Genomic DNA, 55954 nt, shown 5'->3' with positions numbered 1-55954 from the left:
TGCGCTGCCGCGAGATACAGCGGAAAGCGCGACGGCTCGCGAAAAGGAATCCCACCGCCCCGCTCCAAAAATAATTACAACAAATCCAATCTATGAATTACAGAACCGAACATGACACGATGGGCGAGGTACAGGTACCTGCCGACAAATTCTGGGGTGCACAAACGGAACGCTCCCGCAACAATTTCCGCATCGGGCCGGAAGCTTCCATGCCGCATGAAATCATCGAAGCGTTTGCCTACCTGAAAAAGGCAGCTGCCTATGCCAACGCAGAGCTTGGCGTTTTGCCTGCGGAAAAACGCGATATGATTGCAGCCGTCTGCGATGAAATTCTGGAGGGAAAACTGAACAACCAGTTTCCGCTGGTGATCTGGCAAACCGGCTCGGGCACACAGTCCAACATGAATGTAAATGAGGTTATTTCCAATAAAGCACATGTGAACCAAGGCGGCAAACTCGGTGAAAAATCGGAAGTACACCCGAATGATGATGTGAACAAATCACAGAGCTCCAACGATACCTATCCGACAGCGATGCACATTGCTGCTTACAAAAAAGTGGTGGAACACACACTGCCGGCGGTAGAAAGGCTGCGCGATACGCTTCATAAAAAAGCAGAAGAGTTTAAGGACATCGTGAAAATCGGGCGCACCCACCTGATGGATGCCACCCCGCTCACGCTTGGCCAGGAATTCTCCGGCTATGTGGCGCAACTGGACTACGGCCTGAAAGCGCTGACCAATACACTGGATCACCTGCAGGAAATCGCTTTGGGCGGAACCGCAGTAGGAACCGGTCTGAACACACCGAAAGGATATGATGTGCTGGTCGCCCAGTATATTTCTGAGTTCACCGGATTGCCCTTTGTTACCGCCCCGAATAAGTTTGAAGCGCTGGCCGCACATGACGCGATTGTGGAAAGCCATGGTGCGCTGAAGCAGCTGGCCGTATCCCTATACAAAATCGCACAGGATATCCGTTTGCTGGCCTCCGGTCCGCGCAGCGGCATTGGTGAGATCCATATTCCGGAAAACGAACCCGGCTCCTCCATCATGCCCGGAAAGGTGAACCCTACCCAGAATGAAGCACTAACGATGGTGTGCGCGCAGGTACTCGGAAATGATACTACGATTTCTTTTGCCGGTACGCAGGGAAATTATGAACTGAATGTTTTCAAGCCCGTGATGGCGTTCAATTTCCTGCAGTCGGCACAGTTGCTGGGCGATGCGTGTATCTCCTTTGATGAACATTGCGCTGTGGGTATTAAACCGAATAAAGCGCGAATCAAAGAACTGGTTGATAAATCGCTGATGCTGGTGACTGCTTTGAATACGCACATCGGTTATGAAAACGCCGCTAAAATTGCGAAGACTGCGCACGCCAATGGCACTACGCTGAAAGAAGAAGCGGTGAACCTCGGTTTGCTGACGCCGGAGCAGTTTGATGAATGGGTGAAGCCGGAAGATATGGTGTAAACTATTGACATATAAATGAAAAAGCTCCGGAACAATTAGTTTCGGAGCTTTGTTTTATAAGCCAATTCCAATTCCCACCACCAATGCTTTATCATCGGGGAAATAGCCTTTTTCAAAATAGTTGCTGAAATCGCGCCGCACAAAAAGACTGATATCTTTATACGAAAATGTGACCTGCGCACCGTAAATAAAAGGATTTACGTAATAATTTTCTCTCGAGCGAAAGCTTGGTCCGCTGCCGCGCACAATATTATTAGTAGACATCCGCACGCCACCGTACAGATTGGCACCCACACGAAAACTGTCGTCATACCGGCGGTACTGGATATCCATGCCGGCACTTCTCAGTTTAGAAAAGTTGTACTGGAAGCCGAACGGTACCATAAGGTATCCTGTACGCAGCTTATTTTTTCGCTGGTTTCCGGTATAGTCGGCAATGGCAACGCCGGACTGTTCGGTTTTTGTAAAGTATTTATCATTATCCAGGCGCACGGTCCGCCAGGAAAAACCAAGGCCCGAAATTACACTCCAGGGGCTGGTGCGGCTCAGCTGGTAATTAAACTTAAATCCAAATTCGAGATTACTGTTGTAGCCGATGTTGGAATCAAGCGTATTATCAGGCTGTTCGTTGGTGAGCACCATGACACCATACGATGCGTAACCCGTCAGATTGCGCGTAGGCCGGAATTTTTTCAGGAGCTGGGCTTTGAGTTCTTCATTCGAGGCGGCATCTGTATTGAGCAGGGAATAGCGCACCTGTTTCTGAATCACATCGTCCAGATCAAAACCGAGTGCTTCGATACGCTGATCAATTTTTTCTGAATAACGATCCGCGATGGCTGCTTTCTCGCGGTCTGCAGTTTCCGCCGGCAGTTTTTTTTCGGCAAGCAGCTGCAGTTCCAGATCCATTTTTCTTTTTTCTTCCTGGATAATGGTATTGATCTTTGCGGCATATTCCTCTACCTTTTCGCGCACAATCGGACTTACCTGGGTATCATCTTTCTGATTCAGGTTAATGTTTAATTTCCTTTGAGCGTGCAGGGAGGCAGCAAACAGGCAGACCCATCCTGCTATGATTATTTTCTTAATCATATTTATACTAGTTTTATGGTTACAGATTATTTGGTGTTCAGGTCGATGGTGGCGACATTGCTGCCGTCCTTGGTTTTCTCAATAACATCTTTATGCTCAACAGAGAAAAGCAGCGTGGACGCATCCACATACTTTTTTCGTTTGGGCTTATGTTGCGCAGAATCTGCGGTGGCGATGAGCACTTTCGGTGCTTTCACAGCTTCCGGCAGGACCGGTGCGAGGTGATCTTTTAAATCAGGCTTCCGCGTTTTTTCAGCGAGAGCCTGCGGCGGTGTTTGCGTTGGCTCCGTGACGGGAAGAAGAGGTTTGTTCTCGTGTACACCCGGCTCTTTAGATGATAATTGCTCAGTTGCTATTACTTGCTGTGAGGCTTGCAGCTTTGTATCGGGTGCCGAAATGGTTTTGGTGACCACACGGATTTCAGGTTCTCTTTCCCGATTCAGAAAAAGCACGCCGAGGCCAAACAAAAGCAAACAAGCTGCCGCCAGCCACCATTTCCCGAAACCGGAATCAGTCCGTTGGTTGGCGGTCTGCACTTCGATTTCTGCCCAGAGGTCTCGCTGAGGAGTCAGGCTTCGTTGCTCCAGGCTGTCTTTGATTCGCTGTTCCAGCTGGTTATCGTGCATATTCATGATTCACTTTCTTTTGCTGTTCAAAATAAATTTTTCTCAGTTTATCCTTGGCACGGAACAGCTGGGTTTTGCTGGCCGACACAGAAATCTGAAGCATCTCCGAAATCTCCTGATGAGAATAATCCTCGAGCACAAAAAGATTGAAGACCAGCCGGTACGCATCCGGCAGCTGATCCAGCAGTTCCTGCGCGTTAAAGGTCGCCGGAATCACTTCTTCCTCTTCCTGTTCCAGGAAAGACGGATGGATTTCGTCGAGATAAAAAACGGTTTTATGGCTTCTAATGAAGTTCAGGCATTCATTGACCACAATCCGGCGACCCCAGGCCGAAATGCTGCCTTCGCCGCGGAAAGAGTCAATGCTTTTGAAAATCTTGCAGAATGCTTTAATCACGCAGTCTTCTGCCTGATACACATCAGGAATATAACTGCGGCTCACTGAAAGAAATTTCCCTACATGCTGCTCATAAAATAACTTCTGCGCCAGCGGATCCTGTTTGCGCAGGCGGCTGAGCAGGTCATTATTTTTATTTCCGAACAGTAGTTTCATCCGTTTTTTTTCTTTTCTGTATTTAAGACAAGTGGTTTTGCAAAAGGTTACAGACTGAAGTGTTTTATTTTTAAAAAAAGTGCAGAACTCTGCAATTCTTTTTTTTAATAGAATACAAGTTCTGCAACAGAAAGCGCTGATAGGGCCGGATTTTGCTTCCGGCCTTTTTTAAATGGTTTCTTCTGCGTACGCTTCCACAGCCGTAGCAAAGAACTCTTCAAGCTCGCGCAGTGTTTCCGGGCTGGTGCGGATGTCCTTTACCATGGTTCCTTTATTCAGCAGCACAATACGATCGCTGACCTCGGTGGTATGGGCGAGATCATGGCTGGAGATCAAAAAGGTAATGCCGGAATCTTCGGACCAGCGGCGGATAATCTTTTTTAATTTAATCTGGGTAGAGGGGTCGAGGTTGGCAAAAGGTTCATCCAGAATAATAATTTCCGGCGAGCCGATCAGCGCTCCGACAATTCCGACTTTTTTCTGGTTACCTTTAGACAAGTCGCGAATGTATTTACCGGCATTTAAAATTTCACCGTTGAAGAAATCTGCAAACTGTTTCAGGAAGTCAGCAACCGCCTGCCTATGCTGGCCGCGCAGTTCTCCCAGAAAATTAAAGTATTCCTCGGGCGTGAGATACCCAATCAGAAAGGATTCATCGATAAAAGCAGATACTTTCTTTTTCCAGTCTTCGCTTTGGTTTACGCGGATTCCATCAATTTTTACGGATCCGGAAGAAGCTTCAATCAAGTCCAGCAACAAACTGAATAAGGTGGTTTTGCCGGCACCGTTATTCCCAACCAGGCCAAAGCTTTCGCCGCGGGGGATTTCCAGCTGATCGATGTGCAGAACTTTCTTGCTGCCGTATACTTTTGAGAGGTTTTCTATACTTATCATAATGCGTTCTTTTAACAGTTAGATTTTTTTAAAAGCTTCCAGCGTGCCGTATTTACGGGTTTGATAAAGTGTTGCAATATAACGGAAAATCCGATCGCGGAGCAGAAATCCTAAAATTCCAAGGACACCGACCACTGCAACGGCCGCATAAATGCCTGCCAGATATTTTACGATTCCATAGACAGCCATGGGAACCAATAACTGCGGAATCATAATCAGCAACGCTTTCATATTCATGTTATTACTGCCACCGAAAGACTTGGCGCGGGCATTCAAATCGATAGACTGACGGTTGTAGGCGCCGGCCAGCAAGGTGAGGTAAGAATTTACACCCAGGTTGTACAGCCCCGCCGCAAAGATGGCCACATATAATTCCCAGCTGATAAAAACATAAAAAACCGCCAGGATCATGGAGGCGAAAACCACAATTACCACAAGGCTCCATTTGGCCTTCAGGTATTCATTGTATGGTACATTCTGGGTCATCATGAGCGGGTAATAGGAGCTGTCCCAGGCGGGCACGCGCTGCCCAAACATGAACAGGAATCCGCCGGTCACGAATAAGCCCATGAACATCCGCATGGCATCGGTATTATATATTTCACTGGTGTACATCAGCAACCCGTAGAGCAGAAACATGGCCGCTGCGGACAATGTGGACTTTGCAGCTTTACTTCGGCGAAGCAGCCGGATATCATTATTAATAAAAGTACCCAAGACGCCAAAACGGTTCAGGAACGCAATATTTTCGGTACGTCCTACTTCTTTTTCCATCTCCAGCCCGCGATCGAGGTAGAAGTTTTCCAGAATATTACGATAGGCCAGATACGCTACTACGCCGGCTAAAACAACCGGAATCAGGAATGCACCGGGCACGGAATATAACGCATAAAATATTTTACCTGACCAGGTTGAAAGTGGGATATACCCGTAATAATCTGCCGCACCCAACGCAATGACAACAGCTGCTACGGCGTACAGTACCTTATCCTTTTTATTTAAAAGAATATTCAGGAAGTTATTGAAATAGAACACAAACATAATTCCCACAGAAAACATCAGGACGCCCGGAATGGAATATCCTCCGTCCGCAATCAGTAGAACAGCGAAAGGAATCACAAACAGCAGATAACCCCAGTTAAAAAAATGAAAGAATATTTTCAGAATGGTGTAGTTCACCAGCGTGGTACGGCGAATATTCTGCGTGAGAAAAGGCTTGATATTCTGGGTGGGCATCGGCTGCATAAAGTAGCGGACCAGCAAATCCAGCACTGCATAATACAGAAAGAAACTGCTGAAAACCAGCAACGGATCCTGCTGCATTTTATCTTTAATAAAGTAAAATGAACCCGCGGCCAGACCAACGAAGGTTAGTCCGAGCCAGATGAATCCAAATGCCATCAGTATTTTCAGTACCAGCTTACCGGCGAACTGCGGATTCCGGAAGAAACTTTTTAATTCAAACGATAATAATTTCAGATACATGGTGAAGCATTTTAAAGATGAGTATCGCTGATTTGTCAATTGTTACAAACAGGGCCAAATCGATTGTAACTAGCACAATTACTCATTAAATATATCATAAATAAAGTTAATTCTCATTGCATTTCACTCAATTACACATTCGTTCACAATCACTTTTGAAGCATTTCGATAACCTTAAAACAAAACTTACATCAGTTTACAATAAACTGTACATCAGCTTTTTATGATTTTAACATTTGCAACATTCATGAATTTTGCAAGCCTTTTTCTTTATTTATACTGTCGCTCCGTTACCTTGCACCCTTCTTAAGACAAAAATTTTTAATTATGAATAAGCTTTACACTTTAGCTGCTCTGGTGGGCAATGGTTTTTGGCCAGGCACAAGTACTCGACCTCGGTGGACCGGTACAGGTTTCAGATATTTCTAACGACGGTTTGGCCGTGGGCGACATTGGTGGTGCAGGATACTTCTTGTGGAGTGAGGAAGCCAGTGGTTCTATTATCGGAATGGCCGGCGAAAACGGAGTATCCGGTCCGGCTAATATTTCGGCTGACGGGAAACTGATTTCCATGGCACTTCCTAATCCCGAAAACTAGGATATCGAGGAAGCGGTGCTGTATAATGTTGACACCGAAAGCCTTAAATTCCTGGGCAATTTAGGTATGGTTTCCAGCAATGATACTTCATCAGCCTGGCGAATGTCCTCTAACGGGAAAAATATCGTAGGCTTCTCCTGGACCGGCAGTTCACGTGGCGAAGCAGTTCTGTGGAAAAAGGGTACGGCCGTCCAGGCGCTCGGTAACACTTCCACTTCAAGAAGTTCCCGTGCAGATGCAGTGAACGAAGACGCAACCGTTATCGCCGGATATCAGGACACGGATAAGGGCGAACGCCTGGGCGTTACCTGGAAGAACGGTGAACTGCAGTTTCTGAAAGATAATGACGACAACACCCTTGGAGGCGCGGTAGCCATCAGTGCAGACGGAAAAACGGTTGCCGGCCCCAACGATGCGACCGGAAAAGAATACGTGTGGAATGAAACAGACGGAACTACGCTAATTTCTGCAGATGATCCTATGCAGTTATTCTGATGACTGCTCTGGCGGATGACGGCAAAATTGCGGTCGGCCTTTCTTACGATCCGATGCGAGACATTTTGGAAGGACGCGGCTTCGTCTGGACTAAGGAAAAAGGGAAAAGGTTTCTGGATGAATACGTGACTGAATTAGGCTTTGACACCAAAGGCATTACGCTTTCTGTTGCTTCAGCGATTTCTCCCAACGGAAAATATGTGGGCGGGATTGGACTGGCGATGAACGATTTTGGCGTAACCGGATTCTTAATTCAGTTTCCGGATCATGTGTTAGGTTCGCAGGAAGTGGCACCGAAAGGCACACTGACCGTGTACCCGAACCCGGTAAAGTAAACGATTCATTTCCGAAGCACGGAGGCAGTACTTTCTGCTGAGATTTACAATATGGCCGGACAATTGGTCACTTCTGTTGCGAAAGTTGCAGACAACAAAATCAACGCACAATCCCTGGCAAAAGAAATGTATATCGTGAAAGTACAAACCGCCGCAGGAACACAAACCGTGAAATTCCTCAAGGATTAATTTCTTCGATAATAACTAATGATCAACAGCCGGAATTTTCCGGCTGTTTTGTTTGTGTATTGTTATTTCATAAGTTCCCGCGCCTGCGAAATAGCGGCTTCCGTAATCTGTGCACCGGAGAGCAACTGTGCAATTTCCTGCAGCTTTTCTTCTGCATTCAGCGGAATAATGGTGGACTGGGTTTTGCCGGAAACGTCGCGTTTGATGACTTTGTAATTATTGTTTCCTTTCGCTGCCACCTGTGCCAGGTGAGAGATGACGATCAGCTGCATATCTTCCGCCATTTCTTTCATCACGTTGCCGATTTCCTCAGCTACTTTCCCGGAAACGCCGGTATCGATTTCATCCAGAATCAGCGTAGGAAGTTCTGCGTTTTCAGCCATTAGTTTTTTAATGGCGAGCATCACACGGGAACGCTCGCCGCCGGAAATCGCTGTCTGGATCGGGCGCAGCGGAAAACCGGAATTCGCCTGGAACAGTAAGGCCACCTGTTCTTTCCCCAGCATATTGAACTGTGGTGCATCTGTCAGGCTAACTTCAATACGCGCTTTCTCCAGCCCAAGCTGATGCAGCAGTTTTTCGGTTTTAGCAATAAAGGGCTTGGCTGCTTTTTTACGGTTGGCAGAAAGCGTGGCTGCCAGTTTGGTTAATTTTTGTTGCTGTGTTGCAATTTCCGCTTTCAGGTTTTCAATGGTGGATTCCAGATTGGCAAAGCCGGTTTGCTCCCCTAAAATACGGTCGCGGATTTCTTTTAACTCTGCAACGGTGTTTACTTTATGTTTTACAAAAAGAGTATTAATTTTATTCAGTTTGGAGTTGAGTTCAAACAAAATCTCCGGATCGGTTTCCATCTTCTCGGCCTCGTTCTGAAGTTCAAAAACAAGGTCTTTAAACTCCACAAAGTTTTCCTCAAAACGCTGGCTTAATTCGCTGAATTCATGCGAAAGACCGGCAATTTTTCCCAGCCTTGCTTTTACTCCCAGCAATGAATCCAGAATACCAATTTCTTCCTGATCCATTTTGGAAAAAATCAGCGACAGGTTTTCTACAATGGCTTCCGCATTTTCCTGTTTGTTCACCTGGCCCTGTACTTCCTCAAGATCGAATTCATCCAGGTTCACTTCCTGCAGTTCTTCCAGCAGAAACTGTTTATAGTCATTTTCCTTATTTCCTTCTTCCAGCTGCACCTGTGCCTGCTCCAGTTCTCTTTGCAACTGGCGGAATTTCTGATAATCCTGCTGGTACTGCGGTAGCAGCGTTTTATTATCGGAAAGGCCGTCCAGCATGCGGAATTGATATTCCTCATCGAAAAGATTAGACGTTTCAAACTGGGAATGAATATCAATCAGGCGTTCGGAAAGGGTGCGCAAGGTATCCAGCGTTACCGGTACATCATTCACAAAGGCGCGCGATTTACCCGATGGCAGCAATTCCCGCCGTATTACAGTATGCAGTTCGAAATCCAGATCGTTTTCTTCAAAAAAAGATTCGAAATCGGGACTGAGTTCAAACTCCGCTTCCACAATGCTTTTCTTCTCACTGTGCTGTATGGCTTTCGTATCCGCACGGCCGCCCAAAATGAGCCGCAGTGCACCGAGGATAATGGATTTACCCGCACCGGTTTCCCCCGTGATTACCTGCAGACCGCGGTCCAGCGTAATTTCCAGAGAGTCGATAAGAGCGAAATTTTGAATAAAAATCCGTGAAAGCATAGATGTTTTTAGCCGTTAATTAAGTAAATCGGAATGCGTGTGCAAATTTACAACATTTAGCAAAGACTTGCAGATGCAGACTGAGGCACAGCTACAACAATGCCATTATCTAAAACCAAATAAAAGGAAATTTTTTATTTCCACTTATTCCATTTGGTCTCGATATCCTTTGGGGAGAAAATGGTAAAGAGCGCGCGCAGGTCTGCCATATTCACCCCGGCCGTCGGTCCCGAATTGAAAATATCAAAGATTTCCTGCTTCTTGGTATCAATGAAAATATTCACCGGGTAATTCATCTGAAAATTATTTTCATACGCCCGCAGTTGCAAGAGAGATTCAGCGATAATGCGTTTGGCACCTGCCTGATCGGTACGCGACAGATTATCCAGCCCGGCACGATGGTACGTATAGAACACACTGCGCAGGGTGTTCTGTTCCGTTTTCAGGATATTATCAATCAAAGCAGCACGCGTACGCGGGCCTTCAACTAAAGACCAGCCGGCATAATTTTGATTTTGGGCGTTATTGGAAATCTTTAAAGCTTTTTCAAACCAGGGCTGTCCACCACGAACCTGAAAGCTGTCCGCATCATAACCTAAAATGGTATAGACATAAAAGCTGATGACATCAATCAGATTCTTACCTGAAAACTGGCGCTCGTTGAAAACCAGATTTTCGTTTTCGGTATATTCAAAGTTAAAGCTGGTATCATTCAGGTTCAGCAAAGGGCTTTCATAGCTTGTATTATACACCGGGCGCACGGCCTGCACCACAATGCTTCCTTTGAAATTACTGTTACCCGCACGTTCATTAATAACAATCGCGAAGTTGCATTTGATTTTTTCAAAATTCTGCAGTTTCTTTCCGGTCCAGCTGGTATTATTGATGAAATCCCGCAGGTTTTTTTCCAGCGTTTTATAGACCTGCATATTGGAACCGCCGAGTTGCTGGGCATTCACCTGCACATTGGCCAGAAGCTCCTGAGAAAAACCGGCCTGGAAAAAGCATAAAAGCAATAAAGTAAATAATCTGTTCATAAGCAGTAATAAAATACAGAAACGCAGTTTTGCTGAAATTATTTGGTGAGAAATTCTTCGGCTTTGCTTAAAATATCTTGAGCCACTTCTGTTTTATTTTTAAGGTCAAAAGTAACCGTGTCATCCTTTGTTAAAATACGGATTTTGTTGGTATTCGTTCCAAACCCGGCGCCTGCATCGCGCAGGGAGTTGAGGACAATCATGTCCAGATTTTTGCGCTGCAGTTTGCCACGCGCATTTTCCTCTTCATTTTCTGTTTCCAGCGCGAAACCGATCAGCAGTTGCTTCTGTTTTCGGCTTCCCATTTCCTGGAGAATGTCCGGATTTTTCACCAGCCTGATCACCAGTTCGTCATCTTTCTTTTTTATTTTTTCGGGGGCAGCTTCGGCGGGCGCGTAATCTGCAACGGCGGCACTGGCAATTGCAATATCTGCCTTTTCATAATGACGAAAAACTTCGTCGTACATTTCCCGCGCATTGGTTACCCTGTGGACCTGCACTTTTGGATGAGTGATCACCTCTGAGGAAGGACCGGAAATTAAAATAACCTCTGCGCCGCGGCTCGCGGCTTCTTCTGCCAGTGCAAAGCCCATTTTTCCCGAGGAATGATTCCCGATAAACCGCACCGGATCAATCGCTTCATAGGTCGGTCCGGCGGTGATGACTACTGTTTTACCGGCCAGGCTATCGGTTTGAGAAAAATATCCAGATAAAACGGCAAGAATATGCTCCGGTTCGGCCATTCGTCCTTGTCCGGAAAGGCCGCTGGCCAGCTCTCCTTCTTCTGCCGGAATAATATGATTTCCGATGTCTGCAGCCAGCTCCAGATTTTGTTTGGTGGAAGGATGCTGATACATATCCAGATCCATGGCAGGTGCAATAAATACCGGGCATTTGGCGGAAAGATAGGCAGCGATCACCAGATTGTCGCACAGCCCGTGCATCATTTTGCCGAGCGTATTTGCGGTGCAGGGCGCGATCAGCAGCACATCTGCCCACAGCGCCAGCTCCACATGATTATTCCAGGTTCCGTTAGCTCCATAAAAATCTGAATAAACGGGCCGTTTGGATAAGGTTGCCAGCGTTAAGGGAGCCACAAACTCTTTGGCATCCGGGGTCATGAGCACTTGTACTTCTGCACCGGCGCGAATCAGCATCCGGACCATATAATTGATTTTGTACGCGGCGATTCCGCCAGTTACGCCGATGAGGATGTGTTTACCCTGAAGACTCATGAAATGAAAGTTTTGCGCAACGAATGTACTTAAATTTTGCGGGACCTCCGATGTCCGGACGCTGACAGAAAATAAAAAAGCCGCAGAAACCCGTAGGCTGCTGCAGCTTCATAATAATTAAGAAATAAATAATTAGTTTCTTTCGTCGGTTTTGCGGTAATAGATTTCATCATCCAGCCACTCGCGGATCGCGATGGAAGTCGGCTTTGGCAACTTCTCATAATGTCTGGAAATTTCAATCTGTTCTTTATTTTCGAAAACCTCTTCAAGCGTAGAATTATGAACAGCAAACTCATCAAGTTTATTGTGCAGTTCCGCACGGATTTCAGCATTGATCTGCTCCGCACGTTTCCCCATCACTACGATGGCCTCGTAGATTGAGCTCACATTCTGTTCAATTTTGTCTCGGTCATACGTTATCGTATTCAGTTCTGCTTTAGAATCTTTCACGCTCATTGTCAGTGGATTATTAAATATGAAAGGTGCAAATGTACGGATTACTTTTGGATTTTAAAAGTTGCAGCGGGCGGCGGCGTCGCAGCCTCAGCACTGTCCCGGCGCATTTTGGTGTTTTTTCTGTCGTTGGCGCGCAGTTCTTTTTCGGCCATCTGGCGTGCTTCTTCCGCATTCATTTTATCCTGAAGTTCTTTCTGGCGCGCTTCTACTTTCTTTTCCAGCACGGCAAAATCCTGTTGTTCACGCACCAGTTTCTGCTGCAGTTCCGTCGCTAATTTCGCTACATCAGTTCCCGGTACTTCGCGTTCCAGCATTTTGGTGTACGCTACGGCTTCTTCCAGGCGGTCTTTTTTCAGAGAATATATGGAATTCACAGCGAGCTCATACTTGGAACGAAGAATATAATCATAAATCTTCAGGCGCAGTTTTGTCGCCGGAAAATCTTCCAATACATTTTCAAAGGCTGTGCTGGCAGCTTTATATTCCGCCATTTTAAAATACTGGCGTGCGTTCTCATAAGCCTTAAATTCCAGTTTGTACGTCAGTTCATCAATCAGTTCATTAATGTTCTTAGAACGTTCGGAATCCGGATATTTGTTTAGGAAGTTCTGCAGTTCATTAATCGCCAGTTCAGTACTGGATTGGTCCAGGTTATAATCCATGCTGCCTTCATAGTAACACAGCGCCGACATATAAGCTGCATCTTCTGCGCGCGGGTCCTGCGGGAAAGTTACCGAGAAGTTTTTGAACTGATGTCCTGCCAGTTTATATGCTCTTTCGAAATAGTTGGCATAGGCTGAGTTATAAACCACATCTGCTGCGTCATCGGTACCCGCCACCAGATTGGAAAGTCTTTCATACAGTGCCAGCGCATCCTTCCATTTTTTCTTCTGGAAATTTTCATTGGCCACCTTCAGAATAAATTCTTTATCAGCACTTTTCATTGCCTTCTCCTGCTGTTTGTTACATGCTGCAAGTGTGAGCACCGCAAACAGCACTATCCAGTTTCTTTTCATATAATCAGTATTGCCGCGGAGGGTAAAGATTTTCTGCGGTTTAGGGTGCAAAAATATAACTTTTTTGCCAATAGCTTTTTTTTTATGATTATTTAACGGTTTTGCTCAGGGTGCGCGGTATCCCAGTAAAGAAAAGACGGTAACGAGCAAATTGGCCAGGACTTTTTTCTCCGCTTCGTTCATATACGAGGTATCATCCGCTTTAACGTAGTGTTCATAAAAATTCCGGTTTCGGATGACGAACAGAACGGAACCCAGCAATAAGGTCAGGATGTCTTCCGGTGGCGGTGCATCCGCAAAAACCCTGGTTGCGACTCCCTTTTTGGTCACATCATCAATCTTCTCGGTGAAGGTATTATAAAAATCCAGCAGTTCCTGCTTCAGATGTTCCGTATGCCGGAGCTCCTGGGTGACGAAACCGTGGAAATAGCTGTAATGGAAAAGTTGGGTAACTACATATTTAATGAGTTCCTTCATCTGCATCTCCGGCGTGCCCCCACTGATTTGTTCTGCAAATTCAGCAAAACTCTCGCAGGTTTTCTGCACGCGGTAGCGGTACAGGTAGGACATCATTTTTTCCTTCGAGCCAAAGTAGTATGAAATCATGGCCACATTGATGTGCGCCTCGCTGCAAATGTCACGAACAGAGGTTCCCTCAAAGCCTTTTTTGGCGATGAGTTTTTCGGCTACATTCAGAATGTGGATTTGTTTTTCTGTAAATTTCTTGTTGACCAAGATGTTGCTTTTTACGTAAAGTTATTAATATTCCTGAAAAATCAACCAATATTATAAAAAAGTAACGTTGTTTTCCTACATTCGGGTATGGATTATTTCGATGTACACCATCACCATACGGACGGACGGACGGGAATTTATAATCTCAAACTCCATGAGAAGCCACCCGCTTCAGGCTTCTTTTCGGCAGGGCTGCACCCGCTGGAAACCGGCACTATCACAGCAAAAAGCTGGCAGTGGCTCAAAAAGATAGCCACCCATTCGCGCTGCGTGGCTCTTGGAGAATGCGGCCTGGACGGGCGAAACCCGGAAACAGCAGAATTACAATTGTTTCTCTTCAAACGCCAGATAGAACTTGCCAGTCAATTACAAAAACCCATGATTCTGCACGCGGTGAAATGTGATGCACAACTGCAACAGTTGGCCGCTAAGATAAAAGTGCCGGCGATTATCCACGGATTCAACCGCCGGAAAACGGTAGCAGACGCCTTACTTGACAAAGGATTTTATTTAAGTTTTGGAAAAAGCGTTTTGTATCATGTACATTTGCAGGAGGTCATCCGGACAATTCCGGCCGGACGTTTCTTTCTGGAAACAGATGCGTCGGAAACAGATATAAAAGCAATTTACCAGAAGGTTGCACAGTTGCGCGGTGTTTCGGTAACTGAACTGCAGGAACAGATCAGGCAGAATCTGACCATTTTTAATATCCATTAATCTTATGAATACAGACTGGCTCGAAAGAACAGAATTACTTATCCACGAAGAGGGAATCACAAAACTACAGCAAGCTCATTTGCTCGTGGTAGGATTGGGCGGGGTCGGTTCCTTTGCGGCGGAATTTCTGGCCAGAGCCGGTGTGGGCAAATTAACGATTGTTGACGGTGATACCGTTGATGTCACCAATATCAACCGGCAGCTTCCTGCCTTGCGTTCTACCGTAGGCCAGCCAAAAGTGGAACTGGTGGCGCAGCGCTTACTCGATATTAATCCTGAACTGGATTTAACGCCGCTGCAGCAATTTTTGCTTCCGGAAGACATGGAAAATTTACTGGAAAATAACACGTTTGATTACATTCTGGATTGCATTGACAGCGTTTCACCAAAACTGCATCTCATTCAGGCGGCAAAAAAACGAAAGATAAAAATCGTTAGCTGCATGGGTGCGGGCGGCAAAACTGATCCCGCCAAAGTAATGGTCCGCGATATTCACAAAACACATAACTGCCACCTGGCCCGGCAAATCCGAAAGCGCCTTAAAAAAGAAAATATTCACAAAGGCTTTCGCTGTGTTTTTTCTACCGAGATCCAGGATGAGTCCAGCCTGAAACTTACTGACGGCAGTAATTTTAAAAAATCCTTTTACGGCACCATCAGTTATATTCCCGCCTTGTTTGGCCTGTACGCCGCGGCAGAAGTCATAAACTATTTAATTAAGAAGCAATGACCGACCAGCGCTACCGGACCGGTGAAAAACTAAAACAGAAAAAAGAAATTGATATGCTCTTCAGCAAGGGCAAATGGAAAACCGTGGGTGCTTTGCGGGTAATTTCATTGCCTTTAGCAAAAGATAACGAGCAGAAGGCCTATTCCAAAGTAGGCGTTTCCGTTTCGAAACGGTATTTCAAAAAAGCCACGGACCGCAACCGTATTAAGCGACTCCTGCGTGAATGCTATCGTCTGAATAAAGAACGTTTCGCCGACAAATTCGGGCAGCCTGTTATCGCTATGCTGTTCTGGGCTTCCAAAGAGAAACCTGCCGGCCTGCAGGAAGTACAGGCACAATTTGAAATCCTGTGCCGTACCGCGAAACAAAACAGTTCCAAAGAAATATAAAAGCCTGCAAACAACAGGCTTTTGGTTTATTTATTAGGACGCAGTGTGCGCATTTCATTGGCGCGTTCTCTGAAATACTTTTTCTTCTCGGGAAATTTTTCTTCGAGAATCATAAAAGCCCAAATGGCTTTCGCATACAGCTTTTGTTCTACATAAAGATTGGCCAGCGTTTCGGTCATCAGGTGCGAAATATCATCGCTGCGCTCCCGCAGAATAAAATCCGCATCTTCTTTCAGTTTGGAAATCTTGGGTTCGTTTTCAATAAAACTATCAATCACGCGATTTTTAATTTCGGTAATGGAGATCGTTTCCTGCGCCGGATGTACATTTTCGTCACGATCAATTTTCAGCCAGTTTTGCCAGGTATTGACGAAATGAGGGACATTGCTGCGTGGCTCCGCTGTATCTTTGGCAACTTCTTCCGAGTGAATATTTGAATCTTCTACATTTGGTTCTGAATGCTGTGACTCCTGCGTTTGTATAGCTAAATTCATCGGTTTCCATTCACCCGCAGAGGATGCAGTTTCTTGCTGAACCGGTTCTTCGCTTTCAGATTTCTCCGGCTTTTCTGTGTGCACAGAGAAATCAGCACTTTCACTGAAGTTTACTTCATGAGACTCGATTTCCGGCTCTGCTGTTGCCTTCTTTTTCGAGCGTGCCGCGCGCATTTTGGCTTCCACTTCGGCCACCAGTCGTTTCATTTCCTCTTCGTGGCGATTGGGTTGCTGCACAGGGGCTTGCGGTACGGCATCTTTTGCCGGTGCTGTGCGCGCCACTTGTACGTCGGGCATAAACTCCTGCAAACCATGAAAGCTGAGTTCCGAATGATCTTCTACCACAGGTTCTTCCTGTTTAATTGTATCTTCCTGAATGACCGCCTCGCGGGTGAAATTTTCCGCATCTGCTGCTTCGTTCGAGCTGTTTGGCTCCACCGTGGAAACCGGCCGGCCACTTATCTGATCCGTAGTGGTTTCTTCAGAACCTTCGAAAGTTGATTCCTGAGCCCGTGCGTCTGCACCGTTTTCTTTCTCCACAGCCACGCTTGCTGCTGCGGCATTTTCCGTTGGCTGTTCTTCCGGCGGAAGTTCCGGTTTAGGATTTTGTTCGATATCCGGATTATCCTCCTCCGGGGTAGGTTGTTCCTCCGGCGGCAAGTCTGTTTCCGGTGTTTGCTTTGGTTCCTCTTCAGAAGGCTGCTGTTTTTCCTCTGCCGGCACGACTGGCTGGGGTTCGCGCGCTACGTCGGATTGTTCCTCTTCCGGCAACGGCTGTTCTTCTGTCGGCAGATCCGGTGTAGTTTCTCCGGGCGTGGAGGGCGCTGTCTTTTCAGTTTTTTGTTCTGTTAATTCAACTGAATCTGCAGTCGCACGTTCTTCGGCAGGAATGTCATTGGCCGCCAATTCCTGTAAAGGTTCTGAGGCTTGCTCCGGTTCTTCGAGCACAATTTTGCCGGCTTCCAAAGTAGCATCCAGATCAATGCGCGCTGTTTCCTTGGAATCAAAATCTTCTTCACCGGGGAACAGAATCCGGTTGCGCTCACCATTGGTGACCACCGCTTGCAAAGGCTGCTTCTGCTCGGGAGCTATTGCAGTATAAGCTGAGGCATCTTTTGTGAGTGCAGAAATATTTTCATCTTCAGCATCACTCTGTTCCGTCCCTTTGGCAGCGGCCGCTACTCCCGGTTCAGCGATATCGTTTTTTTTATTTTGGACTGTGCCTTCCGCGATAGTTTCCGGCGTAGTTTCATCTACTGCCCGCGTTTCAGGAGCTGACTGAATTTCAGATACGACTTTATTACTTTTAATATCAGTTTCCTGTGGTTTATTAATCAGCTGGTACAGGATTTTTTTATCGGTTGTGTACGCGGCTGTTTCTGCTAAAGTTGCCGCATACAAGTCCGGTTGCAGTTCGTGTGTTGCCAGCAAATGCAAAGCGCGGACGCTTTGTACATAGGGATATTTCTGTATTTCTTTCTGCAGCAAAGCCAGATCTGCCTGTTGTAGCAAAGCGGGATTTTTCAGCAGTTCAATAGTTCTTACATTCATATTACCAGTTTGCTACAATGTCGTTAAATATTTTATTGATGATGCGCTCGTTCACCAGTTTTACCTGCGAAGCTTCGATGGCGTTAATATCCAGATCGCTGCTGAAAACGGCTTCATCGGAATACGTACGGTCAAAATTCTTTTCCGGTTCCTGTTTGTTTTCGTAATGCACTTTCACGGCGATCGTCAGCTTATTCTGCGCTGCCTGTATGGTACCGCCCGGTGCATTAACGCTGCTGGAAATGGTGGTAGGCGTAATGGAATAATCTGTGATCTCGCCTTCAAGCAAAATATCCGGGTCGGTTTTGGTTCCTTTTAAGGAAGTACGCTGCAAAAAACGGTTTTGCAAGGCAATACTGAACTCCTGCGACAGCGTGGGGTTCATCAGTGGTGCATTATTCGGAAACTCACGGATGTTGATGGTTTTGGTTTCCGGGCTCAGGCTGGAACCTGAAAATGAGTAACAGCTACCTAACCATAACAAAAGAGCAACAACAAATGAAACTTTAAAACCTTTACTTAATTCTTTCATTATCAGTCTTCCAGGTTATATTGCTTGATTTTACGGTACAATGTCCGCTGTGAAATACCGAGTTCATCGGCTGCTTTATTCCGGCGGCCGTTGTGTTTTTCCAAAGCTTTCACGATCAGGTCGCGCTCATTAGTCTGCAGGGACAGGGAAGCAGCCTGTGTTTCTTCTGCTTCGATGTCTTCCACATTATCATACTCATCTGCTTCCTTTGAAATAATGGTCGGATTCTGATACGGATGCGCTGCCTGATTTTCAAAATACAGCAGGGAATTTGGATTCTGCACATGTCCGTCACCAGTGAAAACACGGTTGATAAGATTTTTCTCCTGATGGCTTAAATCACTGTTGCCGCGATTCTTGATCAGTTCCGAGGTCAGTGACTTTAAATCATTAATGTCATTACGCATGTCGAACAGAATCTTATACATAATCTCGCGCTCACTGTGAAACTCATTGGAGGAGATGCCGCCCTCTTTCTGGATTACAGCCGGCAACTGCGATTGGGCCGGAATATACTCGGCGAGTTTTGCGCCGCTGATGACACGGTCTTTCTCAACGACCGTCATTTGCTCCACCAGATTCCGAAGCTGGCGGACGTTGCCCGGGAATGCATAATTCTCCAGGTATTGTACTGCATCTTCGGACAGGGAGAGTTCCGGCATCCGGTATTTCTCGGCAAAATCCACGGCAAACTTGCGGAACAGCAAATGAATATCGCCCTTACGCTCGCGCAAGGCCGGCATGTCAATCTGCACGGTATTTAAACGATAATATAAATCCTCGCGGAAGCGGCCATCGCGAATGGCTTTGAGCATATTTACATTGGTGGCAGCCACAATGCGCACATCGGTTTTCTGAATCTGCGAGGAACCTACTTTCATAAATTCACCGCTCTCCAGCACACGCAGCAAACGAACCTGCGTCTGCAGCGGCAGTTCTCCCACTTCATCCAGGAAGATGGTTCCGCCATCTGCCACCTCAAAATATCCTTTCCGGGTGGAAGTCGCACCGGTGAAGGCTCCTTTTTCATGCCCGAATAATTCAGAATCAATGGTTCCCTCCGGAATGGCCCCGCAGTTCACCACAATATAAGGCTGGTGCTTGCGGCGGGATTCTGCATGAATAATTTTAGGAATAAACTCCTTTCCCGCACCACTTTCCCCGATCACAAGTACCGAAATACCAGTAGGTGCCACCTGCACTGCTTTCTGCAAGGCACGGTTCAGGGCGGGATAATTCCCGATAATCCCAAATCGTGTTTTTATGGATTGAAGGTCTGTCATCATAGTGTTTCTGTTATCAGTTCCGGCTGTACCGTTTTTCCTAACAAGGTTCCCTGGGTGTTTCCAAAAACATCGACCAGCACCAGGTCTCCTAATTGCTGGCCCGGCAGCTTATCAAATACACAAACTGCGTTCTGGGAAGTTCTTCCCTTCCACTGGTTTTCATCTTTTTTAGAAGTTCCCTCGATCAGGACTTCATGCATTTTCCCGACGTAGGATTTCATGCGCTCGCGCGAAAGTTCTCCCTGCAGGGCAATAACCTCTGCCAGACGGCGCTGTTTCACGTCGGCAGGCACATTGTCCTCCATTTTTTTATGGGCCGGCGTACCCGGTCTTTCGGAATAGGCAAACATGTAGCCATAATCGTATTCCACCTCGCGCATCAGGCTGAGCGTCAACTGGTGGTCTTCCTCCGTTTCATCGCAGAAGCCAACAATCATATCCTGGGAAAAAGCGATATCCGGCACAATTTGTTTTGCTTCACGAATCAGCGTGAGGTATTCCTCACGGGTGTGCTGGCGGTTCATTTTTTCCAGCATCCGGTCACTACCGCTTTGTACCGGCAGGTGCACATATTTGCAAATATTGTTATGTTTTGCCATCACGCGGAAAACATCGGCCGTCATATCATGCGGGTTGCTGGTTGAGAAACGGATGCGCATTTCGGGCACAGCCGTCGCTACCATATCCATCAGCTTTGCAAAGTTAATGGCCGTTGCCCGCTGCATTTCGCTGGCTTTGTGAAAATCTTTTTTGGCACCGCCACCAAACCATAAATAGGAATCGACATTCTGGCCCAGCAATGTTACTTCCTTGTATCCGTTTTCCCACAGTTCCCGGCACTCCGCTATGATCGAATGCGGATCGCGGCTGCGTTCGCGTCCGCGCGTAAAAGGTACAACGCAGAACGTACACATATTGTCGCAACCCCGCGTGATGGTCACAAAAGCCGTCACACCGTTTCCGCCTAACCGAACGGGGCTGATATCAGCGTAGGTTTCTTCTTTGGATAAAATAACATTGATGGCATCGCGGCCGCCTTCCGTTTCTTTCAACAGATTAGGCAAATCACGATAGGCATCCGGGCCCACCACCAAATCTACCAGATGTTCTTCTTCTAGAAACTTGGTTTTCAGGCGTTCGGCCATGCAACCCAATACACCCACAGTCAGATGCGGTTTTTCTCTTTTTAAGTTTTTAAACTGAGACAAACGCATACGAACAGTTTGCTCAGCCTTTTCGCGAATAGAGCAGGTATTCAGCAGGATAAGATCGGCTTCTTCCTGGTTTAGCGTGGTGTTATATCCTTCTTCATTCAGGATAGAAGCTACAATTTCGGAATCCGAAAAATTCATCTGGCAGCCATAACTTTCCAGAAAAAGTTTTTTGGAATTTTGTGCTTTGGCCGGAATTGCGAAGGCTTCGCCCTGTTTTGTTTCGTCTATATATTTTTCTTGCACGGGAATTTTTATTTAAAGAGGAAGACTGGCTTCCTATAGGAATCTGCTGCAAAGATACACTTTTTGATGACAGAATGGCAGTTTTGCACGCGGTCTACCGTTAAGGATTTTATAAAATTTAATTAAAATAAAAGAGTTCTTCTTGCTCACAAACAGATGAGCCACAATACATTAAATATAAAAAAAAGAAGAAGCTCCGCAATCATTGCGAAGCTTTCAGCAGTCTTATTAGAATGTTTACACCTCGATGCTTTCTGTTTCAAAATTCAGTGTAATACGGATTTTAGAATCTATGGGTGTATTGTTGCACTTCGAGGGCGACCACTGGCCTTTAATTTTCCGCAGGGAATAACGAAGCTCACGGCGTAGTTGCTCGCTGTTTTCTACTTTGGGAACAATCTCAATATCGGTTACCTGACCCGTACGGCTCACAGACAACCGGGCGAAGAAAACACCATTTACCACATACAGCTCCCTGTCAACATACGCAGAAATGTTCTTCATCAGTTCATCTGCAAAGGCAGCATCTCCCAGCTCGAACTGTGCACGTGTGAACACTGAACCCTCACCGCAGGATGGCACCTGATAATAATCAAACGGTTTGGGAATATCCACCACAAAGAAATTTCGGGTATTTTCCGCAGTCATCAGTCCTTCCTGCATGTTTTCCAGGTCCTGCGCCGCACCCAATCCGGAAACCAGCAGCAATAGGAAAAATAATCTTTTCATTATAAGTAATATAGGCGCAAAATTACGAAATACGGCTGTATCATTTTCATGACTTATAACACTTCAATCTGGTTACGCAACAGGTCCTCCAGCTGCTCACGCTTCCGAATGAGATGCGGCGTACCGTCTGTTAATAAGACTTCCGCCGGCCGCAACCGTGAATTAAAATTGGAACTCATTTCAAATCCGTAAGCACCCGCATTCCGGAAAGCCAGGATATCGCCTTCGCGCACTTCATTCAGCCGGCGGTCCCATGCAAACGTATCGGTTTCGCAGATGTTGCCTACTACGGTATAAATCCGTTCAGCGCCCGAAGGATTACTCAGGTTTTCAATGATGTGGTACGAATCATAGAACATGGGACGAATCAAATGATTGAATCCTGAATTAATACCGACAAACACGGTCGCTGTGGTTTGCTTGATGACATTGGCTTTGACCAAAAAAGTTCCGCTTTCGCTTACAAGGTATTTGCCCGGCTCAAACCAAAGCTGCAGGTCGCGCCCGGATTCTTTCCGGAAAGTTTTTACTGCTTTTTCTACTTTGCGGCCCAGGGTTTCCACATCCGTTTCCAGGTCGCCAGGTTGATACGGAACCTTAAAACCACTTCCCATATCGATGTATTTTAAATCAGGGAAATGTTCGGCCAACTCAAACATGATATCCAGCCCCTGCAGAAACACATCCGCATCCTTAATCTCACTACCGGTGTGCATGTGTAAACCTTCGACGCGTAGATCGGTGGATTTCATCACACGCTCGATATGACGCAGCTGGTGGATGGAAATTCCAAACTTGGAATCGATATGGCCCGTCGATATTTTATGGTTCCCGCCGGCATAAATATGCGGGTTGATCCGAATGAAGATGGGATACGAATTTCCGTAGCGCGTGCCGAACTGCTCCAGCAGCGAAATATTATCGATGTTAATATGAACACCCAGCTGCATGGCTTCTTCAATCTCGCGCAAATCCACGCAATTGGGTGTAAACAGAATATTTTCCGGTTCAAAACCGGCTCGCAGGCCGAGCTGCACTTCATACACGGAAACGCAGTCCAACCCCGCGCCCAGGCTGCGGATGTATTTTAAAATATTAATATTCGTGAGTGCCTTCGCGGCATAGAAAAAGCGGGTACCGGAACTGAAAGCACCCGTCAGTTTTTCATAACGAAAACGGATACTTTCGGTGTCATAAACATAAGTGGGCGTGCCGTACTGTGCGGCAATGCTGAGTAAATCGCTGTTTGTCATTAATTTTAATTTTTAAACAAAAAAAGAGCAGACTCACCAAGAGCCTGCCCGTCAAATATCAATATGAAGATTCAGCCCTTAGTTCGCACCAGGTTTCTTGGAAGAAAATTTCTTTCCTGCCAGAGAGATCATGGGAGCTGCTGAGCTGCGGTTCATTTAAACTTTAATAAAATTTGCGGCACAAATGTACTGTATATTTGCAAAATCACCGCCGGAAATTTACTGCGGAAGCGAAATTATTTCAAAATCTTTTCGCAGCAGTGCCAGTTTCAGTTCGTTTTGTAAATCCTTAACCGGGAAATCAATGTCAATCTTTAAACTGTTGAGCCGCGCGCGGGTTTCAATCTGGCTGTACAACTCATAAAAACCAAAGCCGTTGAGTTTCCCTTTTTCGAAAAGCAGAAAAGACCGTTCGCCCAATACACGACCGGTGCTCAGGCAGAGTGCATCCTGTTTCGGAATTTGTATTCTTTTTTTCAGGTCGGCCGGATCCTGTAGTTTTTCAGATAAAATAAAGGAAAGCACTTTTTTTCCCTGCGATTGTGAGCGGAACCGCAGCAGGCTTTTCTCTTTAGGATGGAGCGAAGTACGCTCCACCACATAGCGGTTGTTCAGGAAATACAGTCCGAAAGGCAACATTTGCCGTTTCCGGATGCCTTTCAGCCGCATCATGAGTTGCGCCAGTATCTGATTTCCGGTGAGTTCAAATTTTACCTGTTCGGTTTGCTGCTGAACTTTTTCCCATTTTTTTGCCTGAGAACTGAAAAGGTTGCGGGCGTAGCGCTGCAGGTCTTCCACAAAGTCGGAGTGCAGGATATTTCCGTTCTCATCCTGGAAATAAAGAATTCCCGGTTTTCCCGGCAAATCCCGTGTCAGGTCGCGTACTTTGTTCACGTAGGTTTTTGCATTAACCGCTTCGTGATGCTGGCGGATAATCTCGGAATTCTTGTCCTTGATCATCAACAGCTTAAAAAGTTCCAGCGTGGCACGCGCATCACCGGCCGCCCGGTGCGCATCGGTGAGCGGGATGCCCAGAGATTTAACCAGCTTGCCTAATGAATAACTTTCGGCCTCGGGAATTAATTTCTGTGCTAAAGGAATGGTATCGAGCGTATTGATTTTAAATTCATACCCCAGTCTGCCGAACTCTTGCCGGAGCATGCGGTAATCGAAATCAATATTGTGTCCCACCAGCGTGGTGTTTTGCGTTATTTCCACGACACGTCTTGCGATTTCAGGAAATTTGGGCGCGGTGCGTACCATCTTCGGTGTGATGCTGGTGAGTTTTTGTACGAACGGCGTGATATCTGCCAGGGGATTGACCAGCGAGATAAACTGGTCCACGATTTTGTGCCCATCATATTTATAAATAGCAATTTCTATAATGCTTTCCTGCCGGAAGCCGGCCCCGTTGCTTTCTATATCAATAACCGAATACAAAAGAATATTTTTTTTAAAGGAGTATCATCACCGCAGACGTACGGCGGATTAAAACCCGCAAATTTCGAGCCTGCAAGATACGGATTGTCAGTTTTTGAAAAAGAATAATGCAGAGTGTCCGGTAAAAACAATGGACGAAGCATCTTACACTGCATAAAAACATGATTAAAAAGGGTGACGCTTATCATCTTCCTATTCAGATGATTTTATCTTAAATTTGTTCTGTCAAAATGAAACGCTGTCTGGTCTTCATATTATCCCTGCTCGTTTTCTGCGCTAGTTTTCAGAATTCACTTTTCCTGGTCGATTATCAGGTGAACCGCGAATTTTATGAAACCCACTGCGTGAACCGGGATGTGCCTGATATGGAATGCCACGGAAAATGCCAGCTCAAGAAAAATGCTGATGAAGCAACGTCTTTGGCCAATGTGGTTAAGTATGCATTTGAATTCAACCTGATGCCAACCGCTTCTTTCGCCCTGGAAATTCCGGCGCAGCCTGCTGACAGCGATCACTACCTGAATCCTGATCACCTCAGCACTTCTTACGCTGACGTGATTACCGGCATTGTGGTTCCTCCTCCGCGTATATGATTTGTTTTCTCCGTTTGCCCGCTTGATTCTCAGCCCATAACAGCTGCTGAAGACACCGCGCGTGGCTATCCCTCATAAAAACAAATCAACTTAAACGCAACCAAAATGAAACGTTCTTATTTATATATCGTAAGCCTTATTTTATTGGCTTTCACTCTAACTTCCTGCCGTACTTCCGACGAAGCCATTACGCCTGCTACTGAAACCGACGGCCTGCTGAAAATTACCGAAGCAGCCAATGACTCGCATACGATTGAACTTTATTCCGCTTCCGGCCAAACGAAATTAGGATATAATGATATTATCCTTCGTATTAAAAACAAAGCGACCGGTGAATACGAGAAAAATGCAACCATACAATGGATGCCCAAGATGCAAATGACCAGCATGGCGCACGCCTGCCCGCACTCTGAAGTAACAAAAAAAGAGGCCGGCTCCTCGCTCTACAGCGGCTATCTTGTTTTCCAAATGCCCGAAAATGAAACAGAACGCTGGTCTCTGGGAATTACCTACACAATTAATGGTTCCGCTTATAACGTAACTGTTCCGTTGCGCGTCGGTTCTCAGGCTAAAAAAACCGTTACTTCTTTTGTAGGAACGGACGGTGCTAAATATGTTGTGGCTTACATTGCGCCGGCAACGCCAAAGGTAGCCGCGCAGAACATCACACTGGGCATCTGGAAAATGCAGGATATGATGACTTTCCCGGTCGTGAATGGTTATACAATCCAGCTGGACCCGCGCATGCCGGGCATGGACAATCACGGCTCACCGAATAATGTAGCAGCTGCACAGCCGCAGGCGGGCGGATTTTATCAGGGTACAATCAACTTTACCATGACGGGTTACTGGAAAATCAACCTTGAAATGCTGAATGCTGAAAAAACAGTCATCAAAGGTAAACCGGTAACCGCTGAAAATCCGGCCAGCAGCCTGTACTTCGAAGTTGAATTTTAATGACTGAATGCCGGCACTGTATTGCCGTGCCGGCTTCCTTTTTTCTCCACTGCCTTTAGCGGGCACTCTTAAAAAACAGAAAACATGAAACGCTTGTTTCTTCTTCCGGCCCTGTTGTTAGCAGCCGGGAATATTGCCGCACAACATCTTAATGATTCCCTCCAGTCCCAGGACATCCGTGAAGTAGTAGTTTTTAAAACTAAAAAAATAACCCAGCGCGAAAGTAAACCGCTGGCTGCCATTGATGAATACCTGCAGAAAGCAGCACGCGTAGAAATGGTGAAGCGCGGCGCGTACGCCTGGGAACCGCTCATCAACGGTCTGCCGTCTGAACGCACGGTGATTACTATTGACGGGATGCGCATCTTCGGGGCGTGTACAGACAAGATGGACCCCATCACATCTTACCTCGAAGTATCTAATCTGCAGGAAGCCACCATCAGTTCCGGCCAGCAGGGTAACAGCCATGGCAGCACCATTGGCGGTGCCATTGATTTAAAACGCAGCCGCCTGCAGTTTGGCCCCGAAAGGTTTAATGCTACGGTGAATACCGGTTTCGAAAGTGTAAACCAGCAGAAGATTTTCGGCGCGGATGCCCAGTACCGCAATGAGAAATTTTACACCGATGTGAACTTCATGTCGCGCGACGCAGAAAATTATAAAGCCGGCGGAAATATTGAAATCCCATATTCTCAGTTTAAAAAAATTAATATTTCAGGATTGGCGGGTGCAAAACTCTCTGAGCAAACCATTGCCGAAGCCTCTGTAATTTATGACAAGGCAACAGATGTCGGATATCCCGCGCTTCCGATGGATGTTTCGCTTGCTGAAGCACTCATTATATCAGCAAAACTGCGGGTGCAGCCAGTTAACACTTTTGTTCACGACTGGGAAACCAAAATGTATTACAATACCATTACCCACCGCATGGATGACACAGAACGGCCTGATGTTCCCATCCACATGGACATGCCCGGCTGGAATACGACCTATGGCTATTATTCCCGTCTGAAAGCCAATATCCCGCATCAGCAGCTTACCCTGAATCTGAATGGTTTTTATAATCTGGCTTCGGCGGAAATGACGATGTATCCGGCAGACTCCGGCGAGAAACTCATGTATATGCTGACCTGGCCAGATGTGCGCACCCTATCGCAAACCATTCAGATGGAAGATCTGATTCACATTTCAGACCGCTCCGGCGTACGGCTCTCTGCTGCTGCTGCCCTTCAGCAAAACAAAATCACCAGTGAAATGGGCCTGAACAGCCTCCGAATTTTTTACCCGGAAATGCCGGAATCTAAAAACCGGTTTTTAAAAAGTTTTTCGGCTAACTACCAGTATGATGACGGACGCTGGCAGGCTGGCGCAGGTGCGGGCTACGGCGACCGGGCGCCCTCGGTCTCGGAAGGATATGGCTTTTACCTTTTCAACAGTTCAGACAAGTATGACTATATCGGAAACCCTGAGCTGCGCAATGAAAACTCCTGGGAAGCAAATGCTTTTGTAGGCACACAGGTTCGGAATACCAAGCTCAGGTTAAGTTCAACTTATTTTCACATCCAAAACTATATCGCCGGCCTGCCCGCAGAGGGTCTTTTACCGATGACCATCGGTGCGAACGGAGTTAAGGTGTACCGCTCGCTTCCGTATGCCGATGTTTTAAATATTACCGCGACAGCCGAAGCACCTCTCACCGAAAATTTGCAGCTTTCAGCACAGGCAGGCTATATGCATGGCCGCGACGATGAGGGCAACAACCTTCCGTTTATGAGTCCGTTTACGTACCAGGCCTCACTACGTTATGAAAAGCAGCGCTTTTCTGCCGATGTGAACATCATTGGAAACAGCCGGCAAACCCGTTTCGCAACGGCTTATGGTGAAACAGGCACGGCAGCCTATTGCATTGTGAATGCAGGCGCAGGATATACCTTTAACTTTAATAATTACAAGCTTCTGCTTCGTGGCGGCGTAGAGAATATACTGGATACACAGTACACCACTTTTTCGGACTGGAATAAAATCCTGCGTCCCGGCCGGAATCTGTATCTGAACCTCACTTTCAACCTTTAGAGCTTCCGTTGCACCAACCTTTTCAACCAGTGAATACAGGATTTTTAGCTACATTTGTTCTCTGCCGGCAAGGGTTTTTGCCGCAGGGAACATCATATCTAAAAAGGAAGCAGATGGAAATACTGGGTTACTTCGCGGCGCTGATTATCGGACTGGTTATGGGACTGATTGGCGGTGGCGGCAGCATCCTGAGTGTACCGGTTTTCGTTTATATTTTCGGCTTTGATGCGGTGACCGCCACGGCATTGTCTTTATTCGTCGTAGGTATCACAAGTCTGGTAGGTTCCGTAGGGCTGATTCGGCAGAAGCAGGTAGATTTCGCAACTGCATTTATATTTGGGATTCCTTCTATTCTGGGTGTATTGTTTTCACGGCGGCTAGTATTGCCGCATTTACCTCATTTTATTATTAACCGTTGGGGCATTACGCTGACAAAGGAAATGTTCCTGCTGTTGCTTTTTGCAATTTTAATGGTGATTGCCTCGGTTAAAATGATCCGCAAGACGGAAAGAGTGCGCATCCGCAAAGATGATTCACCGAACTATACACTTCTCGTTTCGCAAGGATTGCTGGTTGGTATTATTACTGGGCTGATCGGTGCCGGCGGCGGCTTTCTGATTGTACCGGCACTGGTTATGTTACTGGGCGTGAAAATGAAAAAAGCGGTGGCCACTTCATTGGTGATTATCAGCATGAACTCGCTGCTGGGTTTTCTTAGTACCCTGGAATACGTAAAACACGATTGGTCTTTTTTAATATTATTTAGTTTTCTCTCTGTGATCGGAATATTCATCGGCCTGGCGCTCGCCCGAAAGATGGACAGTAAAAAACTTAAACCTCTTTTTGGCTATATCGTCTTAGCAATGGGTATTTTTATTATAATTAAAGAATTATTTTCATTTTAAATTTAAACTTCATGAAATATACAGGAATTGCATTGGTCACTTTATGTTTGCTGACCTCATGCTCCAAAACAGAAACTGATACAACGGATACCGCCACTGAGGCAGCCTCTTCACAGGAAATCAGCCAGGTGATGGAACCACGAAAGCTAACATCTGATACCGGAACAGAAATAAATGTTACCTATTTTGCCCAGGGCGATGAAGTAGCCGTGAAACTGCAAAACGCTGATATGCCGGAACAGACACTTTCCGCCAAAGGCACCAGCACCAGCGGGAATCCGGTTTTTTCAAACGGGGAATATCTCTGGGAAATGACACAGGAAGGAAAAGCCGGCCTGCTTACAGATAAAAACGGTACAAGTACAGAATATAAATAACGGTTTTCCGTTTTGCAAACAGGCATACAGCCTGTTATGTATCAACACTTTAACAAAACAATTATGAATATAGAACAAATATATACGGGCTGCCTGGCACAGGGCGCATACTATATCGTCTCCGGCAAAGAGGCGGCGATTATTGATCCGCTGCGGGAAACAAAACCGTATCTGGACAGACTGGAAAAAGACCAGGTTACCTTAAAGTATATTTTCGAAACTCATTTCCATGCGGACTTTGTCTCAGGCCACGTGGATTTGTCAAAAAAAACCGGTGCTCCGATTGTGTACGGACCGACGGCGGAACCTGCCTTTGAAGCCATTATTGCGGAAGACGGGCAGATCTTCGAAATCGGAGATATTAAAATAAAAGTTCTGCACACGCCTGGCCACACGATGGAAAGCGCCACTTATCTGCTAATCGATGAAAACGGAAAAGAAACCGCTATTTTCAGTGGGGATACGCTATTTCTGGGAGATGTCGGGAGACCGGATCTTGCTCAGAAAGCAGCCAGCATGACCCAAGAAGAACTGGCGGGAACGCTGTACGAGAGTTTGCAAAGTAAAATCATGCCGCTGGCTGATGACATTATCGTGTACCCGGCGCACGGAGCCGGCTCCGCCTGTGGCAAAAATATGCAGAAGGAAACGGTGGATACGCTGGGCAATCAGAAGAAAACTAATTATGCGCTGAATCAGCCCGACAAGGAAACATTCGTGAAAGAGGTGCTGGATGGACTGGCCCCACCACCGAAGTATTTTGGGATGAATGTAGCTTTGAATAAAAAAGGATACGAAGCGTTCGATACCGTTTTGCAGAAAAGCTCCCGGCCGCTCAGCCCCGAGGATTTCGAACAGGCTGCGGAAGAAACCGGCGCGCTAATACTGGATACCCGAAGCGCGGCGGAGTTCCACAAAGGCTTTGTTCCAAATTCTATTAACATCGGATTGAAAGGTGATTTTGCACCATGGGTAGGCTCTATGATTGTCGATGTGGCACAGCCAATTCTCTTGGTGATAGAACCGGGTACGGAAGAAGAAGCCATTACGCGACTCTCACGTGTTGGCTTTGATCAGGTGATTGGATATTTAAAAGATGGTTTCGCGGCGTGGCAGCAGGCAGGAAAAGAAACAGATGCAGTTCACCGCATCTCACCACAGGAATTCGCGGAAAAATTCAGCAAAGATGTTCCGGTAATTGATGTTCGCAATACCGGTGAATACGCCGCTTCGCATGTGGAAGATGCCTATAACCGTCCGCTGGCTTACATTAATGATTGGGCGGGAAATCTGCCGGAATCCGGACATTTCTTTGTGCATTGCGCAGGAGGCTACCGCAGTATGATCGCAGCCAGTATCCTGAATGCACGCGGCATCCGGAACTTTACGGAAGTAGACGGCGGTTTTAATAAAATCAAAGAAACGGATGTTCCTACGAGCGACTTTGTATGCCAGTCTAAATCTTTCCCGGCATGAGAATCGCTGCTCTCATCTTAGGCTTCCTGCTGTGCACTTCCTGTAGCGCACAAACGAAACAGGCAAATGCAACGCAAGTTCCTTCATTGGAAACGGTTCTTACTAATCCTGAAACGGTTATTGTGGATGTCCGCGTTCCGGAGCAGTTTCAAAAAGAAGCTGCAAAAGGCGCGATCAACATTCCGCTAACGGAACTGCCGAAGCGCGCAGACGAACTGCGCGGAAACAAAAACATTGTACTGTATTGCAACACTGGTCGTCAGGCTGGGATGGCACTTGATATTTTAAAGAAAGAAGGAATAAATAATGTATATAATGCCATTAATATAGCCAACATTCAATCTTTACAACATAAAAATTCAGCTATGATTAATTTAAAAAACGAAATTACTTTTAATACAGATAAACCTTCTGTTTACCATATCCGCAAGAACGATAAAATCAGATATTTTGCGGTAGCGCTGGGAAAAGATGCGTTGCTTAAAAAACATACAGCACCGGTTCCGTCCACGCTGGTCGTGCTCAAAGGAGAAATTAGTTTCGTCATGGAGTCTGAAACGATTTACCTGAAGGAAATGGACGTGTATGAAATCCCGGTGAATGTGGAACACGAAGTGAGAGGCTTACAAGATGAAAACCTGTTCACCGTAACCCAGGAACTGTAAAATTGAAAAAGAGCCATTTGCTTGTACTGACCGGATTGGTGAGCGGCGCTCTGCTCGGGTACGGATATTACTACTTTATCGGCTGTGCTTCCGGCACCTGCGCTATCAGTTCCAGCCCCGTGAATGCTTCACTGTTCGGAATGGCAATCGGGTATTTAGCAGTCCTTGGGACAAAAACCGAAAAAAGAGTCTTGAAATAAGGCTCTTTTTTTATGGTTTAGTTTATAGCTGTCTTTATGACCGTCTGCCGCCAGCGGTGTAATATTTGCTTTAATAATGATTTAAAAAACCATTATGTCTCAAAAATTTCAGGAACTCATACAATCGGAAAGGCCGGTGCTCATCGACTTTTTCGCAACCTGGTGCGGACCTTGCAAAGTACAGTCTTCCGTACTCACAACCGTTAAAGAAAATATAGGTGCCGATGCACGCATTGTCAAAATAGATGTAGATCAGTTTCCATCGATTGCTGCTCAGTATGGCGTTCGCGGCGTTCCTACGCTGGCTGTTTTCAAAAACGGTGAACTTTTATGGAAAGAAAGTGGCGTCCACGATGTAAACACACTGACGAATCTTTTAAAACAATACGTTTAGTTTCTTATAGTAACTGAAACTCATCGCGGTCTTCTAGGAACGGAAACTTTTGGCGAAATTCTCTCAGGTCATTTGCATTTAGATTTGCAGAGATGAGCGAGCCGTTTTTTTGAGTAAGATCTTTACCTTCAGGCGAAAAAATCCAGGAGCTTTCCACGTAGGTAAGATGATTACCGTCGGTTCCAATTCTGTTAATGCCAACCACATAAGCCTGGTTTTCAATCGCGCGCGCCTGCAGCAAAACATTCCAGGCCTGAACGCGGGTGTCCGGCCAGTTTGCCACATATAAAACCGCATCATAATCCCCGGTATTTCGGGAAGCAACCGGGAAACGAAGGTCATAACAAACCTGCAGCAAGATCCGCCAGCCTTTGTACTCCACGACGGTACGGCTCTTGCCGGGCGTGTAACGCTTGTCCTCGCCGGAATAAGTAAACAGATGCCTTTTGTCATAATGACAAAAATCAGCATCGGGTTTTACAAAATAAAAACGGTTATAAAATTTCTCATGTTCCTGCACAGACACACTGCCGGCGACCGCGAACTGATGTTTCTTCGCCAGCTCTTTCATCCACGAAAGTGTAGTCCCGTTGCGGTCTGCAATATCCGCCGGTTTCATATAAAATCCGGTGCTAAACATCTCAGGCAGAACGACCAGATCGGTTTGTACACCTTCCAGTTCTTTTTCTATTTTTCGAAAATTCTCATCCGGATTTTTCCAGGAAATATCCAGGTTAAGGCCGGTTACTTTTAATATTGATTGCATTTTATTTTCCTTCTAATAATCAGGGAAGATACAAAATTCCGCATGGATACTGGAAATATTGCTCGCACTTGGTCTTGTTTTTGCTATGACGTTTTACCAAGAATTTAATATATGAAGAAATTAGTAACCCTGCTGTCCTTTGCTTTATTCGGGCAGCTGGCATTCGCGCAGGCCTGGGAGGGAGCCGGCGATCAGAAAGTGCAAATTGGTCTTAGTGGCTGGGGCAACGGAACCGGAATCACCGGAACCTATGATTACGGGATCACCGACCTGATCTCGCTCGGTGGAGGCGCCAATATTTACTTTAACGACTACGATGACGATAACAATTTCTTCATTTTTGGCCGTGTGAACTTTCATCTAAGAGATCTGTTGGAATTGCCGCAGCAGTGGGATATTTATCCGGGTCTGGATGTGGGTGTGCTGGGCAATTCATTTGGCTTGGGTGCTCATATCGGAGCCCGATATTTCTTCAATGACAAGTTCGGCGCGTTTATTGAAGCCGGAAATAATGGAAGCCTGGGGATTTCCATCAATCTGTAATCAGATATAAACATTAAAAAATAAATATTATGAAAAAGTTACTTTCCACAGCAGCCCTTGGTGTTACTATGTTTTTAGGAACTACCGAGGCGCAGGCGCAGTCCTACCGCACCGGTGCCGGCGTTTTAGTTGATTTCGGTGATGGTTCTACATTGGTGGGTCCGCACGTGAAGCATTTCTTCCAGCCGAATCACGCAGGTGAATTCAGCGTATTGTTCGGAGATGGTGTTACCATGGTACAGGCTAATTACCAGTATCAGCAGCCATTTGCCGGAACAAATGGGCTGGGATGGTATGTTGGTTTAGGTCCTGCTATTGCTTTTGGCGATGGATATACTACCTTTGCACCAGCAGCCATGATTGGTCTGGACTTCAAAATTCCGGGTGCACCACTTGATTTCTCTATGGACTGGAGACCAAGATTCTTCATTGGTGACAACTCTGATGCAGCTGCCGGCAGATTTGCCGCTGGCTTTAGATTTACATTCTAATACCTATATATTACAATTAGAATTTTTTCGGGGAAGGCTCTCAGTATGAGGGCCTTTTTTCTTTGGGTACGGTTTGATATTTCGTATCTTCGCAATCTTTATTAAACAAGTACATGACGCTTATACAGTTACTCCAATTTATACTGAGTATTTCGATTCTGGTTATTCTCCACGAACTCGGCCACTTTATCCCTGCTAAACTTTTCCGCACCAAGGTTGAAAAATTTTACCTCTTCTTCGATCCCTGGTTTTCATTAATTAAAACAAAAATGCGCGGCACCGAATATGGTATCGGCTGGCTGCCTTTTGGCGGCTATGTGAAAATTGCGGGCATGGTCGATGAAAGCATGGACACCGAACAGCTGAAAAAACCGGCTGAACCTTGGGAATTCCGCGCGAAACCGGCGTGGCAGCGACTCATCATTATGCTGGGTGGCGTAACCGTCAACTTTTTTCTGGCCTGGGCGATTTACACCTGCCTGAGTTATTTTAAAGGAGAAACCTATCACGCCAATGCACGTTTCGAAAATGGCATTGCCGTAACCGAAGCCGGTGAACAGATGGGTTTAAAAACCGGCGACCGCATTCTGAAAATTGACGGTAAACCGGCAGAGCGCATGGAAACCTCTACCGTGAATATGCTTTTTGCTAATGAAGTAACCGTACTCAGAGACGGAAAGGAAGTTACCTTCCCGGTAAATGAGGACGGCGTAGCGAAAGTATTGGCAGAAGATGGCGCGCGCGCGTATTTCAGTCCGCGTTTCCCGGTGGTGGCAGACAGTATTTTGCCTAACAGCGCCGCTGCGGCAGCCGGACTTATGAAAGGTGACCGGATTACCGCAGTGAACGGCCAGCCCGTGCGTTTTTTCGACGAGATGACGGCTGAGTTAAAAAAATACAGCAATCAGGCGGTGACCCTGCAGGTAGAGCGAAACGGAGTTCAACAGGAACTGAAGGGAAAAATCGACAATGAAGGAAAACTCGGTTTTGCGCCAGATTATGCAATTGCACAAAGGACGCTGGACGAGGCCAAAGTCACGCAACAATATTCTTGGGCACAAGCCATCCCGCGCGGCCTGACCCGTACCATTGATGTACTGGTCATGCAGGTAAAACAATTCAAAATTATCTTTAATACCAAGACACAGGGATATAAAAAAGTCTCCGGCCCAATTGGAATCATCAAGCAAATGCCGGAAACCATCAACTGGGAGTTTTTCTGGGGCTTTACGGCGATGTTCTCCGTGTGGCTGGCCTTCCTGAACCTGATCCCGATTCCGGGGCTGGATGGCGGCCACGTGATGTTTACCCTTTGGGAAATAATTACCGGCAAACCAGTACCGCAGAAAGTACTGGAAAATGCACAGATGATTGGCGTTTTATTCCTGCTGGGACTGATGGTGCTGATCTTCGGAAACGACATCGTGAAGTGGATTACCGGTAAGTTTTAAACTTTTTTAAAATTTATTTTGGAAGAATAAAAAAAGTTTCTATATTTGCACACGCTTACAGCAAGGAGCAACACTCCTCTTTAGCTCAGTTGGTTAGAGCATCTGACTGTTAATCAGAGGGTCGCTGGTTCGAGCCCAGCAAGAGGAGCAAACCATCACAGAAATGTGATGGTTTTTTTGTGTTTAAAAGTCACGGTGAGCGTGGTACACTGGCTGCCTTCATCCACTTTTATTTCAACGGGTTAGCAACCATATCGCTTCTTATGAGCCCAAAAATAAACCCTGACGAGGTTCCGTCAGGGTTCATTTATTTATTATTGTGAGAAATTCTATCCTTCAAAGATGTCTTCGAAAGCCATATCCACTTCTAGTTTTTCAGCCAGAAGCTTGGATAATTTCACGCGAAGCGCTTCGATGTCGATATTCTGCATGGCATCATTCGCAAAGGCAAATAAAAGCATCGCCTGGGCTTCTTTCTTAGATATTCCTCGTGCACGCAGATAGAAAAGTGCATCTTCATCCAGTTGACCAACGGTACAACCGTGGGAGCACTTCACATCATCTGCAAAAATTTCCAGCTGCGGTTTGGTATCGATGGTAGCGCCCTCGCTTAGCAGCACATTGTTATTCTGCTGATAGGCATTGGTTTTCTGGGCTTCTTTTGCCACGAATACCTTACCGTTAAAGACGCCGTGCGACTGCCCTTTATAAATCCCCTTGTAATTCTGGTAACTCTCGCAGTTGGGTGTGTTATGATGAACCGCCGTGTGGTGATCCACCAGCTGTTCATCGCCAATAATGGTAATCCCGTTCATGAAGGAATGAATGCTCTCGCCTTCCTGAATAAAATCCAGGTTATTGCGAACGAGCTTACCACCAAAGGAGAACGTGTTCACCGTCGTCTGACTGTCGCGCTGCTGTTTGGCAAACGTATGGTCAATCAGGAAAGAAGTATTGCTGTCGTTCTGCAGTTTGTGCCAGTCTGCCTTTGCATTTGGGTGTGCAAAAATTTCCGTGACGGAATTGGTCAGCACGTAAGTATCATCAAAATTATGGTGACTTTCAATAATTTCCACGCGTGCTCCGGATTCCACGACGAGCAGGTTGCGGGTATTATAGAAGGTGTTCTCGTCCTGGTTTTGGGAGAGATAAAACACGTGAATCGGTTTCTCAATCACCACGTTTTTCGGCACCTTCAGGAAGAAGCCATGTTTGCAGTACGCGGCATTCAGATTGGTAAAGGCCAGATCCGCATCGGCGATGGTATTGAAGTATTCCTCAAAAACATCTTTATGATTCGGATCGTTTAAAGCATAATTAAAAGAAAGCAGCTCCGTATTTTCAATTGAAATTTTGGAAAGCTCTTTTCGCAGTTTGCCATTTACGAAAACAATCCAGTCGAAGTTTTCCTCACCCAGATGTAGTTCATCAATGGTTTCCTTGAGCAGTGTGTGCTCTTCCTTGGGGAAGAAATTGAAATTCTTTTCGGTGATTTCCCGCAGGTTGGTGTATTTATATTCCTCATCCCGGCGCGTAGGGAAACCGCGGTGCAAAAAGCCGCGCAATGCTTCAATTCGGGATTCATCCAAAAACCGGTGCCGAAGCGTTTCCAGAAAAGTAGGATGCAGGTCTTGTATATTTTCTAGTAAAGCCATTATATATTTTAATTTTATAACTGCCTTTACTTTAATTTAATAAGTAAAAGGCTGTACAGTGAGAAAGGCAGAAGAAACTTGCTATCAGTTCAGCAGCCAGTCATAGCCTCTCTGTTCCAGTTCCAGCGCCAACAATTTATCACCGGTTTTGATGATTTTACCATCTGCCAGCACGTGTACAAAATCAGGTTGAATATAATCCAGCAAACGCTGATAGTGCGTAATCAGGAGCACGGCATTTCCTTCGTTGCGGAAAGAGTTCACGCCATCTGCCACGATACGCAGCGCATCGATATCGAGCCCGGAATCAGTTTCATCCAGAATAGCGAGTTTCGGATCCAGCATCATCATCTGGAATATTTCGTTACGCTTTTTCTCACCACCGGAAAAGCCTTCGTTCAGTGAACGCTGCAGGAAGTCGCGCTTGATGTTCAGCTTTTCAGAATTTTCTTTTACCAAAGCCAGCATTTCTTTTGCCGACATATTCTCCAGCCCTTTAGCTTTACGGTTTTCGTTGATGGCAGCTTTGATGAAGTTGGTTACCGTAACGCCCGGAATTTCCACCGGATACTGGAAAGACAGGAATATACCGCGGTGTGCACGTTCTTCCGGTGCTTCCTCGGAGATGTTTTCACCCTGGAAAACAATTTCGCCCTCGGTTACCTCGTAATCCTCTTTTCCGGATACCACCGAAGCCAGGGTTGATTTCCCGGCACCGTTGGGACCCATGATGGCGTGTACTTCGCCCGGGTTGATTTGCAGATTAATTCCTTTCAAAATTTCAGCACCATCCTGAATTTTCGCGTGTAGATTATTTATTGTTAACATAGTACTGTTAGGTCAGTTATATTCCGGCTGTTGCACCGGAAAAATCAGTGTATATTTTTTTAAATTTAAAGTTGCTTAGCCCACAGAGCCTTCCAGGGAAATTTCCAGCAGCTTTTGTGCTTCAATGGCAAATTCCATCGGCAGTTTGTTCAGCACTTCCTTACCAAAGCCATTTACGATCAGTGCAATCGCCTTTTCAGTACTGATTCCGCGCTGGTTGCAATAGAAGATCTGGTCTTCCCCGATCTTGGAAGTCGTGGCCTCATGTTCCAGTTGTGCGGACGGGTCTTTAATTTCAATATAAGGGAAAGTGTGCGCACCGCAGCGGTTACCCATCAGCAATGAGTCGCACTGCGAGAAGTTCCGGGCACCTTTAGCGGTCGGCATTACCTTCACCAAGCCACGGTAGGAGTTATTGGACTCACCGGCAGAAATCCCTTTGGAAATAATGGTAGAACGGGTGTTTTTCCCGATGTGGATCATCTTGGTACCGGTATCGGCATACTGATGATTATTGGTCACGGCAATAGAGTAAAACTCACCAATGGAGTTATCACCTTTCAGAATGCAGCTCGGATATTTCCAGGTAACGGCTGAACCGGTTTCCACCTGCGTCCAGGAAATCTTGGCCCCGCGCTCGCACATACCGCGCTTGGTCACGAAGTTAAAAACACCGCCTTTTCCTTCGGCATCGCCCGGGAACCAGTTTTGTACAGTGGAGTATTTGATTTCGGCACCGTCCATGGCAATTAGTTCCACCACGGCGGCGTGCAGTTGGTTTTCATCACGCGCCGGAGCTGTGCAGCCTTCCAGATAGGAAACATAACTGTCAGCATCTGCAATCAGCAAGGTTCTTTCAAACTGGCCGCTGCCGGATTTATTGATACGGAAGTAGGTGGAAAGTTCCATCGGGCATTTCACGCCTTTCGGAATGTAGCAAAAACTACCGTCTGAGAACACGGCGGAGTTCAGCGCAGCATAGAAATTATCGCCACGCGGCACCACTTTTCCGATATATTTGCGCACCAGTTCCGGATAATCCCGGATCGCCTCGGAAATGGCACAGAAAATAATTCCTTTTTCCTTTAACGTTTCCTGGAAAGTCGTCTTTACTGAAACAGAGTCCACCACGATATCCATCGCCACACCGCTGAGCCTTTTTTGCTCCTCGATGTTGATGCCCAGTTTCTCAAAAGTTTTCAGCAATTCCGGATCTACTTCATCCAGGCTGGCCAGTTCCGGCTTTTTCTTCGGCGCCGCATAGTAACGGATCGCCTGGAAATCCACCTTTTCATAGTTTACATTCGCCCAGTCCGGCTCTTCCATTTTCTGCCAGATGCGGAACGCTTCCAGCCGCCAATCGGTCATCCATTCCGGTTCTTCCTTTTTCTCGGAAATCATCCGGATAATTTCTTCAGACAGGCCTGCGGGGAAATCGTCATATTCGATATCCGTTACAAAGCCGTACTCGTATTGTTTGTTTTCAAGATCGACGCGAAGATCGTCTTCAGTATATTTAGCCATAATATATTGTGAAGGCTTGCCACAGGAGCAGTTGCCTTCCTGTTTTTCTTTGTTTTCCGGTAATGTCGGATGTATTAAAAGCGTTTCTTAAAGCGAGAAACTCTCACCGCAGCCGCAGGTACGGCTCGCATTGGGATTATTGAACACAAATCCCTTCCCATTCAACCCGCCGGAATATTCCAGAATGGTTCCTGCGAGGTACAAAACTGATTTTTTATCAATGATGATTTTGATTCCGTTATCTTCGAACACCTGATCGGTGTCGGTTTTCTCATTATCGAATTTCAGAACATACTCCAAACCGGAGCAGCCACCGCTTTTCACTCCCACCCGGATATAGTCTTCATAAGGCCGGAAACCATCCTCAGTCATCAGCTGTACCGCTTTCTCTTTCGCCTGATCACTAACCTTTATCATTGTTTTTATTTAGAATATTTTTATATTGCAAAATTACTAATAATAAAGCTAAAATCAAATTGGCCGGGAGTACATTTGTCTATGCATGCCATAGATGTACATTTAACTTCTGTAGCGACTTACCATCTTAACTTAAAATATTTTTATGAAAAAATTTTCTTTGCTGCTGCTCGCTGTTTTCGGCCAGTTGCTCGCGGCCCAAGGTACCCGCTTTATTTATGAGGTGACCAGCCGCCCGGATTCCACGGACCATACCGCCGTTAAAACAGAACTCGCCTATCTTGATGTTTTCAGCGACAAGTCGGTTTTTTATCCGCAGAAGCGGGTCTTACGGGATTCGGTAATGACGAGAATGCGACAGACCGGAAACTTTAATTTTGACCGGGAACTGATGTCACAGTTACGAACAGACTTAAATTTCATTATCGAAAAAGATGCCTCCGGCAAGGTGCAATATAAAGCACCTATCGCGATGGACACCTATCAGTACGAAGAAGACCGACCCATTAACTGGAATATTCTGCCGGAGACTACAACAGTAGGCGAATACAAAGCACAAAAAGCCGAAACCATGTTTGCCGGCCGCACCTGGTACGCCTGGTTTACCACAGAAATTCCTTTTCCCGACGGACCGTACAAATTCAAAGGCTTGCCCGGCCTGATTGTGAAGGCAGAAGACAAAACAGGTTCCTACAGTTTTGATCTGCTGGAAACACGAAAAATTGCAGAACCGACAACATTCTCAGAAAGACGCGCTCAGACAATTCCGGTGAAACGGGAAGTCTTTCAGAAACAGATGGCGAAATGGCGGGAAGACCCGATGTCCATGATGAATAACTCGCGTGTACGCATTACCCAGATCAGCCCACCGGCGCCGCGAGGCGAAACTCAGAAAGAAACGCGCAGGAATAATCCGATTGAACTTGAGTAAAAACAAAACTCCCGATACAGCAATGTACCGGGAGTTTTTATTTATGCTTGTTTGTAGCGCTCCGTTAAACCATTTCACCGGCGTTCAGCCATTTCGAAGCAGACAGGTATTGGCTGTCCGGGTAGTAAATGAAAAGGCAGTTTTTACCTTTAATGGTATTGATGATCGGTTCGGCCAGTGCCCGCGGAACGGCCGGGCATCCCCAGCTGCGGCCAATTCTTTTGTGCGCCCGGATGAAATCTTCACTTACGTAATCAGCACCGTGCATTACGACTGCGCGCTGCAGGGCAGCATCATTGTAGCCGGCGTCCATTCCGTGCAGCCGAAGGGAATAGCCGTTATTCCCATTGTAGGTAACATCGGTCACATAGAAGCCCAAACTGCTTTGCAAAGAACTCTCAGTATTGGAAAATCGGGTAGCGAACTCATCACCGGTATTTTTACCATGAGCTACCAGCGAATTAAAAAGCACTGTTTTATTCTCCAGGTCAATTACCCACAATCTTTTCTGAGTTGAAGAAAGAGAGAAATCACAAACGGTGAGCAGATGCGCTTCAGCAGGAAGTTTTCCGGCTGCTTTCAGGTTCATAAACCCACGGTAGGCTTTATCGAAAATTTCAGCGTTTAGTTCTTTAACGTTAGCAAAATTAATTTCTGAATACACCTCCGCTGCCGTCACGGCTGTTTTTTCGGATTCGGTTGGAACGGTATTTGTTTTCTTAGGTACTGTTGAAGTTGCAGACTCAACAGTTCTTTTATTTTCTTTGGTATAAAATGAGGTGGCAAAAAACACGACTGTCATCATCGCCAGCAAAACACTCTTCATATATATTATGTTAAATAATTTGACCGCGCAAAGGTACAAACTATTCATATTTAACCCAATGGATTGCGTCTTTTTAACTCAATTTGGTAAACTTTAACGCTAGTCTTTTTTAATTAATGTTTTAATGTATTACCTTTGCGGTTGCATGAAAGCAAGACTCAAAACCTTTTTAATGCTGCTCACGCTGGCACTGATTGTTTGGCCTTCACAACCGATGACGGCTGCACCTGTGGCCGATTCGTGTGCGCAGATGTCTGCTGATTGCTGCACGACTAAAAAAACGGATTCCTGCCACGGCGCTTCGGGCGATACTTCCTCCCAGGAAGATGATTGCAATAACTCCTGCTCGGATTGCCATATGTGCACCTTGCATTTCGCAGTGACCTATTTGCCCGTAACGGAAAGCAAACTTGCCAACCAGCAGCTATTCGCAACATTGCGCAGTTTCAACTACGGAACTCCTTTTTTCTCTACTCCTTTTCATAACATCTGGCAACCGCCAAAAATAGGATAATAACAACCGCTTTTGCCGGAAGAATGTTCTTTCGGCTGTACTCCTATGTTATTATTTTATTTTAAATCAATATGAATTCATTACTGAAAAGTCTTTGGATATTTTCACTCTTTTTTACTACTTTTTTATCTGCACAAACAATTCATCAGACCAGTTTTACCGTAAAAGGAAACTGCGATATGTGCAAAGCCAGAATTGAAGGCTCAGCAAAGGAGGCGGGAGCCACCGCTGCAAACTGGAATGCAGATACCCAGAAAGTATCATTACAATTCGATCCTGCTACCACCTCAGCAGATGCTATTTTGAAGAAAATTGCTGATGCCGGCCACGATAATGAACTGCACCGCGCATCCGATGCAGTCTATGAAAAGCTGCCTGGCTGCTGCCTCTATGACCGTGAACCCGCAGCACCGGTAGAAGCAGATAACCAATATTTTGTGCGCGGCAACTGTGATATGTGTCAGGCCAGGATTGAAGGTGCGGCTAAGGCTGCCGGCGCTTCTGCTGCCAGCTGGAATCCGGAAACGCAGGCGGTCACGCTGGAATTCGATCCGGCGAAAACCACTGCCGATGCGATCCTAAAAAAAATAGCTGATGCCGGCCATGATAATGAGAAACACCGGGCATCCGACGATGTGTACAGCAAATTACCGGGTTGCTGCCGATATGAGCGCGACACCGCCTGGGGCGAAAAAGGAAGCGGTGTTCACTCCGACCAGCCTGCCAAAAAGAAAAACTTCTCCCAGCATGAGGACCACTATAATAAATCCATTGAAGAAGTTCGCGTAACCAAAATGGCAGCAGCGACGGCTTTAAATAAAAACGAAGCCGGACTGACCTATAAAATTGGTGGCCGGGAATTACTGAAAGCAGCCTGCTGTAACCTGTCGGAAAGTTTTGAAACCAATGCCACGGTTGATGTTTCCTACAGCAATGCAGTAACCGGCACCAAGCAACTGAAAATGCTGGGACTGGACCAAAAATACACCGCGCTGACCAAGGAGTTGCTTCCGTCCGTGCGCGGACTGGCGGCACCTTACGGACTAAATTTAATTCCCGGACGCTGGATCGGTGGTATCCAACTAACCAAAGGCGGAAGCACAGTCGTAAACGGCTATGAAAGTATCACCGGCCAGATTAATACGGAACTGCTGAAAACCGAAGACCAGCCGGAAACGGCCATTAACCTTTTCGGTGATATCCACGGACGTTTTGAGAGTAATATTACCTCCACTTCTTTGCTTAATGAACACTGGAACCAGTCGGTTTTATTGCACGGAAACGTGACCACCGCAAAAACAGATTCCAATAATGATGGCTTTCTGGACCAGCCGACCGGTAATCAGATTAATGCAGCGTATCTCCTTAATTACAATGATCTGGAACACACCGGACTGGGGACGCATTTCGGCATTAACTTCGTGAAGGATGAGCGTTTTGGTGGGCAAACTGCTTTCGATAAGAGAAAGGATCAAAGTCTGCAGTCACCGTATGGTGTCGGGATTGATCTGTCACGGTTTGAAATCTGGAACAAAACGGGGTATATGTTTAAGGATAAACCATACCAATCCATCGGCTGGATGAACCAGTTCAGCACCCACACGCAGGACAGTTTCTTCGGGAACCGGAATTATTGGGGCAACCAGAAAACATTCTACTCCAATTTGGTATTTGAGAGTATTTTCGGCGACACGAACCATAAATATAAAACAGGTGCCAGCTTCCTGTATGACCGTTATAACGAAGATTACCTGACACAGAACTTCCAGCGCACGGAAACGGTGCCGGGACTGTTCTTTGAATACACCATGACGGGTGAAAAATACACATTGGTCGCCGGTGCCCGGGCGGACTTCCACAATCTGGCGGGAACGCAGTTTACGCCGCGGGTGAATTTTAAATATGACATCCTGCCACAAACAATTCTGCGCCTGAGTGCCGGTCGTGGTTTCCGCACAGCGAATATTTTTGCAGAAAGCCAGCAGTATTTTGCCTCGAACCGTACCATTGAGATCCTGGGCAACGGCGGCAAGATTTATGGACTGGAACCGGAAATTGCCTGGAATTACGGCGCGAGCCTGCAGCAGGAATTCAAACTGTTTAACCGCAAAGCGACACTGGTTGCTGACTTCTTCCGTACTGATTTCCAGAATCAGGTACTTACCGATTTAGATATCTCACCGCAGAAAATCGTTTTTTATAATCTGGAGGGAAAATCATTTGCCAACAGTTTTCAGACGCAGCTGGATTTTGTACCTGCCCGAAATCTGGAATTCAGGCTTGCTTATAAATACTATGATGTACAGGCTGATTACGCCGATGGTCGACGGGAAATTCCATTTATGGCAAAACACCGTGGCTTCTTTAATGCCGCGTATTCCACCACGAAGAATGATAAAGGCGGTTTCTGGAGTGCTGATGCAACCCTGCAGCTGATCGGCGGACAAAAGCTGCCGGATCTGTCTGCAAACCCGGAAGCATACCGACTGCCGGCATACTCATCTTCTTATGCAACCCTGAATGCACAGATTTCGAGAAACTTTAATGATAAAGTTCGGCTCTATGTGGGTGGAGAAAACCTCACCGGCTATATGCAGCAGAATCCGATCATTGATGTGCAGAATCCTTTCGGAAGTTATTTCGATGCGGGCATGATCTACGCTCCGGTGATGCCGGCCAATGTATATCTGGGGCTGGATTTTAAATTTTAATTTAAAAGTGTATTTTTGGAAAAACAGAAATAAATGAGACTGATTCCCTTCCTGATAGCCGCCGTACTGCTGACTTCCTGCGATAAAAAACAAGCTGAGGTACAGCAGATTAAAAACGTGGAGGCGGGTGAAAATGATTCCCTGCTGCTGCCGGCAGATTCCGCGGTAGCCGCACCGGTTAAAAATGATACCACGGCAGCCAGTACGACCGGCAAGCCCACATTGAACCCGGAACACGGGCAGCCCTACCACCGCTGCGATATTCCGGTAGGTGCCCCGATTGACAGTGCACCGCAGCAGGCTTCCACAATGCCTGCGCCACAGGTTGTTCCCGCGCCTCAGGCCGGCAATTTCAATACGGCACCGCTTGCACCTGGTTCTCCGGCTCCTGCGCCGGTAGCTTCCGGTGCAAAGCCTGCACTCAATCCGCCGCACGGTGAGCCGTTTCACCGGTGTGATTTACAGGTGGGAGCTCCTTTGACTTAGTTAAAGTTTATCCATAAAAAAATGCAGCGAAAATTATTCGCTGCATTTTTGTTTTTATTTTGTTTCACTTTTGGAATCCGGTACAAAATCGAGGCTAACTGAATTCATGCAGTAGCGCGTACCGGTTGGTGGCGGACCATCGTTAAAAACGTGGCCAAGGTGAGAATCACAGCGCTTGCACAGCACTTCTATCCTTTCCATCCCGAAAGAAGAATCGCGTTTGTAGCTGGTTCCCTCTTTATCAGCCTCGAAAAAACTGGGCCAGCCGCAGGTGGAAGAAAACTTGGCATCTGACCGGAACAAATGGTTTCCGCAAACCGCGCAATAGTATTCGCCCAGTTCGTCATAATCATTGTATTTTCCGGTAAACGGCCGTTCCGTATCAGCCTCGCGCGCCACAGCATAAAGGTCCGGCGGCAGAATCTTTTTCCATTCGGCGTTGGTCACATTCAGTTTGGTGCGGTCCGTACGGGAATAGTATGGATTGTTTTTTGTGTTGTTGGTATTTTCCATAGAAGTAACATTAGCGCCTATGTCCGCTTTTGCAGTTGTTTTCACTTGGGAACACATCTGAAGGGAGAGGCAAACGAGTATTATAAAAAGAGATTTCATGTGTATAGGTACGATTTTTCCGCCGTTTTGGATTGCCTTGAATACAGCAAATCTTAAATTTTTATTTTTGACTTTATGAATGACACAGAGAAAAAATCGCAGCTCCGAAAGTACAAAATGTTTGCCACCGGCCTTTTTGTCCTGATGGCTGCTGTATTTGTTTTAATGACCATTTTAGGTAAAAAAAATCCGGCACACTGGATCGGCTATATTCGCGCTTTTTCCGAAGCGGCCATGGTTGGCGCGCTGGCAGACTGGTTTGCAGTGACGGCCTTGTTCCACCACCCGCTGGGTTTAAAAATTCCGCATACCAACCTGATTGAAAAAAGCAAGGAAAAAATTGGTGATAATCTGGGCAATTTTGTGGTCGGCAATTTTCTTTCCGCGCAGAACATCCGTCCTTATATTCAGAAACTTCAGGTTTCAGGCATGGCTGGAAAATGGCTCGCTCAGCCGGCGCATCAGCAGACTTTGGTTAGAGAGCTTTCGGTGATTGCACGTGATATTATCATTAAACTCGACGAGCGGCAGGTAACAGGATTCATCACTCAAAAATTACACGAGTTTTCAGACAATGTGGAGATCAACCAGATTCTGGGAAACGGACTGGAATATATCGTTGAAAAAAATGATCATCAGAAACTGATTACAAATCTCGCCGGTCAGATTAAAAATTATATTCTGAATAATGAGGATATGGTAAAGGAGCGTGTGCAAAAGGAAAGCTACTTCCTGATTCCCAAATTTGTGGACAACAGTATTGCGGAAAAAATCAGTTCGGGTTTATCAGGTTACTTTTCAGAGGTGGAAGAGGATGGCGCGCATCCGTTGCGAAAAGAAATCAGCGCCAAGCTTTTACAGTTTGCGCAGGAAATGAAAACCAGTGAACAATGGAAAGAAAACGTGGATACCCTGAAAAATGATTTCCTTGGCAGTGAAAAGCTGCAGAAATATGCAGGCGACATCTGGGTTTCGGTCCGCACTTCTGTGCTAAAGGAACTGGAAACAGAGCAGTCTGCCCTAAAACGCTACATCACAAAAAACCTAAACACACTGGCGGGCAATCTGCAGACCGACGCGGTATTGCAACAAAAGATTGATGGCTGGATTCGCAGCACGGCGTACAAATATATCTTAAAAAACACCCATCAGTTCGGCGAGCTCATCAGTTCCACGGTGGGAAACTGGGAAGGCAAGGAACTCAGCGAAAAACTGGAACTGGAAGTCGGAAAGGATTTACAGTTTATCCGGGTGAACGGCACGCTGGTGGGCGGTTTGGTAGGATTGATTATTTATACGGTGGCCCACTTTTTCATTTAAGAAGCGTATTTGCTGTTATTTTAGCTACTGTTCTACGAAGAAGTCTTCATCAAGATGTTTTACTTCATACGTTTGTTTGATCTGTACGCCAACATTATATTCGTGCATCAGAGTAACCAGTTTACTTCCATCAATTAAAATAATTTTATGATGCGCGGTTCGTGCTTTTTCGCTGGCACCTTTATCAAAAATTGAAGTGGTTACAAAAACTCCTTTATTAGTATCGCCACTCATGGCGCCAATAAAATTTCGGATATCTTTTTCCCGTACTTTATTTTCTGTGAATCTTTTGGCTTGAATATAGATTTTATCCAAACCAAGTTTATCTTCATTTATAATACCATCGATCCCGCCGTCAGCAGACTTGGAAGTTTCCACGAAATCACCGTACCCCATTTTATTCAGTAGTTTTAAAACAACTTTTTCAAAATAATAAGGATCAATAGTTTTTAGTTTTTCAAGAAGTTCATTCTTAACTTCAGCTTCCATTTGTCCAAAACCTTCATCTATTAAATCTTGCGGAGAAGCATTGGAAATTTTCTTAAGTCCCGTTTGCTGCGTTTCCTTTTCATCTTCTGTTGTATAAAAGTCTAACAATGAGGTTTCGTTTTCCAAATCATTTAAACTTAATACATCTTTTTGCTGCAGTCCTTTTTCTGTAATTTGTACATGACCTCTGGAAGGATAATGAATATAACCACCTTTTTTTAAATAGGATTTCCCCCAAGCTATACGGTTGTTAATAAGGATTTCGCCCGATTTCGTTTTCTCTTCCAGTAATTCTGCCGGTAATCCTGAGTAATACTTCTCAATTACTCTCTTCTGCATTTCTCTTGTATGGATAATTTCTCTGCTCGACAATACGTCCAAAATTGGACTAAAGGTTTCATGAAACTTTGGGATATGCTGATTCATCGTAGTTATTTCCGATATTATTAAAAGAAGAAAGATAAATAAAATTTTCTCTTACCGAACAGTCTTCTACTAAGCGCTGTGGAGCTTTGACCTCTAACAGCGCTTAAGCTCCGGCTAAAATCCTGCGATTAATCTCCCCAATCAACCCCGGCCCTTCATAAATAAAACCCGTGTATAACTGTACCAGACTGGCGCCGGCTTCCAATTTCTCCAGCGCGTCTTCTGCCGTGTGAATGCCACCGACACCGATAATAGGAAATGCTTTGCCGCTTTTTTCGGATAGAAAACGAATGACTTCCGTGGAGCGTTTTGTTAAAGGTTTGCCGGATAATCCGCCGGTTTCCTGCTTGTTTTCAGACTGCAGCCCTTCGCGGGAAAGCGTAGTATTGGTAGCGATAACGCCGGCAATCTGGGTTTCCTGCACAATATCAATAATATCCAGCAACTGGTCATCGCTCAGGTCCGGCGCAATTTTCAGCAGAATGGGTTTGGGTTTTTCTTTTTTACTGTTGAGTTGCTGCAGCGTGCCGAGCAGTTCGGTGAGCGGTTTTTTGTCCTGCAGTTCCCGCAAATTCGGTGTATTGGGTGAACTGACATTTACCACGAAATAATCCACCACCGGAAAGAGTTCCTCAAAACAGATGATGTAATCATCCGCTGCATGTTCGTTGGGCGTCACTTTATTCTTCCCGATGTTCCCGCCAATAAGCACGTTTTTATTTTTCCGCAGGCGTTCCACCGCAGCTTCCACACCGCCGTTGTTGAAGCCCATCCGGTTAATAATCGCCTGGTCTTCCTTTAACCTGAACAGTCGCTTTTTTGGATTTCCGTCCTGTGGTTTCGGTGTTAAGGTTCCGATTTCTATAAAACCAAAGCCCAAGTCGGAAAGTTCCTGAAACATCTTGGCATCCTTATCAAACCCGGCAGCAAGTCCGACGGGATTTTTAAACTTTAATCCAAAAACCTCGCGCTCCAGCCGCGGATCTGCCACGGGTTTCGGCAGAAAAAGCCTGGCGGCAAAAGGAAAATTTTTTAAAACCGAAAAAGTAAAATAATGCACTTTTTCCGGATCAAATCGGAAAAGTACGGGACGAATCAAGGATTTGTACATGGAAGAAAAGTTTGACAAATTTAATTAAATAAACATTCATCACCGAGAATAAAATATAGCTGCATGTATCAGTAAAAAGTATACTTTTGACAAAAATAATGTATGAATAAAATTTTATTATTTAGTCTTGTGTTATGCTTTCAAGCAATGTTCAGTCAGACCACGCTGCAGCAGAACAAACTGGTAAGAGATGGTGCGAGATACAAGTTCTCCCAGTACGAGCAGGTTTTGCATAAAGCGGAAGCGCAGTCGTATTTTAAAAAGGGGCGGGCGAATAAAACAGCGGGCGACATCTTCGCTGGCGCGGGCGGTTTCGGCATGGGCCTGAGTCTGGCATTGATCCTCAGCTCACCGAAAGAGCAAACTGTGAGCACACCACTGGGCTCTGGTACCGTGACCACCGATAACAGTGCGCGTTGGACCGTCTTTGGTGTAAGCGCCGGTTTGGCCCTGGTCTCCATTCCGTTTTATGTAAGCGCGAAGAAAAACTTGGATAAAGCGATCCAAATTGAGAACGGCGAAGCCACTGCTTTCGAGCCTTATTTTAAACTTGAGGGTACCGGGAACGGCGTGGCGCTGAGCTATAATTTTTAATTAAAAGAATTGGATAGAAACAAAAAGGGCAGAAAAATATTTTCCGCCCTTTCTTTTTATCTATGCATTATCAAGTTTAATCTCAAAATAACATACATCAGCATCCTCATAATGCGGCGGCAGCCCCGCGGAGTCATGCAAATGTGTCAGCCCCAGGAATTCAAAACCGCATTTTTGGTAATGGTTAATCAGCCGCGTGTTATCACCACAGGTGTCCAGCCGCACATATTTTTTACCGAGTGAAATGGCATATTCCTTTGCCCAGTCTACAATTTTTTTCACCAGATCATTTCCGCGGAAGTCGGGATTGGTGGCAATCCGGTGAATGTAGACCGAAGAAACGCCATCATCTTCCGGCCAGATAATTTCATCATTAAACGTAATGGCCCAAACACATGCAATCTTGCCGTCGATCATCAGTTTAAACTGACGGTTTTCAGCGACTTCGGTTTCTATGAGCTTGTGGTCAAATTCGGGCCAGAGATTATCGGGAAAAGTTTTCTTCTGATATTCTGTGGCCAGGTGATAAAGGCGGAAAATTTCGGGAATATCGTCCCGGGTACTGTTCAGAATGGTCATATTCAAAAAGTCATTTCGGGTAAAGATAGCCAATCCTATTGTGATGCTCGCGGCTGATGACCTTGTGCACTGCTTTGCCGGAGATGAGGATACCGCTAGCCCCGATTGCAGTGGCATCCTTTTGCGTAGCGCAGCGAAGCAAAAGATATAGCGGAAAGCGGGTTCCCGGCTCCTGATTATCATAATTAAAATGCCTATTTTTGCCCTTAAATTCTAATTACGATGGCAAAACAGGAGGATGTTTTCAAAAAGCTGATTTCGCACGCGAAGGAGTACGGGTTTATTTTCCCCTCCAGTGAGATTTATGACGGGCTTTCTGCAATTTACGATTACGGGCAGAATGGTGCGGAGTTAAAAAACAATATCAAGCAGTACTGGTGGAAAGCCATGGTGCAGCTGAATGATAATATTGTGGGGATTGATTCGGCTATTTTCATGCACCCGACCATCTGGAAAGCTTCCGGCCACGTAGATGCATTTAACGATCCGCTGATTGACAATAAAGATTCCAAAAAGCGTTTCCGCGCTGATGTTTTGCTGGAAGATTACTGTGCGAAACTGGAAGATAAAGCACAAAAGGAAATCGATAAAGCAGCCAAAAGATTCGGTGATGCCTTCGATAAAAACGAATTTGAAACCACCAATCCGCGCGTGCTGGAATACCGCGAAAAGCAGAAAACCATACTTTCCCGCATGGCGCAGTCGCTGGAAAAAGAAGACCTGGCCGACGTGAAAGCACTGATCGAAGAACTGGAAATTGCAGATCCCGATACCGGCTCCAAAAACTGGACGGAAGTGCGGCAGTTCAATCTGATGTTTGGTACCAAGCTGGGTGCTGCCTCGGAAAATGCAACTGATTTATATCTGCGTCCGGAAACAGCGCAGGGAATTTTCGTGAATTTCCTGAACGTGCAGAAAACCTCGCGCCACCGCCTGCCTTTCGGGATTGCGCAAATAGGAAAAGCCTTCCGTAACGAGATCGTTGCGCGGCAGTTTATTTTCCGTATGCGTGAGTTCGAGCAAATGGAAATGCAGTTTTTTGTACCGCCGGGAACGGAGCTGGAGTTCTATGAAACCTGGAAACAAAAACGCCTGAACTGGCATTTGTCTTTAGGCCTGGGTGCAGATAATTACCGTTTCCACGACCACGAAAAGCTGGCACATTACGCCAATGCCGCCGCCGACATTGAATTTAAATTCCCGTTTGGGTTTAAGGAACTGGAAGGAATTCATTCCCGCACCGATTTTGACCTGAAGGCACACGAAGAATTCTCCGGCCGCAAGCTGCAGTATTTTGACAGTGAGCGCAATGAGAGCTATGTGCCGTACGTAGTGGAAACGTCCGTAGGTCTGGACCGTTTGTTCCTGGCTATTTTCTCCAACTGCCTGAAAGATGAAGTCCTGGAAGACGGTTCCGAGCGTACCGTGCTTTCTTTGCCGCCGGCTCTGGCTCCGGTGAAAGCAGCTATTTTACCATTAATGAAAAAAGACGGCCTGGGCGAATACGGTGAAAAAATATTCAATGACCTGCGCTATGATTTCAATATGATTTATGAGGACAAGGACAGCATCGGCAAGCGCTACCGCCGTCAGGATGCGATAGGTACACCGTTCTGTATTACCGTGGATCACGACACGCTGACAGACCATACCGTAACGTTGCGCGACCGCGATACGATGCAGCAGGAGCGCGTTGCAGTTTCAGATTTAAGAAGAATCATCGACGAGAAAACAAATTTCAGAAATCTGCTTTCCAAGATTTAAAATTTGCATCTATATTTACAGGTTCCGGAACGCTTCGGAACCTTTTTTTTATTTATAAGATATGTTTGCTAAAATTATTCGTTCTGTCGCCGTGGGTGCCGCTGCTGTTATTGCTTTGATTTATGCGTTGGGATACAGTTATTTATTTAAAGGCATCCGCGAAACGTATTTGCGCGGCGTGCGCGGTGCCACAATTGATGACCGCACCTATTTCCCGGGCCATACAGTACGAACACTGCAACCCATTCCGTGGCAAGAAAGTGATTCTTATAATAAAAACCAGTTACCGCCTGCGCTGCTGGAGGAACTGAAAGCAACTGAAACCGCTTCACTGCTTGTCATCCGCGATGGCAAGCTGGTGCATGAGCAATACTGGGAGCCGTATGATGGCATGACCGCCACCAATTCCTTTTCCATGGCGAAAGCCGTAACGGTGATGCTGACCGGTATCGCCATTCAGGAAAAGAAAATCAGCAGCTGGAATCAGAAATTCAGTAATTTTTTTTCAAATTATAAAAACACGGAATTCGGGAAACACCTTACTTTACTCCAGTTGGCACAAATGGAAGCCGGCCTGAACTGGCCCGAAGATTACAGCAATCCGCTCACGCCGAATGCGCGCGCGTACTACGGCAAATCTCTGGAAGAAGCTGCTTTCCTGCGTGAAATCAAAGAAGAGCCGGGCAAAAAATTCGAGTATCAATCCGGTGCCACGCAACTGTTGGGTTTTGCTTTAAGGAAATCTTTAACGATGAATATTTCGCAGTACGCTTCCGAAAAACTGTGGCAACCGCTAGGCATGGAGCAAAACGCCGTCTGGAACACCGATGATTTCGGGATGGAAAAAACCTTCTGTTGCCTGAATGCCATTCCGCGCGATTTTGCCAAACTGGGCCAGCTTATTTTAAATAAAGGAAACTTCAATAACCGGCAACTGCTGGACTCTGCCTTTGTGGAAAGAATGCAAACACCGACAAAACTTTCGGACGGCGCTTATGGCATGGGTTTATGGACGAACAAGGAAGCTGCCCTTCCGCACACTTATTTTCGCGGACTGTACGGGCAATATATCATTATGGTTCCTTCGGAAAACATAGTCATTGTGCGTACAGGCATGAATAGGAATGAAGCTTTGGACAGCAAAGGACGGCCGGAGCAGGTGGAAGTGCTCGTACGTGAACTCAGTAAGGTCCATTAAAAATACGACAGATTTCTGCCTGAACAATGATGAAAAAATCCATTTAAATTTCCGTAAATTTGATGTATTCTAAATAACATCCATGTTTGACATCCAACATATTCGTTCTCAGTTTCCTATCCTTACGCAAACCGTTAACGGCAAGCCACTTATTTACCTGGATAACGGGGCTACCTCTCAAAAGCCGCTGCCGGTGCTGGAAGCGTGGAATAAATACTACACCGAAATAAACGCCAATGTTCACCGCGGAATTCACACCCTCAGCCAGGTAGCCACTGAAGCCATGGAACAGGCGCGCCGCAAAGTGCAGCGGTTTATTAATGCCCAACACGACTACGAAGTTATCTTCACCAAAGGCACCACAGAAGGTTTAAACCTGATTGCTTACGCCATGACCAATATGCTGAAAGCGGGTGATGAAATTATTATTTCGTACCTGGAGCACCATTCCAACATTGTTCCATGGCAAATGCTGGCAGAACGCACCGGTGCGGTGCTGAAAGTCATCCCGATTGATGAAAATGGCATGCTGCAGCTGGATTTCCTGGATGAACATATAAGCGAGAAAACGAAACTCATTTCAGTAAACCAGGTTTCCAATGCACTGGGTGTCATCAACCCGGTAAACGAGATTATCGCCAAAGCCCGCGCGGCCTCTGAGGCGCTGATTGTAGTGGACGGCGCACAGTCTGTACCGCATTTTAAAATTGATGTGCAGCAAATGGACTGCGATTTCTTCGTCTTCTCTGGTCATAAAATGTATGCACCGATGGGCACCGGCATTCTGTATGGAAAAGAGGATTTACTCCGAAAAATACAGCCCTTCCACGGTGGCGGAGAAATGATTGCCACTTGTTCTTTTGAGAAAACAACGTATGCAGACCTGCCTTTTAAATTTGAAGCCGGCACGCCAAATGTGGGCGGCAATATCGCCTTGGGCGCTGCGGTAGATTTTATGGAAAGAATCGGGCATGAGCAAATTCAAACGCATGAAAATGCTTTGTTAGAATACGCGCAAAAAAAGCTCCTCGAAATCGACGGTCTGCGCATCTACGCCGAAAAAGCAAATCGCACCGGTGTTGTTTCCTTTAATCTCGAAGGCGTGGGCATTGCTTCGGATGTCGGGATGATACTCGATAAGCTGGGCATCGCGGTGCGCACAGGCCACCACTGTACCCAGCCGATCATGGAGTTCTATAAAATAGCCGGAACCGTGCGCGCCAGTTTTGCCATGTACAACACCTTCGAAGAAATTGATGCGCTGGCGGACGGCGTGCGCAAAGCACAAAGAATGCTGAGTTAACCTTCTTCCAGAATTTGAGCGGCAGCTTCCTTGGTTTTCACCTTTTCGATGACACGGGTGCAGATTCCCTTTTCATCGAAAATAAAAGTGGTGCGCACGATGCCCATAAATTCACGGCCCATGAATTTCTTGAGCTGCCACACGCCGAACTTTTCCACAATCTCTTTGGATTCATCGGCAATTAAGGGATATTGAAAGCCATATTTTTCGTGGAATTTCTTTTGCGCTTTCACCGGATCTGCCGAAATACCCAGCAATTGATAGCCATTATTTTGTAATGTTTCCAGGTTATTATTCAGGTCGCAGGCCTCGGCAGTGCAGCCGGGTGTACTGGCTTTGGGATAAAAGAACACGATAAGTTTTTTTCCTTTAAAATCTTCTGAACGAAGGGTCTGGCCGTCCTGGTCCACGCCGGTGAATTCGGGCAGGTGATCGCCAACTTGTAACATAATGTTTATTTTTGTTTCAAATTTAATGGGAAAATGACTAAAAAGCAAAGAGCCGCCATCGTTATAGAAGAACTGGAGAAATTATATCCCCAAACGCCTATTCCGCTGGATCACAGCAATCCGTTTACCCTGCTGGTCGCCGTGGCTCTTTCTGCACAAACCACCGATAAAAAAGTAAATGAAGTTACGCCCAAACTTTTTGAAGTAGCGGGTGACCCGTTCCGGATGCAGGAACTGGAAGTAGACGAAATCAAATATCTGATACGCGAAATTGGCTTAAGCAATACCAAAGCTAAAAATCTGAAGCGCATGGCCGAATTGCTGGTGGAACGACATGAGGGAATTGTACCACAAACTTTTGAAGAACTCGAAGCGCTGCCCGGTGTAGGGCATAAAACAGCTTCGGTCGTAATGAGTCAGGGATTTGGATTTCCGGCATTTCCGGTTGACACCCACATCCACCGGCTGATGACGCAGTGGAAACTGACCTCCGGAAAAAACGTGGTGGAAACAGAAAAGGATGCCAAGAAAATTTTCCCCAAAGAACTCTGGAACAAATTGCACCTTCAGATTATCTACTACGGTCGTGAATATTCGCCGGCACGCGGTAAACGCGACCGCGACCATATTACCGCCCTGCTGTTCCCGCCAAAAGAGAACGCCACCACTTAAAATTATCTGGTTGTGCTCTCCTTTTATTTATAAAATTTGCCTTTTGCGGCGAATATTTATCGCTGCTAACAAGCAATTTACTGCTTTTTCGCCCAGCTTGCCATTTTCCGGTCCAGCACATCCAGCGGAAGACATCCCTGGTT

Annotated in this window: 60 protein-coding genes and 1 tRNA gene (1 of these 61 cut by a window edge); 31 read left to right on the top strand and 30 right to left on the bottom strand. The window is 46.1% G+C overall.

The features are described 5' to 3' along the window. The first annotated feature begins 92 nt into the window (after positions 1-92). Positions 93-1475, top strand: coding sequence for a class II fumarate hydratase (fumC, locus tag MVI27_RS04600; RefSeq protein WP_246959511.1), 1383 nt, complete (start codon positions 93-95; stop codon positions 1473-1475). Between the two features lie 54 nt (positions 1476-1529). Here the strand turns inward: fumC and MVI27_RS04595 are convergent, their stop codons facing one another. The 5 genes from MVI27_RS04595 to MVI27_RS04575 all read right to left on the bottom strand — a co-directional run bounded on the left by MVI27_RS04595 (position 1530) and on the right by MVI27_RS04575 (position 6125). Further along, positions 1530-2567 carry a porin family protein gene (locus MVI27_RS04595; RefSeq protein ID WP_246959510.1) on the bottom strand — a complete coding sequence of 346 codons (1038 nt, stop codon included), beginning with the start codon at positions 2565-2567 and terminating at the stop codon, positions 1530-1532. 26 nt (positions 2568-2593) lie between these two features. Beyond that, a complete protein-coding gene (locus tag MVI27_RS04590; RefSeq protein ID WP_246959509.1) occupies positions 2594-3199 on the bottom strand; it encodes a hypothetical protein in 606 nt (201 codons plus the stop codon). Further along, entirely contained in the window at positions 3183-3746 is a 564-nt protein-coding gene (locus tag MVI27_RS04585) for an RNA polymerase sigma factor (RefSeq protein WP_246959508.1), read from the bottom strand. The genes MVI27_RS04590 and MVI27_RS04585 overlap by 17 nt, the downstream gene beginning before the upstream one ends. A 168-nt stretch (positions 3747-3914) precedes the next feature. Then, positions 3915-4640: an ABC transporter ATP-binding protein gene (locus MVI27_RS04580; RefSeq protein WP_246959507.1), complete on the bottom strand. Its 726-nt coding sequence runs from the start codon at positions 4638-4640 to the stop codon at positions 3915-3917. 18 nt (positions 4641-4658) lie between these two features. Then, positions 4659-6125, bottom strand: coding sequence for a DUF5687 family protein (locus MVI27_RS04575; protein WP_246959506.1), 1467 nt, complete (start codon positions 6123-6125; stop codon positions 4659-4661). 364 nt (positions 6126-6489) lie between these two features. Between MVI27_RS04575 and MVI27_RS04570 the strand changes: the two genes are divergently transcribed. The 4 genes from MVI27_RS04570 to MVI27_RS04555 all read left to right on the top strand — a co-directional run bounded on the left by MVI27_RS04570 (position 6490) and on the right by MVI27_RS04555 (position 7742). Continuing rightward, the gene (locus MVI27_RS04570) at positions 6490-6723 is read left to right on the top strand and encodes a hypothetical protein (protein ID WP_246959505.1); all 234 of its coding nucleotides are present in this window, start codon (positions 6490-6492) and stop codon (positions 6721-6723) included. Between the two features lie 66 nt (positions 6724-6789). Beyond that, complete coding sequence (locus tag MVI27_RS04565) at positions 6790-7218, top strand: hypothetical protein (protein WP_246959504.1); 429 nt, start codon at positions 6790-6792, stop codon at positions 7216-7218. After that, positions 7218-7553 (top strand): hypothetical protein, encoded by a 336-nt coding sequence (locus MVI27_RS04560; protein ID WP_246959503.1) that lies wholly within the window; start codon positions 7218-7220, stop codon positions 7551-7553. Before MVI27_RS04565 ends, MVI27_RS04560 begins: the two co-directional genes overlap by 1 nt. 3 nt (positions 7554-7556) lie before the next feature. Beyond that, positions 7557-7742, top strand: a complete 186-nt coding sequence (locus tag MVI27_RS04555; protein WP_266213188.1) for a T9SS type A sorting domain-containing protein — start codon at positions 7557-7559, stop codon at positions 7740-7742. Positions 7743-7804: 62 nt separating this feature from the next. Here MVI27_RS04555 and MVI27_RS04550 read toward each other — a convergent pair whose 3' ends face one another. The 6 genes from MVI27_RS04550 to MVI27_RS04525 form a co-directional block, all read right to left on the bottom strand. After that, positions 7805-9454: a DNA repair protein RecN gene (locus MVI27_RS04550; RefSeq protein WP_246959501.1), complete on the bottom strand. Its 1650-nt coding sequence runs from the start codon at positions 9452-9454 to the stop codon at positions 7805-7807. A gap of 134 nt (positions 9455-9588) precedes the next feature. After that, positions 9589-10491, bottom strand: a complete 903-nt coding sequence (gene porD, locus MVI27_RS04545; RefSeq protein WP_246959500.1) for a type IX secretion system protein PorD — start codon at positions 10489-10491, stop codon at positions 9589-9591. 38 nt (positions 10492-10529) lie between these two features. Continuing rightward, a complete protein-coding gene (coaBC, locus tag MVI27_RS04540) occupies positions 10530-11726 on the bottom strand; it encodes a bifunctional phosphopantothenoylcysteine decarboxylase/phosphopantothenate--cysteine ligase CoaBC (protein WP_246959499.1) in 1197 nt (398 codons plus the stop codon). A gap of 132 nt (positions 11727-11858) precedes the next feature. Beyond that, positions 11859-12182 carry a DNA-directed RNA polymerase subunit omega gene (locus MVI27_RS04535; RefSeq protein WP_246959498.1) on the bottom strand — a complete coding sequence of 108 codons (324 nt, stop codon included), beginning with the start codon at positions 12180-12182 and terminating at the stop codon, positions 11859-11861. A gap of 41 nt (positions 12183-12223) precedes the next feature. Then, positions 12224-13198: an outer membrane protein assembly factor BamD gene (locus MVI27_RS04530; protein WP_246959497.1), complete on the bottom strand. Its 975-nt coding sequence runs from the start codon at positions 13196-13198 to the stop codon at positions 12224-12226. 105 nt (positions 13199-13303) lie between these two features. Then, positions 13304-13933 carry a TetR/AcrR family transcriptional regulator gene (locus MVI27_RS04525; RefSeq protein WP_246959496.1) on the bottom strand — a complete coding sequence of 210 codons (630 nt, stop codon included), beginning with the start codon at positions 13931-13933 and terminating at the stop codon, positions 13304-13306. 87 nt (positions 13934-14020) lie between these two features. On the opposite strand from MVI27_RS04525, the gene MVI27_RS04520 reads away from it, so the two are divergent. Genes MVI27_RS04520 through rnpA form a run of 3 tightly spaced genes read left to right on the top strand, consistent with a single transcriptional unit; the run spans position 14021 to position 15769 of the window. Then, entirely contained in the window at positions 14021-14650 is a 630-nt protein-coding gene (locus MVI27_RS04520) for a TatD family hydrolase (protein WP_246959495.1), read from the top strand. A 4-nt stretch (positions 14651-14654) separates the two neighbouring features. Next, positions 14655-15380 (top strand): tRNA threonylcarbamoyladenosine dehydratase, encoded by a 726-nt coding sequence (locus tag MVI27_RS04515; RefSeq protein ID WP_246959494.1) that lies wholly within the window; start codon positions 14655-14657, stop codon positions 15378-15380. Next, positions 15377-15769 (top strand): ribonuclease P protein component, encoded by a 393-nt coding sequence (rnpA, locus tag MVI27_RS04510; protein ID WP_246959493.1) that lies wholly within the window; start codon positions 15377-15379, stop codon positions 15767-15769. Before MVI27_RS04515 ends, rnpA begins: the two co-directional genes overlap by 4 nt. Before the next feature lie 26 nt (positions 15770-15795). On the opposite strand, the gene MVI27_RS04505 is transcribed toward rnpA, so the two are convergent. The 7 genes from MVI27_RS04505 to MVI27_RS04475 all read right to left on the bottom strand — a co-directional run bounded on the left by MVI27_RS04505 (position 15796) and on the right by MVI27_RS04475 (position 24511). Beyond that, positions 15796-17814, bottom strand: coding sequence for a hypothetical protein (locus tag MVI27_RS04505; RefSeq protein ID WP_246959492.1), 2019 nt, complete (start codon positions 17812-17814; stop codon positions 15796-15798). Between the two features lies 1 nt (position 17815). Continuing rightward, positions 17816-18346 carry an LPS assembly lipoprotein LptE gene (gene lptE / locus MVI27_RS04500; RefSeq protein ID WP_246959491.1) on the bottom strand — a complete coding sequence of 177 codons (531 nt, stop codon included), beginning with the start codon at positions 18344-18346 and terminating at the stop codon, positions 17816-17818. Between the two features lie 2 nt (positions 18347-18348). Further along, positions 18349-19629 (bottom strand): sigma-54 interaction domain-containing protein, encoded by a 1281-nt coding sequence (locus MVI27_RS04495; RefSeq protein WP_246959803.1) that lies wholly within the window; start codon positions 19627-19629, stop codon positions 18349-18351. Further along, the gene (gene miaB, locus MVI27_RS04490; protein ID WP_246959490.1) at positions 19629-21089 is read right to left on the bottom strand and encodes a tRNA (N6-isopentenyl adenosine(37)-C2)-methylthiotransferase MiaB; all 1461 of its coding nucleotides are present in this window, start codon (positions 21087-21089) and stop codon (positions 19629-19631) included. The genes MVI27_RS04495 and miaB overlap by 1 nt, the downstream gene beginning before the upstream one ends. A gap of 237 nt (positions 21090-21326) precedes the next feature. Then, on the bottom strand, positions 21327-21818 hold the full coding sequence (locus tag MVI27_RS04485) for an energy transducer TonB (protein WP_246959489.1): 492 nt from the start codon (positions 21816-21818) through the stop codon (positions 21327-21329). A 53-nt stretch (positions 21819-21871) separates the two neighbouring features. Beyond that, positions 21872-23071: a diaminopimelate decarboxylase gene (gene lysA, locus MVI27_RS04480; RefSeq protein ID WP_246959488.1), complete on the bottom strand. Its 1200-nt coding sequence runs from the start codon at positions 23069-23071 to the stop codon at positions 21872-21874. Positions 23072-23290: 219 nt separating this feature from the next. Beyond that, complete coding sequence (locus MVI27_RS04475) at positions 23291-24511, bottom strand: 3'-5' exonuclease (RefSeq protein WP_246959487.1); 1221 nt, start codon at positions 24509-24511, stop codon at positions 23291-23293. 230 nt (positions 24512-24741) lie between these two features. Between MVI27_RS04475 and MVI27_RS04470 the strand changes: the two genes are divergently transcribed. From MVI27_RS04470 to trxA, 9 genes are all read left to right on the top strand, one after another. After that, entirely contained in the window at positions 24742-25104 is a 363-nt protein-coding gene (locus MVI27_RS04470; protein ID WP_246959486.1) for a hypothetical protein, read from the top strand. A gap of 105 nt (positions 25105-25209) precedes the next feature. Then, the gene (locus tag MVI27_RS04465) at positions 25210-26061 is read left to right on the top strand and encodes a FixH family protein (RefSeq protein ID WP_246959485.1); all 852 of its coding nucleotides are present in this window, start codon (positions 25210-25212) and stop codon (positions 26059-26061) included. A gap of 84 nt (positions 26062-26145) precedes the next feature. After that, positions 26146-28134, top strand: a complete 1989-nt coding sequence (locus MVI27_RS04460) for a TonB-dependent receptor (protein WP_246959484.1) — start codon at positions 26146-26148, stop codon at positions 28132-28134. Between the two features lie 113 nt (positions 28135-28247). Continuing rightward, positions 28248-29039, top strand: coding sequence for a sulfite exporter TauE/SafE family protein (locus MVI27_RS04455; RefSeq protein ID WP_246959483.1), 792 nt, complete (start codon positions 28248-28250; stop codon positions 29037-29039). 11 nt (positions 29040-29050) lie between these two features. Continuing rightward, complete coding sequence (locus tag MVI27_RS04450; RefSeq protein WP_246959482.1) at positions 29051-29416, top strand: hypothetical protein; 366 nt, start codon at positions 29051-29053, stop codon at positions 29414-29416. 63 nt (positions 29417-29479) lie between these two features. After that, positions 29480-30892 (top strand): MBL fold metallo-hydrolase, encoded by a 1413-nt coding sequence (locus MVI27_RS04445; protein ID WP_246959481.1) that lies wholly within the window; start codon positions 29480-29482, stop codon positions 30890-30892. Further along, positions 30889-31557, top strand: a complete 669-nt coding sequence (locus tag MVI27_RS04440; RefSeq protein WP_246959480.1) for a rhodanese-like domain-containing protein — start codon at positions 30889-30891, stop codon at positions 31555-31557. The genes MVI27_RS04445 and MVI27_RS04440 overlap by 4 nt, the downstream gene beginning before the upstream one ends. Positions 31558-31574: 17 nt before the next feature. Then, complete coding sequence (locus tag MVI27_RS04435; protein ID WP_246959479.1) at positions 31575-31757, top strand: DUF6132 family protein; 183 nt, start codon at positions 31575-31577, stop codon at positions 31755-31757. A 94-nt stretch (positions 31758-31851) separates the two neighbouring features. Continuing rightward, entirely contained in the window at positions 31852-32151 is a 300-nt protein-coding gene (gene trxA, locus MVI27_RS04430) for a thioredoxin (RefSeq protein ID WP_246959478.1), read from the top strand. Positions 32152-32155: 4 nt separating this feature from the next. On the opposite strand, the gene MVI27_RS04425 is transcribed toward trxA, so the two are convergent. After that, positions 32156-32917, bottom strand: a complete 762-nt coding sequence (locus MVI27_RS04425) for an amidohydrolase (RefSeq protein WP_246959477.1) — start codon at positions 32915-32917, stop codon at positions 32156-32158. A 111-nt stretch (positions 32918-33028) separates the two neighbouring features. Here MVI27_RS04425 and MVI27_RS04420 point away from each other — a divergent pair, with 111 nt between their 5' ends. From MVI27_RS04420 to MVI27_RS04405, 4 genes are all read left to right on the top strand, one after another. Continuing rightward, positions 33029-33460 (top strand): DUF6646 family protein, encoded by a 432-nt coding sequence (locus MVI27_RS04420; protein ID WP_246959476.1) that lies wholly within the window; start codon positions 33029-33031, stop codon positions 33458-33460. A gap of 29 nt (positions 33461-33489) precedes the next feature. Then, positions 33490-33951: a hypothetical protein gene (locus MVI27_RS04415; RefSeq protein WP_246959475.1), complete on the top strand. Its 462-nt coding sequence runs from the start codon at positions 33490-33492 to the stop codon at positions 33949-33951. A 113-nt stretch (positions 33952-34064) separates the two neighbouring features. Continuing rightward, positions 34065-35402: an RIP metalloprotease RseP gene (gene rseP, locus MVI27_RS04410; protein ID WP_246959474.1), complete on the top strand. Its 1338-nt coding sequence runs from the start codon at positions 34065-34067 to the stop codon at positions 35400-35402. 74 nt (positions 35403-35476) lie between these two features. Continuing rightward, positions 35477-35550, top strand: a tRNA-Asn gene (locus tag MVI27_RS04405). A gap of 181 nt (positions 35551-35731) precedes the next feature. On the opposite strand, the gene sufD is transcribed toward MVI27_RS04405, so the two are convergent. From sufD to MVI27_RS04385, 4 genes are all read right to left on the bottom strand, one after another. After that, complete coding sequence (gene sufD, locus MVI27_RS04400) at positions 35732-37057, bottom strand: Fe-S cluster assembly protein SufD (protein ID WP_246959473.1); 1326 nt, start codon at positions 37055-37057, stop codon at positions 35732-35734. 84 nt (positions 37058-37141) lie between these two features. Further along, complete coding sequence (gene sufC, locus MVI27_RS04395) at positions 37142-37885, bottom strand: Fe-S cluster assembly ATPase SufC (protein ID WP_246959472.1); 744 nt, start codon at positions 37883-37885, stop codon at positions 37142-37144. A gap of 75 nt (positions 37886-37960) precedes the next feature. After that, the gene (sufB, locus tag MVI27_RS04390; RefSeq protein WP_246959471.1) at positions 37961-39409 is read right to left on the bottom strand and encodes a Fe-S cluster assembly protein SufB; all 1449 of its coding nucleotides are present in this window, start codon (positions 39407-39409) and stop codon (positions 37961-37963) included. An 87-nt stretch (positions 39410-39496) separates the two neighbouring features. Then, entirely contained in the window at positions 39497-39826 is a 330-nt protein-coding gene (locus MVI27_RS04385; RefSeq protein ID WP_246959470.1) for a HesB/IscA family protein, read from the bottom strand. A gap of 145 nt (positions 39827-39971) precedes the next feature. On the opposite strand from MVI27_RS04385, the gene MVI27_RS04380 reads away from it, so the two are divergent. Further along, entirely contained in the window at positions 39972-40757 is a 786-nt protein-coding gene (locus MVI27_RS04380) for a GLPGLI family protein (RefSeq protein WP_246959469.1), read from the top strand. Positions 40758-40821: 64 nt separating this feature from the next. On the opposite strand, the gene MVI27_RS04375 is transcribed toward MVI27_RS04380, so the two are convergent. After that, complete coding sequence (locus tag MVI27_RS04375) at positions 40822-41583, bottom strand: murein L,D-transpeptidase catalytic domain family protein (RefSeq protein ID WP_246959468.1); 762 nt, start codon at positions 41581-41583, stop codon at positions 40822-40824. Between the two features lie 124 nt (positions 41584-41707). Here MVI27_RS04375 and MVI27_RS04370 point away from each other — a divergent pair, with 124 nt between their 5' ends. The 3 genes from MVI27_RS04370 to MVI27_RS04360 all read left to right on the top strand — a co-directional run bounded on the left by MVI27_RS04370 (position 41708) and on the right by MVI27_RS04360 (position 45294). Then, the gene (locus MVI27_RS04370; RefSeq protein ID WP_246959467.1) at positions 41708-42097 is read left to right on the top strand and encodes a hypothetical protein; all 390 of its coding nucleotides are present in this window, start codon (positions 41708-41710) and stop codon (positions 42095-42097) included. 71 nt (positions 42098-42168) lie between these two features. Continuing rightward, positions 42169-44808 carry a TonB-dependent receptor domain-containing protein gene (locus MVI27_RS04365; RefSeq protein ID WP_246959466.1) on the top strand — a complete coding sequence of 880 codons (2640 nt, stop codon included), beginning with the start codon at positions 42169-42171 and terminating at the stop codon, positions 44806-44808. A 33-nt stretch (positions 44809-44841) separates the two neighbouring features. After that, entirely contained in the window at positions 44842-45294 is a 453-nt protein-coding gene (locus tag MVI27_RS04360) for a hypothetical protein (protein ID WP_246959465.1), read from the top strand. Positions 45295-45348: 54 nt separating this feature from the next. Here MVI27_RS04360 and msrB read toward each other — a convergent pair whose 3' ends face one another. Then, positions 45349-45807 (bottom strand): peptide-methionine (R)-S-oxide reductase MsrB, encoded by a 459-nt coding sequence (gene msrB / locus MVI27_RS04355; RefSeq protein WP_323134566.1) that lies wholly within the window; start codon positions 45805-45807, stop codon positions 45349-45351. Between the two features lie 174 nt (positions 45808-45981). Here msrB and MVI27_RS04350 point away from each other — a divergent pair, with 174 nt between their 5' ends. Next, the gene (locus MVI27_RS04350) at positions 45982-47226 is read left to right on the top strand and encodes a DUF445 domain-containing protein (protein ID WP_246959464.1); all 1245 of its coding nucleotides are present in this window, start codon (positions 45982-45984) and stop codon (positions 47224-47226) included. A 24-nt stretch (positions 47227-47250) separates the two neighbouring features. On the opposite strand, the gene MVI27_RS04345 is transcribed toward MVI27_RS04350, so the two are convergent. Both MVI27_RS04345 and MVI27_RS04340 read right to left on the bottom strand, forming a co-directional pair. After that, positions 47251-48141 (bottom strand): restriction endonuclease, encoded by an 891-nt coding sequence (locus MVI27_RS04345; RefSeq protein ID WP_246959463.1) that lies wholly within the window; start codon positions 48139-48141, stop codon positions 47251-47253. 103 nt (positions 48142-48244) lie between these two features. Continuing rightward, the gene (locus MVI27_RS04340) at positions 48245-49252 is read right to left on the bottom strand and encodes a quinone-dependent dihydroorotate dehydrogenase (RefSeq protein WP_246959462.1); all 1008 of its coding nucleotides are present in this window, start codon (positions 49250-49252) and stop codon (positions 48245-48247) included. A gap of 102 nt (positions 49253-49354) precedes the next feature. On the opposite strand from MVI27_RS04340, the gene MVI27_RS04335 reads away from it, so the two are divergent. Then, positions 49355-49846, top strand: a complete 492-nt coding sequence (locus MVI27_RS04335; RefSeq protein WP_246959461.1) for a hypothetical protein — start codon at positions 49355-49357, stop codon at positions 49844-49846. Between the two features lie 60 nt (positions 49847-49906). Here MVI27_RS04335 and MVI27_RS04330 read toward each other — a convergent pair whose 3' ends face one another. Beyond that, the gene (locus MVI27_RS04330; RefSeq protein ID WP_246959460.1) at positions 49907-50425 is read right to left on the bottom strand and encodes a GNAT family N-acetyltransferase; all 519 of its coding nucleotides are present in this window, start codon (positions 50423-50425) and stop codon (positions 49907-49909) included. 222 nt (positions 50426-50647) lie between these two features. On the opposite strand from MVI27_RS04330, the gene MVI27_RS04325 reads away from it, so the two are divergent. The 3 genes from MVI27_RS04325 (at position 50648) to MVI27_RS04315 (ending at position 54690) form a co-directional block, all read left to right on the top strand. Then, positions 50648-52189: a glycine--tRNA ligase gene (locus MVI27_RS04325; protein WP_246959459.1), complete on the top strand. Its 1542-nt coding sequence runs from the start codon at positions 50648-50650 to the stop codon at positions 52187-52189. 61 nt (positions 52190-52250) lie between these two features. Next, positions 52251-53387, top strand: a complete 1137-nt coding sequence (locus MVI27_RS04320) for a serine hydrolase domain-containing protein (protein ID WP_246959458.1) — start codon at positions 52251-52253, stop codon at positions 53385-53387. A gap of 82 nt (positions 53388-53469) precedes the next feature. Next, a complete protein-coding gene (locus MVI27_RS04315; protein WP_246959457.1) occupies positions 53470-54690 on the top strand; it encodes an aminotransferase class V-fold PLP-dependent enzyme in 1221 nt (406 codons plus the stop codon). Here the strand turns inward: MVI27_RS04315 and bcp are convergent. Then, positions 54687-55139, bottom strand: a complete 453-nt coding sequence (gene bcp / locus MVI27_RS04310; protein WP_246959456.1) for a thioredoxin-dependent thiol peroxidase — start codon at positions 55137-55139, stop codon at positions 54687-54689. The two genes, MVI27_RS04315 and bcp, sit on opposite strands and share 4 nt — an antisense overlap. Positions 55140-55172: 33 nt before the next feature. Between bcp and nth the strand changes: the two genes are divergently transcribed. Beyond that, positions 55173-55811 carry an endonuclease III gene (gene nth / locus MVI27_RS04305; RefSeq protein WP_246959455.1) on the top strand — a complete coding sequence of 213 codons (639 nt, stop codon included), beginning with the start codon at positions 55173-55175 and terminating at the stop codon, positions 55809-55811. A 77-nt stretch (positions 55812-55888) separates the two neighbouring features. Here nth and MVI27_RS04300 read toward each other — a convergent pair whose 3' ends face one another. Then, on the bottom strand, positions 55889-55954 hold the end of the coding sequence (locus MVI27_RS04300; RefSeq protein ID WP_246959454.1) for a DUF885 domain-containing protein. Its footprint extends 1728 nt past the window's final position; the window shows 66 of its 1794 coding nt (coding positions 1729-1794); its start codon lies off the right edge, out of view; the stop codon is at positions 55889-55891.

This window comes from Chryseobacterium salipaludis, from assembly GCF_022968825.1.
Classification (GTDB): Bacteria; Bacteroidota; Bacteroidia; order Flavobacteriales; family Weeksellaceae; genus Kaistella; species Kaistella salipaludis.
This window is presented reverse-complemented; position numbering and strand designations above follow the sequence as displayed.

What these genes read in the sequence shown, in the direction of transcription:
- lptE (WP_246959491.1), bottom strand. Translation starts at nt 18,346, where the DNA reads ATGAAAGAATTAAGTAAAGGTTTTAAAGTTTCATTTGTTGTTGCTCTT.
- MVI27_RS04340 (WP_246959462.1), bottom strand. Translation starts at nt 49,252, where the DNA reads ATGTACAAATCCTTGATTCGTCCCGTACTTTTCCGATTTGATCCGGAA.
- MVI27_RS04320 (WP_246959458.1), top strand. Translation starts at nt 52,251, where the DNA reads ATGTTTGCTAAAATTATTCGTTCTGTCGCCGTGGGTGCCGCTGCTGTT.
- sufD (WP_246959473.1), bottom strand. Translation starts at nt 37,057, where the DNA reads ATGGCTTTACTAGAAAATATACAAGACCTGCATCCTACTTTTCTGGAA.
- MVI27_RS04485 (WP_246959489.1), bottom strand. Translation starts at nt 21,818, where the DNA reads ATGAAAAGATTATTTTTCCTATTGCTGCTGGTTTCCGGATTGGGTGCG.
- MVI27_RS04425 (WP_246959477.1), bottom strand. Translation starts at nt 32,917, where the DNA reads ATGCAATCAATATTAAAAGTAACCGGCCTTAACCTGGATATTTCCTGG.
- nth (WP_246959455.1), top strand. Translation starts at nt 55,173, where the DNA reads ATGACTAAAAAGCAAAGAGCCGCCATCGTTATAGAAGAACTGGAGAAA.
- rseP (WP_246959474.1), top strand. Translation starts at nt 34,065, where the DNA reads ATGACGCTTATACAGTTACTCCAATTTATACTGAGTATTTCGATTCTG.
- MVI27_RS04585 (WP_246959508.1), bottom strand. Translation starts at nt 3,746, where the DNA reads ATGAAACTACTGTTCGGAAATAAAAATAATGACCTGCTCAGCCGCCTG.
- bcp (WP_246959456.1), bottom strand. Translation starts at nt 55,139, where the DNA reads ATGTTACAAGTTGGCGATCACCTGCCCGAATTCACCGGCGTGGACCAG.
- MVI27_RS04560 (WP_246959503.1), top strand. Translation starts at nt 7,218, where the DNA reads ATGACTGCTCTGGCGGATGACGGCAAAATTGCGGTCGGCCTTTCTTAC.
- MVI27_RS04315 (WP_246959457.1), top strand. Translation starts at nt 53,470, where the DNA reads ATGTTTGACATCCAACATATTCGTTCTCAGTTTCCTATCCTTACGCAA.
- MVI27_RS04570 (WP_246959505.1), top strand. Translation starts at nt 6,490, where the DNA reads ATGGTTTTTGGCCAGGCACAAGTACTCGACCTCGGTGGACCGGTACAG.
- MVI27_RS04325 (WP_246959459.1), top strand. Translation starts at nt 50,648, where the DNA reads ATGGCAAAACAGGAGGATGTTTTCAAAAAGCTGATTTCGCACGCGAAG.
- MVI27_RS04465 (WP_246959485.1), top strand. Translation starts at nt 25,210, where the DNA reads ATGAAACGTTCTTATTTATATATCGTAAGCCTTATTTTATTGGCTTTC.
- MVI27_RS04470 (WP_246959486.1), top strand. Translation starts at nt 24,742, where the DNA reads ATGAAACGCTGTCTGGTCTTCATATTATCCCTGCTCGTTTTCTGCGCT.
- MVI27_RS04505 (WP_246959492.1), bottom strand. Translation starts at nt 17,814, where the DNA reads ATGAATGTAAGAACTATTGAACTGCTGAAAAATCCCGCTTTGCTACAA.
- lysA (WP_246959488.1), bottom strand. Translation starts at nt 23,071, where the DNA reads ATGACAAACAGCGATTTACTCAGCATTGCCGCACAGTACGGCACGCCC.
- MVI27_RS04565 (WP_246959504.1), top strand. Translation starts at nt 6,790, where the DNA reads ATGGTTTCCAGCAATGATACTTCATCAGCCTGGCGAATGTCCTCTAAC.
- MVI27_RS04440 (WP_246959480.1), top strand. Translation starts at nt 30,889, where the DNA reads ATGAGAATCGCTGCTCTCATCTTAGGCTTCCTGCTGTGCACTTCCTGT.
- MVI27_RS04595 (WP_246959510.1), bottom strand. Translation starts at nt 2,567, where the DNA reads ATGATTAAGAAAATAATCATAGCAGGATGGGTCTGCCTGTTTGCTGCC.
- MVI27_RS04380 (WP_246959469.1), top strand. Translation starts at nt 39,972, where the DNA reads ATGAAAAAATTTTCTTTGCTGCTGCTCGCTGTTTTCGGCCAGTTGCTC.
- MVI27_RS04445 (WP_246959481.1), top strand. Translation starts at nt 29,480, where the DNA reads ATGAATATAGAACAAATATATACGGGCTGCCTGGCACAGGGCGCATAC.
- MVI27_RS04550 (WP_246959501.1), bottom strand. Translation starts at nt 9,454, where the DNA reads ATGCTTTCACGGATTTTTATTCAAAATTTCGCTCTTATCGACTCTCTG.
- MVI27_RS04535 (WP_246959498.1), bottom strand. Translation starts at nt 12,182, where the DNA reads ATGAGCGTGAAAGATTCTAAAGCAGAACTGAATACGATAACGTATGAC.
- MVI27_RS04520 (WP_246959495.1), top strand. Translation starts at nt 14,021, where the DNA reads ATGGATTATTTCGATGTACACCATCACCATACGGACGGACGGACGGGA.
- msrB (WP_323134566.1), bottom strand. Translation starts at nt 45,807, where the DNA reads ATGGAAAATACCAACAACACAAAAAACAATCCATACTATTCCCGTACG.
- trxA (WP_246959478.1), top strand. Translation starts at nt 31,852, where the DNA reads ATGTCTCAAAAATTTCAGGAACTCATACAATCGGAAAGGCCGGTGCTC.
- sufC (WP_246959472.1), bottom strand. Translation starts at nt 37,885, where the DNA reads ATGTTAACAATAAATAATCTACACGCGAAAATTCAGGATGGTGCTGAA.
- MVI27_RS04415 (WP_246959475.1), top strand. Translation starts at nt 33,490, where the DNA reads ATGAAAAAGTTACTTTCCACAGCAGCCCTTGGTGTTACTATGTTTTTA.
- sufB (WP_246959471.1), bottom strand. Translation starts at nt 39,409, where the DNA reads ATGGCTAAATATACTGAAGACGATCTTCGCGTCGATCTTGAAAACAAA.
- MVI27_RS04365 (WP_246959466.1), top strand. Translation starts at nt 42,169, where the DNA reads ATGAATTCATTACTGAAAAGTCTTTGGATATTTTCACTCTTTTTTACT.
- MVI27_RS04350 (WP_246959464.1), top strand. Translation starts at nt 45,982, where the DNA reads ATGAATGACACAGAGAAAAAATCGCAGCTCCGAAAGTACAAAATGTTT.
- MVI27_RS04530 (WP_246959497.1), bottom strand. Translation starts at nt 13,198, where the DNA reads ATGAAAAGAAACTGGATAGTGCTGTTTGCGGTGCTCACACTTGCAGCA.
- MVI27_RS04385 (WP_246959470.1), bottom strand. Translation starts at nt 39,826, where the DNA reads ATGATAAAGGTTAGTGATCAGGCGAAAGAGAAAGCGGTACAGCTGATG.
- MVI27_RS04360 (WP_246959465.1), top strand. Translation starts at nt 44,842, where the DNA reads ATGAGACTGATTCCCTTCCTGATAGCCGCCGTACTGCTGACTTCCTGC.
- rnpA (WP_246959493.1), top strand. Translation starts at nt 15,377, where the DNA reads ATGACCGACCAGCGCTACCGGACCGGTGAAAAACTAAAACAGAAAAAA.
- coaBC (WP_246959499.1), bottom strand. Translation starts at nt 11,726, where the DNA reads ATGAGTCTTCAGGGTAAACACATCCTCATCGGCGTAACTGGCGGAATC.
- MVI27_RS04575 (WP_246959506.1), bottom strand. Translation starts at nt 6,125, where the DNA reads ATGTATCTGAAATTATTATCGTTTGAATTAAAAAGTTTCTTCCGGAAT.
- MVI27_RS04460 (WP_246959484.1), top strand. Translation starts at nt 26,146, where the DNA reads ATGAAACGCTTGTTTCTTCTTCCGGCCCTGTTGTTAGCAGCCGGGAAT.
- MVI27_RS04375 (WP_246959468.1), bottom strand. Translation starts at nt 41,583, where the DNA reads ATGAAGAGTGTTTTGCTGGCGATGATGACAGTCGTGTTTTTTGCCACC.
- porD (WP_246959500.1), bottom strand. Translation starts at nt 10,491, where the DNA reads ATGAACAGATTATTTACTTTATTGCTTTTATGCTTTTTCCAGGCCGGT.
- MVI27_RS04580 (WP_246959507.1), bottom strand. Translation starts at nt 4,640, where the DNA reads ATGATAAGTATAGAAAACCTCTCAAAAGTATACGGCAGCAAGAAAGTT.
- MVI27_RS04455 (WP_246959483.1), top strand. Translation starts at nt 28,248, where the DNA reads ATGGAAATACTGGGTTACTTCGCGGCGCTGATTATCGGACTGGTTATG.
- MVI27_RS04370 (WP_246959467.1), top strand. Translation starts at nt 41,708, where the DNA reads ATGTATTACCTTTGCGGTTGCATGAAAGCAAGACTCAAAACCTTTTTA.
- MVI27_RS04335 (WP_246959461.1), top strand. Translation starts at nt 49,355, where the DNA reads ATGAATAAAATTTTATTATTTAGTCTTGTGTTATGCTTTCAAGCAATG.
- MVI27_RS04450 (WP_246959482.1), top strand. Translation starts at nt 29,051, where the DNA reads ATGAAATATACAGGAATTGCATTGGTCACTTTATGTTTGCTGACCTCA.
- MVI27_RS04330 (WP_246959460.1), bottom strand. Translation starts at nt 50,425, where the DNA reads ATGACCATTCTGAACAGTACCCGGGACGATATTCCCGAAATTTTCCGC.
- MVI27_RS04590 (WP_246959509.1), bottom strand. Translation starts at nt 3,199, where the DNA reads ATGAATATGCACGATAACCAGCTGGAACAGCGAATCAAAGACAGCCTG.
- MVI27_RS04515 (WP_246959494.1), top strand. Translation starts at nt 14,655, where the DNA reads ATGAATACAGACTGGCTCGAAAGAACAGAATTACTTATCCACGAAGAG.
- MVI27_RS04420 (WP_246959476.1), top strand. Translation starts at nt 33,029, where the DNA reads ATGAAGAAATTAGTAACCCTGCTGTCCTTTGCTTTATTCGGGCAGCTG.
- MVI27_RS04345 (WP_246959463.1), bottom strand. Translation starts at nt 48,141, where the DNA reads ATGAATCAGCATATCCCAAAGTTTCATGAAACCTTTAGTCCAATTTTG.
- fumC (WP_246959511.1), top strand. Translation starts at nt 93, where the DNA reads ATGAATTACAGAACCGAACATGACACGATGGGCGAGGTACAGGTACCT.
- MVI27_RS04495 (WP_246959803.1), bottom strand. Translation starts at nt 19,629, where the DNA reads ATGACAGACCTTCAATCCATAAAAACACGATTTGGGATTATCGGGAAT.